Genomic DNA, 57,671 nt, shown 5'->3' with positions numbered 1-57,671 from the left:
CCATTCAGGATAATTTTCTGTCCAGCCGTAGCAATTGTCGCCAGCACGCACAAAAAATTTCAATTCGGTCTGGGCAGGAACACTTACGATTCCCTCAAGGCTGTCAAAACTTGAGGCGCGGCTTACAAGAATCGGCCTTGTTTCAAAACGTCCGCCTTCCGCCTTGAACGCTTCGTTTCCGTTTACGAGAATATTTTCATCGCCTTTGTAAGCGGCATTTTTTATACATACACTGTCGATTTTTCCGGTAAAAGAATGACAGATTTCGATTGTTGAATTTTTTCCGATGACTGGAGTGCAGACGGTTCCGCTTTCGTGGCGTGTCGAAGTTATAAATTTTATGTCTTCGGTTTTTCCGTCAACAAGATATTCAAGGCAGCCGGTTTCTTCATCAAAACTTACTGTATGACGGCTCCATTTTTGAGGAATTACCGGAGTTGAGCCTTTTAAGACAACTTCGCGTTCAGAAAGCCCCGGAAATACATTTAAAAATCTCCATTCAATCCGGTTGTTCAAAAAAACAGCGCTCACCGTCTGAAAATCCGTGTATTTTGAATAATTTATTGAAGTCTGCCATGAATAAATTTTCTCGCCATTTTCTGCAAGCGACGGCGAAATCCAGAATTCGACCGAAAATGAGTTTCCAGGAACATAGCTTCCGGAAAGAGGCGATTTATCTTTTTTTAAGACCAGGCCTTTTTTTTCTCCGCGGCTTAAAGCGGCTCCGGTTCCTTTTGCGGCGTCTTTTACAGGCAAAAGATTGTTTTCTATTATTCTGTAATTTCCTTTTCCGTCAAAATCCGAAACTTTTCCGTTTTCAAAAAGCAAAAGAAGTTCTGTATCTTTGTCGGAAGTTTGAGTTTGCGAAGAAAGCTGGACAGCATCAAAACCAAAACGTCCCTGTCCTGTCGTAATTCCTTTTTTTACAAGAAAATCATTCCAGCCGTTTTTTCCGCCAAGAACCAAGGTCTTTTCTGAAGCGGCGGCTGTTGACACAAGTACAAAAGCCGAAGCAAAATATGCTAAACTCAATTTTAATATATTTTTTTTCATAAAACTCATAATGAATACTTCAGTTAATCCGGCTTATGAAATTCTTCACGAAACCGCACTAAAAGCACCTTCCTCCAGCGGTGTATATTTATGGCGAAACGAAAAAGGAACTGTCATTTATGTCGGCAAAGCCAAAAACCTAAAAAACCGTCTCTCGTCGTATTTTTCCGGTGAACGCCACATCAAAGTTCAACTTTTGGTGTCAAACGCAAGCTCGATTGAATACATAACCACGTCAAACGAATACGAGGCGTTTCTTCTCGAAAACAACCTGATAAAAAAATATTCGCCGCGCTACAATATTCAACTAAAAGACGGAAAATCCTATCCTTCGCTAAAAATTACGAACGAAGAATTTCCGCGGCTTTTCAAGACACGGCAAATCAAAAAAGACGGTTCAATTTATTACGGACCGTATCCAGATTCAGGTGCCCTCGAAACTTTTATAGAAACACTTTACAAAGTTTATCCTGTAAGACATTGCCGGACATTCAAAAAAAGAACTGCTCCCTGCATGTATTACCACATCGGCCGTTGCAAAGCGCCATGCTGCGGAAAAATTGATAAAGATTCCTACAATGAATTTATCGAAGAAATAAAGTCCCTGCTTGAGGGAAAAGGTGATGAAACTGTCGCAAAAATGACATCAATTATGAAAGCCGCCGCCGCTTCGCTCAATTTTGAAAAAGCCGCAAGAATCCGCGACGGACTGCGCGCTTTGACCGTCATGCAAAACCAGAATCTTGTCGAAGATTTTGTTTCGATGGATGACCGCGACTACATTTCTCACTGGCGCGAGGGCGAACTCGTAAGTTTTACTGTCTTAAAAATCCGTGGCGGAAAACTGCTCGGACGCGACAATTTCCGGGTAGAAAGCATTGCAGATGACGATGAGCTTCTTGAAGAATTTGCAGCCGCATATTATTCGGATGAGGAAGACTTACCGCCTTCAGTTTTTGTTTCCGAAGAAGACAACTCGAAGATTTTGGGGGAATGGCTGGAAAATTTAAAGCCGGGCGAAAAACACTCTCAAAAACCGAAAACAAAGCTTGTGACGGTAAAATGTTCTCAGGACGACAGGCGTTTTTCTGCCGAAAACAGACGGCACGCGGCAATTCTCAACATGGCAAAAAACAACGCCCACGAAGACATTATCAGGAGACTGAGGGAACGCGGAGATATGCCGGCCCTTGAAGAATTGAAAAAACTTCTCGGACTTCCACGGCTTCCAGACAGAATCGAAGGTTTCGATATTGCCCACATTGGCGGAAAATTTCCGGTTGCCTCGCTGATAAGTTTTTGGAAAGGAAATCCCGACAAAAAAAATTACAGATATTTCCGCCTGAAGACAACAGACGGCGTAATTGACGATTTTGCGTCAATGCGGGAAGCTGCGACAAGACGCTACAGCCGGCTCAAAAATGAAAATGAAAGTTTGCCGGACTTGATTTTAATAGACGGTGGCATAGGCCAGGTAAATGCAGTCGATGGAATATTAAAGGCGCTTGATCTTGATATTCCGATTGCAGGACTTGCAAAACGCGATGAAGAAATATGGCGGCCTCATGCCTCAAAACCAATCTGCCTCCCAAAACGCAGCGACGCTCTAAGGCTTTTGCAGCGCGTCAGAGATGAAACACACCGTTTTGCGACCAGCAGAAACCAGACTTTAAGGACAAAAGAAAACACAGTGAGCATTTTTTCGACTTTGCCGCACGTCGGCGAAAAAAGAGAAAAATTGCTTCTAAAAACTTTTACGACAATCGAAAACCTTGCAAAAACCGAAGAATCGCAGATTGCGCAACTTTTGCACATAAGGGCGGACGAAGCCGGCGAAATTCTGCTGTCTGCAAAAAACCTGGCGCAACAACGAAAAGAAGCAAAAAAAAGCAAAAAAATGGTTTTAACCCGGGGATTGAACGACGAAAATTACAGTTCAACCGGGGAAGAAAATTCGTACACAAAAGCGCTGGCATCTGCCGCCCTTGATCTAAAAGTAGCAGAACCATAATGTAGCCCTGATTGAAGCAACGCGAAGCGTCCGGCTTTGCCGGATGAAGCGGACAGCGGAATTGCGGAAAGCAGGAAATTCGGACAAATGTTTTCTATATCCGCTTTCAAGGCTTAAAAACAATATGAGCTCCTCAAATCTTATGATATAATTCCTAAAGTTAACAGGAAATTTGCAAAACAAATAAAAATTCCGAACAGTTTGCATCGCAGACTTTCAAACTTTTTATGGGAGAGTGTAATAAAAACTTTGCCTAAGATAGCGTCAAAGTTTTTATTCACAAGTTTGCGTCGCAAACTTTCTTATCAACTGCCCATTCTCATTTCATTGCGAATGGGCATAAAAAGTCAAATCGAAAATTGAAATTTTCTCGTTGACTTTTTATGGGAGAGGACAAAATGTCAGAAAAAAAACAGTGGTTTGAAAACGAAAATTTCTGGAATAATTACGGCCCGATCATGTTCGATGCAAACCGTTGGGCGGAAGCTCCGGCAGTCGCCGAATCAGTCTGCAAAATCGCCGGCTTAAAAAAAGGAAGCGCAATTCTGGACGCTGGCTGCGGACCTGGAAGAATCAGCGTTGAACTGGCATTGCTCGGAATGGACGTAACCGGAGTTGACATAATTCAAAGCGAGCTCGACGCCGCAAAAGAAACAGCCGAAGACGAAAACGTAAAACTCAGCCTTATAAAAGCAGATTTGCGCAGTTTTTCATCCGACAAAAAATTCGATTGCGCGGTAAATTTGTACACATCGTTCGGTTACTGCGACACAATCGAAGAAGACGTTAAAATTCTACAGAATATTTATTCAAGTTTAAAAGACGGAGGCTGGTTTATTCTGGAAAATTTGAGCCGCGAGACTGCAATCCTTTATTTTACCGAAGGCGAATGGTTTGAACGTGCCGGAAAAACCGTCTTGACAGAATTCCACGTTGAAGGAGCATGGGAAGGTCTCCGCTCAAAATGGATTTTGATCGACAACAAAACCGGTCAAAGAATGGAGCACGAGTTTGTTCAGAGATTGTATTCAGGAATCGAGTTAAAGCGGATTTTGACAGGAATCGGTTTTAGCTCAGTGGAAGTTTACGGAGATTTTGATTTTAGCCCTTACAACGAAAAAGCCCGGACAATGGTAATCGTGGCAAAAAAATAAGAATGAAAAAGTTTTTTAAATTTTACAGGACAAATTTTATATCTCTTTTGTTCATTGCAATATTTTTTACATCTCAGCTGCAGCCTGCTTTTTCGGGAGAATTCAGTTCGGCAGTTGAGTCTTCGCGCTCGGAAACAGAAGCGCAGGAAGAAGAAAAAACTGTCAGCACTTCCAGTTCAGAGTCAGAAGACAATTCTCTAATCGTTTTTTTAGCAAAAATCGCCGGAGTTTTCTGGTATTACAACAATTTTACGGTGCGCTACACCTCATTTCCATACAAATACGAAAATTTAACCTACATGAAATGGGCGGAAACAGAAACAAATCCCGAGGCAAAAACAAAATCAAACCGATATTCAGCCTCAGATTCTTTTTTTTATCTGGTGGATTTGGGAACTGGAAACGAATTTTGTTTTGAAGGACTTTTTTTTCCAATTATCGGCCCATATTTTGAAAACCTTGTAATCTCAGAACAGGACAATTTTTTTGACGAAACTTACGGAAACATCCGCCTCGGCGCCCAGCTTTCAATCTTGCAGTCAAATTTAATCACGATTACGGGAATTGTCCAATGGTCAAGATGGTACGGAAACATAAGCGAAGTATTAAAAAGCAGCGGACTTGCGCTTGGAATGGATTTCCGTTTTTATCCTTTAAAACCGCTCGGATTCCAGTGGAAATTCTGCTGGCAGGAATTTGACGAAAACGTCTATTTGCGCGACTCTCTTCTTTCGGCAGGAATTTTTCTTCAGCGCTACGAAATTTTTGTTGGCTGGAAACTTCTCGAGGTCGGAAATTCAGAAAACTTAAAGCCGACAAAAACCTGGAACGGAATAAGTGCAGGCTGCCGGGTTTATTTCTAAAAAAAAGGCGTTCCCCTGCGCTTTGCTTCGGGTCGCTATGTCCGCCCTTCGCCACAGCCGTGGCTCATTGCGCGGCTAAACGCCACGCAACTTCGGGGCTACCAGCGCTAACGCAAAATTTACTTTTAAAACTAAATTCTATTCATTGACGAAAAAACTTTTTCCGCCATGATGTTGATTTCAACGTGCATTTTTTTGCTTGTTTCGTTCAAAACATTGCGCAGCCCGTCAATCGAAATGTCAGCCGATTCAAGGCTCACCATCATCATCATTACAAAATTTCCAGAAAGAATTGTCTGTGTAATATCCGCAATATTTATCTTGTGCTGAGCCAGCAATGCGCTTACTTCAGCAATAATTCCAACTTTGTCACTTCCAACAACTGTAATAATAGCATTCATATTCTCATTTTATAAAATGCGGCGTTTCTTGGCAATCAAAAAACTCAATTCATCGTCTTAAAATTCCGACAAACTAAATATGAAAAAACATTTGCGCGTTTCTTACAACGCACCGGTCAGCCTTACATTTTCGATTTTTTGCTCATTTATTTTTCTTGCCGACTATTTTATCTTCAAACACAAACTGATTCCTTTACTTTTTACAGTTCCCGGCAACAAAAATTTTGACTGGCTCTATCCGTTCAGTTACGTAAGGCTTTTTACTCACGTTTTCGGCCATATCGACGCGGCCCATCTTCTCGGAAACCTCACATTCATTCTTTTAATCGGACCCCTTATGGAAGAAAAATATGGCTCGGCAATGATTGCGCTTATGCTGACAGTCACAGCCTTTGTAACAGGAATGATTAATGCCTGCTTTATTCCGTCTTCGCTTTTAGGAGCCAGCGGAATCGCATTCATGCTTATTTTGCTCGCTTCGATAAGCACAATCGAAAAAAATCAGCTGCCTCTGAGTTTTATTCTCTTAATCGCAGTTTTTGTCCTAAAAGAATTTATTTCTCCGTCGGCTTCCAACGTTTCGACAATCGCGCACATTGCCGGCGGACTTTGCGGTTCGCTTTTTGGATTTTTAGTTGCGCCAAAAACAGCGCGCTCTCAAAAAACTGCCGCTTCCAAAACAAAGGCCCAGCAAAAAAAACAGCCGGCGCAACAGTCTTCTGAGAATTCCTATAAAAATTCCGCCCAAAAGGACAGCGACGAAACAATAGTCGGAACAATTCAACTCTAAAAGCAAAATTAAAATATGAAAGAACTTCCTTTGCCGTCAAAAAAAAGACTTCTCACACTTTCAAACCTGCTTTCGCAACAGCCACAAGAAAAGATGCGCATAACTTCGGCAGAAATTGCAAAACTTACCGGCTGGGGCGAAGCGACAATCAGACGCGACATCTCCCTTCTGGAACTGCACACAGGAAAAAGCAACGGCTACGAACTAAAATCCTTAAAAACCGAAATAGACAAAAATCTTGGACTTATAAAAACTGGCGGCGAAAAACACAACTGCTGCATAGTCGGACTCGGAAGCCTCGGACAGGCTTTTCTTGAAAATTCCGTCTTTCTAAACGAAAATTTCGCCCTAGTTGCAGGCTTCGACTCAAACCAAAACCGCGTAGAACTTATAAAATCTAAAATTCCGCTTTTTCCGACCCTCGATCTTGAAAAAACAATCCGGCAGCAAAAAATAGAATTTGCAATTTTGACAGTTGACGACTCAATGGCTCAAAAAATGACAGACAGACTCGTAAGCTACGGCATAAAAGGAATTGTAAACTACACAAACGCCGTGCTTACCGTGCCAGAAAATTTCCGGCTGGAAAACGCCTCTCCGGAAAAATCTCTGGCAAACCTTCTGTAGTTTAAAATGTTTGCTACCCAAAATTTGATGATGAATTTTAAATTTCTCCCTTATTGTGAATTTTTTCACAATAAAACCGGCATTTTTCCCGCTTTTTGTTGACTTTAACCGCAGATTTTCCTAAACTTTTCTTACAATTTTTTGTGAATATTTTCACAGTCAACAATCCGCGTTAGGGATAGCAGGGGCGCAAAGCGTTGGCGCAAGCCAATGACAACCCCGGATAGCCCGGCTCGAGCGCAAGCGAGAGAAACGCCCAAAAAAACAAAAATCACAATGAGGTGGAAACTAATGTCAAGAGTTTACAATTTTAGCGCTGGTCCTTCTTGTTTGCCGGAAGAAGTTTTAAAAGAATGTGCGGCAGAAATGCTCGATTATAACGGAAGCGGTCAGTCGGTTATGGAAATGAGCCACCGCTCAAAGGATTATGAGCCGATTATTGAAGATGCAGAAGCTATGGTTCGCAAATTGATGAACGTTCCTGAAAATTACAAGGTTCTTTTTGTTCAGGGCGGCGGTTCGACACAGTTTGCAATGGTTGCAGAAAACTTGGGAATTCACCACAAAAAGGCGGCTTACATCGAAACTGGTGTCTGGGCAAAAAAAGCCGCTGCCGAAGCAAAAAAACTCGGCGTTGAAGTGGACATCATCGCTTCTTCAAAAGACAAAAATTATTCTTATATTCCACGTGTTGAAAAAATTGAAGGCGACTACGATTACGCTTATATCTGCTTTAACAACACAATCATGGGAACTCATTACGAATACATTCCTGAGACGGGAAATATTCCTCTCGTTGCTGATATTTCTTCTTGTGTTCTTTCTGAACCTCTCGATGTCTCAAAATTCGGACTTTTGTTTGCAGGCGCGCAGAAAAACCTTGCGCCGGCTGGAGTTACACTTGTAATTATCCGCGAAGACTTGATTCCTGAGCCAGCAGACTGCCTGCCTGGAACACCGACAATGCTCGCTTACAAAACACACGCAGACAACGGCTCAATGTACAACACACCGCCATGCTACACAATCTACGTTTTGGACAAGGTTCTCCACTGGATTGAAAAGAACGGCGGAGCAGAAGGAATGTTGAAGCGCAACAAGGAAAAGGCTGACTATCTTTACGACTTCCTCGACAATTCTGACTTCTACCATGCAACGACAGAAAAAGGCAGCCGCTCTCTTATGAACGTTCCTTTCCTTACAAAATACTCGACAGGTGCAACAGACGAAGCCAGCCTCGCAAAAGAAAAGGAAATCAACGACAAATTTGTAAAGGAAGCAAAGGCAGCAGGGCTTGTAAACCTCAAAGGCCACCGTCTTGTAGGCGGAATGCGCGCCTCAATCTACAACGCAATGAGCTTTGACGGCGTAAAAGCGCTTGTAGAATTTATGAAAAAATTTGCCGCAGAAAACTAATAAAAACTGGAGAAATAAAATGTTCAAAATTCAAACTTTAAATAAAATCAGCGTTGTCGGACTTAACAACTTTCCGCGCGACAATTACGAAGTAGCTTCAGAACTCAACAATCCGGACGCAATTCTTGTACGCTCGGCTGATATGCACGAAATGACACTTTCAGAAAACACAAAGGCCGTAGCTCGCGCAGGAGCTGGAACAAACAACATCCCTTGCAAAGAGCTCGCAGAAAAAGGCGTAGTAGTATTCAATACTCCTGGAGCAAACGCAAACGCAGTTAAAGAACTCGTAATCCTCGCCCTTCTCATCTCAAGCCGCCCGGTTGTAGCAGCAAATAAATGGGTAAACACAGAGCTCACCGGCAAAGGCGACGAAATCGCGGCACTGGCAGAAAAAGGCAAGTCAAAATTTGTCGGACCGGAACTTAGAGGCAAAACACTCGGCGTAATCGGACTCGGCGCAATCGGTGCGCAGGTTGCAAACACAGCAATCGCCCTCGGAATGAACGTAATCGGATACGATCCTTTCCTTTCTGTAAAAGCCGCTCTTTCCCTCGACCATAACGTAAAAGTTTCAGAGACTCTCGAAGGAATCTACGCAAAAGCAGACTACATTACAATCCACGTACCACAGACAGACGAAACAAAAGGAATGATCAACGCGGCGTCAATCAAAACAATGAAAGACGGAGTTCGCATCATAAACCTTGCGCGCGGCGGACTTGTAAACAACGCAGACATTCTTGCGGCCCTCGAAAGCGGAAAAGTTGCGGCACACGTGACAGACTTTGCTGACGAAGCCTTAATGAACAACGACAAAGTAATCTGCCTTCCACACCTTGGAGCTTCAACTCCAGAAGCAGAAGACAACTGTGCTGTTATGGCAGTAAAAGAACTCCGCGACTTCCTCGAAACAGGAGCAATCACAAATTCTGTAAACTTCCCTCGCGCAACAATCGACTCTCAGATTCCAGCAAACGGAACACGCCTTTGCATTCCGCACAAAAATGTACCTGGAATGATTGCTAAATTCACAACAATTCTCGGCGATGCAAAATTAAACATTGCAGGAATCGTAGACCAGAGCCGCGGCGACATCGCTTATGCCATGATTGACGTGGACGGAAAAGTTGGCGAAGAAAGCCTCAAGCTTCTCAAAAACTGCGAAGCCGTAATCAGCGTACGCCCAATTTACGCATAGTTTTAAGCATATTAACCGCAAACCGGAAAATTCCTTTACAAAAAAAGGAATTTTCTGGTTTAAAATCCTCTCAAAATCCTGTTCTTGACTAAATTTTTCTTACAATATTTATAATCTGCACATAAATCTAAAAAAATATACTTTTCTTTTTACGGAAAATTGCTTATTTTTAAGTTAACAAAAGCCATTCAACTTTATTGAAAACTGGAGGAAGATATGGAAATCACACTCACAAAAGGCAATTTCGAAGACGAAGTATTAAAATCAGAAATTCCTGTTCTCGTTGACTTTTGGGCAAGCTGGTGCGGCCCATGCAAAATGCTCGCTCCGACCGTCGCACAGATTGCAGAAGAATACAGCGGAAAAATAAAGGTCGGCAAAGTAAACGTTGATGAGGAAGAATCACTTTCCCGCGAATATGGAATCGTAAGCATTCCGACAGTAATTCTCTTTAAAAACGGAAAACCAGAAAAAACTTCAATCGGCCTTGTTCCAAAAGAAACGCTGGTTTCAATGCTCGGCTAGAACACTGTTCAAAAAACATTCGCTCAACTGCGGCAATAAAACAAAATATTACCGCAGTTAAAAGCCGATTTTATATAAAAAAAGTGCAAAAAAAAGCGTTTATATTGACCTATGAATGTATTTTCATAAGAATACTCGTACAAAAAGACGTATTTTTTAGTTTACGAGGTATTTTATGAAAAAAATCATCAAATCATTTGCATTTATTGCAGGAATTTCGGCCTTTTTGCATTTTTCCCAGGATGCGCTTCATGCAAGACCGAAGACAATTCACTTCCAGAAAACAATTCAGCTCCAGAACAAAATCCAAACCTTAAGGAACAGACACTTTATTCAATTCCAGGCGAAAAACCCGAAACAAACGGATTTTTTGATTGCGGAGACTTTTCTTTTCCAAACACAAAAATCATTTTGATTGACGACAAAACTTATCCGGCATCAGACAAAAAAACAGACGCCTTTATCGCGGCAATTCAAAAAGAAGGCAAAAAGCTCATCGTAATCGACGGCGACATCGACCTGAGCTACGGAAAAGTCTCAGATTCAGACCACAGCTACTTTGATGAATTTGAGGCCGACGGAAAAAGAAAACACGCCGACCTTATTTACAAAGTCACATCAAACACGGCAATCGTCGGAAAACAGAACGCACGCTTAAAGTTCGGCGGACTTTGGATTAAAAACGTAAACAACATAATAATCCGCAATATTGAATTTTACGACGCCCACGGCTCAACAGAAATCGACACAAAAATCGACAAAGATTCAAAGGCAAGCATCGATTCAATCAATATCGAAAACGCAAACAATGTCTGGGTTGACCACTGCACTTTCAGCGACGGAAAATGCGTAGACCTTGTAAGAAATTTCAACCACGACGGACTTCTGGACATAAAAAAAGGAAAATGCATAACCGTTTCTTACTGCGAATTCTTCAACCACGACAAAGTAATGCTGCTCCGTCCAAGCGACAAATTTTCAAATCCGGAAGAATGCGAAGTAACACTTCATCACAACTACTTCCACGATTCAATCCAGCGCATGCCAAGAAGCCGCGGAGTAAACGCTCACATCTACAACAATTATTTTGACAACATCGGCACAAACGAAAACAAAGGAAGCAGCCTCGGGCCTGGAATCGGTTCAATGTATGTCGTAGAAAACAACTTTTTCGGAAAACACGCGCAGACAGCCGTAAAATACTACGACAAATCCGAAAAAACAGATCCGACATTCTCAAAATTCTACCAGAGCGGAAACATTCCTCAGCTCAACGCCTCAAACTGCGCCTATGACAAAGTAGACAAGACAAACGATTTTGAAGCGCACCTGACTTCAGAAAAACCATTTGCAATAAACTACAACTACAGCCTGGACGAAACTTCTTCTCTCAACGAAGCGACAGTAAAAAAAGCAGGCGCCGGAAACTTAATGAAATTTGAAAGATAATTTTTATACGGGCGGCTTTTTGCGTTGCAAAAACCAGGCTATCCGGGGTTCCGCTGCCGCTTCATTCCTCCGGAACGGCTACCGCCGCCCCTCCTATCCTTGCCGCAGGCAAGGACATGCGCTTTTAGCGCATAGTATAATCGACGAGTTTTGTGCAAACAAAACTCGCAGCATACCGCCAGGTATGCAAGCATCCTTGCCGCAGGCAAGGCATAGATGCTTTTAGCGTTTGTATCCTGCAAAAACCTAAAAAAAACACTATTCATAGCGTTTTAACATAAAGTTATTAGGAATAATTACTAATAAGGCTTTTCTTCTGTTGCACTTTTTTGTCAAATCCACTATAGTCTTAACTAACAGAAACAGTCGCAGTTTTTAACAAAATTGCGAATTATATACAAATTTGCTTGAATAAATACGAGCCCTGTAAAAACTGTTTTTGAAACATCAAAAAAAAAGGAAAATTCGACTTACGGAGTTTCCGCAGGCTTAGCAGACTAGTCTTGAATTCAAGACTGTTTTTGCGCGTTTTTTTCCATTTTTGTAAAGTTTTCCCGCCATTACGCAGGTTTACTTCAGTTTGTTTCAAATTCTTTTGCACGCGTGCTCCGTTTTTCAAGAAAGGAGAACTTTTATGGCAGAAGCATGGAACGGTTTCAAAGGACGTCTTTGGAAAGAAGAAGTAAACGTTCGCGACTTTATCCAGAACAACTACACACCTTATGACGGCGACGAAAAATTCCTCGCAGGTCCTACAGAAGGTACAAACAAGCTCTTTGCAAAATTGCAGGAACTTCAGAAGGCAGAACACAACAAAAAAGCTGTAGGTCTTGACGGAAAAGAAAGAACTGGCGTTCTCGACATGGACACAGACATCGTTACCGGTCTTACAGCTCACAAACCTGGCTATATCGATCCAGAATTGAAAGATCTTGAACAGGTTGTTGGTCTTCAGACAGACAAACCTCTCAAAAGAGCATTCATGCCTTACGGTGGAATCAAAATGGCAGAAGAGTCATGCGAAATGTACGGCTACACTCCAAACCCAGAACTCCACAAAATTTTTACAGAATACCACAAAACTCACTCAGACGCTGTATTCCAGGTTTACACACCAGAGATCCGCGCAGTACGCCGCTCTCACATTTTGACTGGTTTGCCTGATACTTACGGACGTGGCCGTATCGTTGGTGACTACCGCCGTATTGCTCTTTATGGTATCGACTACCTCATCAAATGCAAGGAAGCTGACAAGGCAAACATTGGCGACGGAACAATGACTGAAGAAGTTATCCGCCTCAAGGAAGAAGTTGCTGATCAGATTAAGGCACTCAAAGGTCTTAAAGAAATGGCTGCTCTCTACGGCTTTGATATTTCTAAACCAGCTACAACAGCAAAAGAAGCTGTACAGTGGTTGTACTTCGGTTACCTCGGCGCAATCAAAACTCAGAACGGTGCCGCAATGTCTATCGGACGTGTTTCAACATTCCTCGACATTTACATCAACCGCGACCTCGAAGCAGGCTTAATCACAGAATCACAGGCACAGGAACTTGTTGACCACTTCGTAATGAAGGCACGCATGGTTCGCTTTGCACGTATCGAATCATACAACAACCTCTTCTCTGGCGACCCGGTTTGGGCAACACTCGAAGTTGGCGGTCTTGGACAGGACGGACGTTCACTTGTTACAAAGAACGACTTCCGTTTCCTCCACACTCTCGAAAACATGGGACCGGCTCCAGAGCCAAACATGACAGTTCTCTACTCTAAGAGACTTCCAGAAAACTTCCGCCGCTATGCAGCAAAGATTTCTATCGATACATCTTCAATCCAGTACGAGAACGACGATGTAATGCGCCCAGTTTGGGGTGATGACTACTCAATCTGCTGCTGTGTATCTGCAACTCAGACAGGTAAAGAAATGCAGTTCTTCGGAGCACGCGCTAACCTCGCAAAAGCACTTCTTTACGCTATCAACGGTGGACGCGACGAGCCAGATGGACTTACACCAGGTGTTCAGGTTGGACCTTGCTACCAGCCAATCACAGCCGATGTACTCGACGCTTCAAACTACAACGAAGTTGTTGCTAAATACAAGCAGATGCTCGAATGGCTTGCTGGAATCTATGTAAACTCATTGAACGCAATCCACTACATGCACGACAAATACTACTACGAAGCTGAAGAGCTTGCTCTCGAAGACACAAACCTCAAGAGAACATTCGCTACAGGTATCGCAGGATTCTCACACGTTGTAGACTCACTTTCTGCTATCAAATATGCAAAAGTTAAGGTTGTCCGCGGCGATGTTGAAATCAAAGACAAGAAAACAGGCGCTGTAAAAGAAGTTGTCAAGGGATTGGCAAAAGACTTTATCGTTGAAGGCGACTTCCCACGCTACGGTCAGGACGATGACCGCGCAGACGCAATTGCAGTTCAGTTGCTCAAAGATTTCATGACAATGATCAGAAAGCACCCAACATACCGCAATGCAGAACCAACAACATCAATTCTTACAATCACTTCAAACGTTGTATACGGAAAAGCTACAGGTGCTCTTCCAGATGGACGCAAAGCTCACGAACCATTCTCACCAGGAGCTAACCCAAGCTACGGTGCAGAAACAAAGGGCTTGATCAAGTCTTTGAACTCTGTTGCTAAACTTCCATACGAATACGCTTTGGACGGTATTTCTAATACACAGACAATCAACCCAAGCGCACTCGGACACAACGAGGAAGAAAGAATCGACAACCTTGTAAACGTTCTCGACGGATACTTCGATTGCGGTCCAGAATCAGGACATGCTGGTTCTCACCACCTCAACGTAAACGTATTCGGAGTTGAAAAACTCAAGGACTGCCAGGCTCATCCTGAAAAACCAGAATATGCAAACTTCACAGTACGCGTTTCTGGATATGCAGTTCGCTTCATCAACCTTACAAAAGAACAGCAGGACGACGTAATCGCTCGTACATGCCACGCTTCTCTGTAAGCTAAAATGTTGAACTAGAGGCAACAAGGCCGCTTCAGTTTTGTAACTGGAGCGGCTTTTTTTATGTTTTTTGTCCAATTTCGCAAAGTCCATAAACATCCGGTACCGATAATCACAATTTTCATCTTTTTTCATATTAAAAAATACGTATTTTATAAAACCGATGTCGTTATACTACAAAAAGTAGAATGAAATTTATTTTCAATAAATACGATACTGTCATACACAGTTATTTCTGAAAATCATTTTTTAGAGATTTTATTCAATTTTCTATTTAAAAATACAAATCACAAAATATTCTCTTTTCTTTTTTTCCTGCATTGATTTTTTGCCGTAAAACTTCGGGGATTTTATGATGCAAAATTCAATATTACATAATATGGAGGATATTATGAAAAAAAGTTTAAGAGCCGGAATGGCTCTAACAAGCCTTGTTTTTGCCGCAGGGCTTATTTTTTCCGGATGTCTGGCAATTTCTGACGAAGAATCAGAAGAGGCTGAAACAACTTCGGAAATTTCAGCAGGTTCCATCAATCGCGCCGCTGTTTCTTATTCTGGAACAAGCGGAATTTTAGGTTCGATAACGTCTGCTACCCCAACAGGTTCCGGTCTTACCGGTGTAAAAGCCCAAGGCTGGCTCAACAGCGCTTACATAGTATGGACTGGCTCTTCTTCAAGTTACACGGTCACATGTGACGGACAAGCCGTAAGTTCTTATCTTACACGAAAAATCGGCGGCCAGTGGAGATGTGATATTCCTGGTCTTGCAAAAGGAAATCACACAATAAAAGTTACAAGCGGCTCTTCTTACCTTTCTGCGACAGTCAGCGTAGCAAGCCATGACAGAACAGGATTCGCTTTTTACGGCACAATCACACCAGGAGCTTACAAGGCTGATGGAACACTAAAAGACAATGCTGTTGTTCTTTATGTAAACGAATCAACAAAAGACAAGGTTTCTCTTGACGTTGTAACTTCTTCAAAAGGAGCAACAACAACGTGCACAGGACTTCAGAACATTCTTTATGCATTCAAAAAAGGCTATGACAACCGCCCTTTGTGCGTCCGCTTAATTGGAAAAGTAACAGACTTTGCAACCATGGACAACGGAGATATCATGATTTCCGGTTCAAGCGCTTCCAAACCTCTCTCAAACGGACTTACAATTGAAGGAATCGGTTCTGACGCGACAGCTTACGGCTGGGGAATCCGTATAAAAAATGCCCAGTACGTTGAAATTTCAAACATCGGTTTTATGATGATCGATTCTGCCGAAGGCGATAACGTTTCGCTCCAGCAGTCAAACAAAAATGTCTGGGTTCATAACTGTGATATGTTCTACGGCACTCCAGGCGGAGATGCTGACCAGAAAAAAGGCGACGGTTCTCTGGACTGCAAAAAATCAACATACGTTACATTCTCTTACAACCATTTCTGGGATTCAGGAAAATGCAATCTTCTTGGTTTGAGCGAAGGAACAACTTCCGACCTTTATATCACTTACCACCACAACTGGTACGATCATTCGGATTCACGTCATCCACGCTGCCGTTACTATTCTGCGCACATTTACAACAACTATTACGACGGAAATTCAAAATACGGTGCAGGCGCCTGCCTTGGATCTTCTTTATTTATGGAATCAAACTATTTTAGAAACTGTAAATATCCGATGATGATTTCCATGCAGGGGACTGATCTTTTTGCAGGAACTTCTTCAAAAAACAGCGCAAATTCTACTTTCTCAAAAGAAGCTGGCGGAATGATTAAGGCTTACAACAACACAATGACCGGAACTTACTACTTCATTCCTTATGGCGGAACTTATTCAGGAGCAGACACAACTTCCGATTTTGACGCCTATGTTGTCTCTTCAAAATCTGCAACCGTTCCATCTTCTGTTGTTTCTCTTTCAGGTTCAAACAAGTACAACAACTTCGATACTTCTTCGATTATGTATTCTTACACAGCAGATTCTCCGGAAGATGCAGTTAAAAACGTAAAAAAATATGCGGGACGCATTGAAGGCGGAGATTTTACTTACACATTCCCAGACAGCGCTGATAAAAGTTACGACGTTGACACAACATTAAAGTCAAAACTTGAAAACTATACTGGAGCAACAACCGCATACAACGAAGCAAGTTCATCAGAATCTTCAGGCGGCTCTTCTTCCGGAAGTTCTTCTTCTGGCGAAAGCTCAGGTTCTTCAAGCGGATCTTCATCTGGAAGCTCTTCTGGCAGCACTTCATCAGGAAGCTCTTCCAGCGGCTCTTCATCAGGAAGTTCTTCAACTTCGACCGTCACTTCTGCAAAATTGACCGCTGATTCTTATTCAACTGGAACAATTTCTTCAGACACGGTTTACGGTGATTTTACACTCCTTGCAACTAGCAAAAAAAATGTAAAAATTTCTTCATCTTCCGCAACATACGGTTCAACTTCTTACAAAAACGCCTGGGATTTACAGGGCGGTGCTGACGGAGTAAAACCATCTTACCGTGCATTTAAAGTAACTCTTGCAAAAGGCGATATTTTAAAAGCTGTAGTAAATGCAAACGCATCAAGAACACTTCAACTTTCTAACGGAAGTAAAGTTGTAAGCAGCACTTCTGTAGGAACTTCTGCAAGTCTTTTCTCTTACAATGCAACCTCGGCAGGAACCTATTATCTTTATTCAAAATCAAGTTCAATACGCGTTTTTGAAATCACTAAGACAGGTTCATCTTCTTCTGGTTCTTCAAGCGGTTCTTCTTCTGGTTCAAGTTCTGGTTCAAGCGGTTCTTCTTCTGGCGAAAGTTCTGGTTCTTCAAGCGGATCTTCTTCAAGCCTTTCAATTTCAGCTTCTAAAACACAAACAGGTGTTGGAACACGCTCAAGGCTTAACGAAATTTCTTCTATAAATCAGATTAAAAACGCAATATCTGTTTCAAACGCAACACAGTTAAAGGCTGCGCTTAACGAAGTTGTAAGCGGAGGCGCAATCGTTCTTGCAAAAGGAACTTATTCTTTTTCAGAAACAATCACTATTTCTTCTTCTAACAACGGCTCTTCAAGCGCAATGAAATACATTATTGCAGCTCCTGGAACTTCTGCAGAAGATATAATTCTTGATTTTTCAAGCCAGTCACTTGCAGATTTTAACCGTGGTATTCACCTCTTTGGTAGCTACTGGCATTTTTACGGGCTTACGATCAAAGGCGCAGGCGACAATGGCCTGTACGTTTCTGGAAAAAATAACATAATTGAAAACTGTATTTTTGTTGAAAACCGCGACTCAGGACTTCAGATTGCACGTGAAAAGTCTTCTCTTTCAAATATGAGCGACTGGCCTTCAAACAACTTGATTCTTAACTGTACATCTTATAACAACGCTGACAAAACAGGAGAAAATGCAGACGGTTTTGCATGCAAACTTACAGCAGGAAACGGAAATGTATTTGACGGATGTATTTCTTACTCAAATTCTGATGACGGTTGGGATTTGTATGCAAAAGAAGCAACAGGTTCAATCGGTGTTGTAACAATCAAAAACTGCGTTGCATTCAATAACGGTAAACTTACTACAGGTTCAAGTTACGGAAACGGCGATATGAACGGTTTTAAACTCGGTGGCTCAAACGGAAAAGTTCCTACAGCACACATAGTTTCTAACTGCATTGCATTTGCAAACGGACATGACGGATTTACTGACAACGGGAACGGCGGCTCTTTAAGCCTTACAAATTGTACTTCTTACAACAATGCAAAAGTAAATTTCAACTTTTACCGTACAAACAAAGGAAATTTTACAGGGCTTGTAACAGGCTCCCCAAATAATTCAGACAAATACGGAACAAGTTCTGTTGCTTCGACAGTTTCTAAAACACTCTATTACACTAACAGCAAATATTACTGGATTTCTTCAGCAACATCTGTAACAAATGGACAAAAAAATGTCGGAACACAGGTAAACGCACCGTCTTTCAAGTCAACTTCTCTCCCAACTGCAAACTCAAGCGTTCACAAAAACCTGAGAAACGCCGACGGGACTGTAAAACTTGGAGATATGCTTAAACCAAATGATTCAACATATTCAGGAGCAAGCTTTTCAACCCAGGCGGCTTCTATTCTTGGAGTAAGCCTTAAAACAAATTAAGTTTTTTAGATAACATTGAACTTATAAACAAAAATCCCGGATAGAAGAGAAAAACTTCCATTCGGGATTTTTTGCGTTAGGGACATTAGGGGCGGCAAAGCCGTTGCAAAGCAATGCCAACCCCGTTTGGCCCGACGGCAGTTGCACGCAAGCGGAAACTGGCGGAACGCCCTTAATCTAGCGCCACATGTCCTTTTCTTCCTCAGAAGGAGCGGTATAATAGCCCAAATAGCAAGCAATATCTCCTGCCCATTGAGAAATTGCCAAAGCATCTGCTTCCGGAGTATTCACTGTAAACGAAATTGCATTGTTATCATCGCAGTATTTTTGACAAGTTTTAAAATCTTTTTTCAAAAGCGCAGCTTCGGCTTTTTCGAGAAGTTTGTATTTTTTCTGAACAGAATCTTCCTTGGAAATTTTTGCCGGCTTTTTTGATTTATAATTTTTAAGGTCGTAATTCTGCTTTGTCAAACTTCCGTTTATGCCTGCAAACGGATCTACACTTTTTTTTTGAAGAAGCTGATGATGACGAAGCTGTTTTTCCTGTCGACTGTTTGTTGCCTTTTATTCTGCCTTCGATTCCTTTCATAGCGTTTTTTCAGCCAGGCTCAGCAAAACAAGCAGATGCCGCGATTAAAACTGCAAGTGCAATTTTTGTTTTTTTTTGATGTTTTCATATAGAACCTCCAAAAAGAGAAAAATCTAAACTTTCTGACTTTTCCCTGATGCTGTTAAACACTAAATTCATTATAAACGACAAAATTCAAAAATACATTAAAATTAAGAAAAATTATTTTTCTTAATGTCGAAAATTTGTTAGATTATTATAGAAAGAATTAGATTTTTACGAGGTACAATATGAAAGGATACATTCACCAGTTTGAAAGTTTTGGCTGTGTAGACGGTCCAGGTTCACGTTTTATAGTTTTTACAGCAGGATGCAATATGCGCTGTAAATTCTGCCATAATCCGGACACATGGATTATGAAAGAAGGCAAACTTTGGGAACCGGCAGATGTCTTAAAAGAAGCGCTTTCCTGCCGTTCATACTGGGGCAAAAAAGGCGGAATTACAGTAAGCGGCGGAGAACCGTTGCTGCAAATTGATTTTTTAATCGAACTCTTTACGCTTGCAAAAAAAGAAGGCGTCAATACCTGCATTGACACAGCTGGAGAACCGTTTACAAAAGAAGGTGAATGGTTTGAAAAATTCAAAAAATTGATGGAAGTTACAGACATTCTTCTTATGGACATCAAGCACATAAATGAAGAGGAGCACATAAAACTCACAGGAAAAACCGGAAAAAACATCCGCGAAATGTTTGCCTATCTCGACGAAATTCAAAAGCCAATCTGGATTCGTCACGTGCTTGTTCCAGGAATTACGGACAACGACGAATATTTGACTCAGACAAGGGATTTTATCCGCACTCTTTCAAATGTTTACCGCGTTGAAATTCTTCCTTACCACAACCTTGCAATTTCAAAATACCGCGAAATGGGAATCAAATATGCCCTAGAAGATACGCAAATGCCGTCCGCAGAGCGAATCGAAAACGCAAGAAAGATTTTGGAATGCGATAAATATACACGCTGGCAGGAATAAAATAAGAATTCGGGTGGCCGGGGCTACAACGCCCCGCCAGGCTTTGCGTGGCTGCGACCAAACGCAAGCGTTTGTTTGCCTACGGCACCACTCCAATCCCTGCCACAAAAGCAGCAGGTCAGATAATTTTAATGTTACTTTTTTGCAAGACTTGTGTTCTTTTGTGAACCGTTAAAGAAAGAAGCCACGTCTGAATTAAAACGGCCTTCAAGTTTTACCCGGTACGCGCTGATTTTTGCAACGTAGTTTAAGGTGTGCTGAGGAGTCTTGTTTGCACGAACCCTTGTTGTACCGGCATTGTACATGGCAAGCGCAGTCACATCATTTCCTGTTCCAGCCAGATCCATGCACCAGCGCAAATGAATCATTCCGTATTTTGCACTTACTTCTGGATTGAAAAATTCTGACTCGGTCAAATGAGGAAAAGACGCGCTGTTTAACTGGAAAAGTCCTCTGTCAACAGTTGCATTTGAATTTCTGTTGACTGCATCCGGCTTAAAGCGGCTCTCTACAAACGCAAGGCTAAATGCGAGGCTCAATGGAATATTGTTTCTGTCGGCATTTTCAAGGATTGAAAGCGCAACAAGACGGTTGCCTGTCACCTGAGTGTAAAACCATTCGACAGATGCGCGGGAGCTAGGCTGTCTGTAAAGCTCCAGACCGCGGTCATTCTCGTTTGAAAATTCAAGATATTCCGGTTTAAATCCAACTTCGAGCGCCAATTCTTCTGAATATTTTGCATTGGCTAATTCAGCATAAGAATCAAGAACAGATTCTGTCTCTTCAGAGGGAAGTAAAAAATATATCAGCAAGCACACACTTAAAAACAAAACGCTGACAGGAAGAACTCCCCTGAACAATTTTGCAGTATATGAACTCATAATGGATTCATAGTTGCACATTTCAATACTAATTTCAATTAGAGATTTTAGAATAAATTGTAATAACCTGCATTATTTTCAACAAAATTCCGTTATATGCGACATTTTTGTGATTTTATGCAGGTTTTTGACCTAATAAAGCACAACGTCTTCCGTGCAGGGCTTTTTTGCAAAATAAACATACTGCGGATGTTTTTCTGAAATTTTCTCTAAAAAATCGCTCAAAACATCGGCGTCGTCGGCAACTTCGCTTACAAGAGCCATTCCAATAACTGATTTGCAGTCTTTTACACGGCGTGCTGTATGCTTCATTGCGTTGTTAAACTGTCCTGGAGTTGCTTTTTTGTCGTAAACAGGCTCCAAAAAAACAAATTCGTTTTTTTCTTCGAGAGCTTTTAACTGGTCGCGCAGCTGCGCAAGAAAATTCTCATCGTATTCTTCTTCTGCGCCTTCTACATCGCTCCATTTTACAGGAAAAATCATTTTTTCTGTTACAGCAACTTCTTCTCCTGTTGTTTTATATAGTTTATGATTTTTTGATTCAAAAATTTTTTCAAATTTCATATTTGCTCCACTCTGTATAAATAAAAAAAGCCCCTGACCAAAAGGTCAAGAGCCTCCCCCGTTTCTCACCCAAAAACTATTCGGTAAGAATTTTAATTACTTCAGCTTTGTCCTGTGTATTAAGAATCTGCTGACGTTTTTCTGCGCTCTTGAACAAAAGGCTTACTTCTGCCAAGAACTGAAGATGCGGACCAGTTTTGTTTACTGGTGAAAGTGTCATAATAAAGATACGGCATGGTTCCTGATCCAAAGAATCGAAATCAACTGGATTGTCAGAAATACCGATACATGCTACTAAATCAGATACTGTGTCTGTTTTTCCGTGTGGAATAGCGATTCCGTGCTTCATACCGGTAGACATTTTGCGTTCACGGTCGAGTACACATTCGCGGGCAGCAGCCTTGTCAGTTACTTTTCCCGCCTTAATTAAAATTTCAAGCATCTCGTCGATGATGTCTTCTTTTGTTTTGCCCTGCAGATGAAGTTCTACAGTTTCAGGTGTTAATACTGTTCTTAAGTCCATAATTTTAGTTTACCTTCCCTTGTTACCAAAGTCAAGAATTTTTTTTTTAAAATAACCAAAGATACTTTTGGTTAGTCCCTGATTCTGTTTTTATTACCTGTCCAAAATAAAACCCAGAATTTGATTTTATTATACTACCGTTTTTGTTTTTATTGAAGTTTAAATATTGTTTTTCTATAATAAAAATGAAGTTTTTAAAGTTTCGTGTATTTTGGACAAGGGATTGAAGCGGTGAGCGCAGCGAAAACAAAGGCTTGCCTTTGGTCGAAGGCGAATGCCGGAGCCGCGGAAAGCCCGGTTTTTGCAAAGCAAAAATGGCCCCAAATAAAAATTAAATTTATTATATAGAAAGGAATGTTAATATGTCGGATACTTCTAAATTTTTGGCTGATATTCAGAGAATTAAAAAGCACGTGCGCGCTGACAATGGCGGAAAATACGACGGCAGAAAAGTTTGCGAGCAGATTTCAAGTCTTTTTGCCTCTTCAAACAGAAATGCTGGCGATTTGGCAAGGTCGATTGCGGATTATTGGCTGAATTCTTATATTTTTGCCTCTGCCGACGTCGAAAATGAACCTTCGCAGGAAAATATCGACAGAATTACGGTTTTTCAGAACTTTTTGGACGGAGATTCTGACGAAGATTATTCGATTTTGACTGGCGATGACTGGGAAACTCTCAAGGATTTTTGCGATGACGAGGCTGAAAATCTGGATTTGGACAGTTTGCAGAATTTTATGAGCATAATTCTTGATAACGGTGCACTTTAATTTTTATGATTAGCGATAACGAAATTGTAAATTTGTATTCGGAATGCAGGCAGTGTCCGCGGAAATGCGGTGTAAACAGATTTGCCGGAAAATCAGGTTTTTGTCTTGAAAACGCTGACCTGAAAGTTTCGGTGGCGTGCCTGCACTTTGGAGAAGAACCTCCTGTTACTGTTCATTCCGGAAGCGGAACTATTTTTTTGACTGGATGCAACCTGCGCTGCGCTTTTTGCCAGAATTATCAGATAAGCCAGCAGGGAATGGGAAAATCTGTTTCTAAAGAGGAATTTGCGGAAATCTGCCTTAGGCTTGAAAATGCCGGCGCGGAAAACATAAATCTTGTTACGCCGAGCCATCACATTCCAAAACTTGCGCAGTTTATTGAAGAAGCTAAAAAACGCGGGCTCAAGCTGCCTGTCTGCTGGAACAGTTCCGGTTATGACAGCGTAGAAATGCTCGAAATGCTCGACGGATTGGTGACGATTTTTTTGCCGGATTTTAAGACTTTGAGCTCTGAACTTTCTAAAAAACTGTGTTCGGCGGAAGATTATCCAGAAACTGCAAAAAAAGCCCTTTTGTGGATGATTGAACACAATCCGCTTAAATTTACCAGCGTTGAAAAAAATGGTGTAACAAAACAAAAACTCCTTCAGGGTGTAATAATACGCCACCTTTTTTTGCCTGGCCGTTTTGAAGAAACAGTGGATGTGCTTTCGTGGCTCAAAGAAAATGCAGACAAAAAAGCGATAATTTCGCTTATGAACCAGTATACTCCGGTTCCTTTTGCTGGAAGCGAAGATGAACTGAAAAGACGGAAAAATGCGCTTTCTGCAATCGAAAACAGGCTTGTAAATACGACCGAAGACCAGGATTTGCGCGATATGATAGAAGCTTTTGATTTTGACTTGCTTTTTTATCAGGATTTGAGCACTGATACGGACTGGCTCCCGGACTTTACAAAAAAACAGCCTTTTTCAAATAAACTGGCAAAACCTGTCTGGCACTGGAAAAACGGTTTTATTGAATAAAAAATAACCTCAAAATGTCATTTTTGCCTCCTAGTGTGTTATAATGAGAAAAATGTCGGTTTTTGGATTGTCTTGCAATAATCGGCAAAGTTTTTTTTCAAAAAAATGCACAAAACGGAGGAAAAAAAATGACCTTTTCTTACAATGAATTTCATATTTCGCGGACGGTCAGAAACGCCTGTAATTTTTCTGACGGGCTTTTTTCTTCGAGCGGCAACGTTATTCTTGCAAATTTGCCGGCTGTGCGAACTTTTCAGGCAAAATTCAACGAATACCTAAAAAAGAACGGAAAAACAGAAATAAGCGCAGGAACTCTGAACGCAATGGGGCTTTTGGACGAGGTTTTTCATCTTGCGTGCTGGACTTACAGAAGACAAAAATATCCGGACGCATTTAAAGAAGTTTTAGGTGAACTTGATTCAAAATTTTCCAAGGAAAAAGTCGATTCGCTTTTGACGGCTTTTTGCGAGGAATTTCCACCAGTTGCGGTTTACAAAGGCGAATGTTCTATTCAAGATTTTTTGAACACGGAAATGGTTGAACGAAAGACAAACCGCACGCGCACAAACCGGGAACAGACGCTCGAAGAGATGATTATGCTTCATCTGGCGAACGAAAATCCTGCTTTTAAGCCTTTTTATCCGCTTTTTGACGATTCTAATTTAGAAAAAAAATCAATTTATGACGAATCCTGGAAACTTATTCAGTCTTATTTTAAGCAGCTGCCTTTTTGGGGAACTTACGGCCACGATTTAATTTCGTTTTTGAAGGAGCCTGTAAAATTTGCCCCGGACAATCTGCAAGAACAGTTGAATTATGTCCGCATTCATTGGGCTGACCTTTTTTTGCCGGGCGAAGGCGAAGGTGAAGATTACTGGCTTAAGAGACTTTTTGGCGGAAGCGACCTTCTGGCTGAAGAATGGAAACCGGAATGGCACTCGACAAACGGCGGAAGTCCGGACATGAGTCCTCCAAACTACGACTATTTAATGAAAGAATATGAAAGGTTTAGCAGCGACAAAGAATGGATGCCTCGCGTTGTTTTGATGGCAAAAACCGTCCTTGTATGGCTTTTTCAGCTTTCTAAAAAATACGGCAGGGAAATTTCAAGACTGGATCAGATTCCTGACGAAGAACTGGATTTGCTGCGCGACAGGGGTTTTACAGGACTTTGGCTGATCGGTCTTTGGGAGCGTTCTTCTGCAAGCAAGAGAATAAAACAGTTATGCGGAAATCCAGAAGCGGCGGCAAGCGCATATTCTCTCGAAGATTACGAAATTGCCTCTAACCTTGGCGGCTGGGACGCGCTTCAAAACCTGCGCACAAGGCTCTGGCAGCGTGGAATCCGTCTTGCAAGCGACATGGTTCCAAATCACACTGGAATGGATTCTAAATGGGTGGTTGAAAAACCGGATTTGTTCATTCAAAGACGCGACAATCCTTTTCCGCAGTACACATTTAACGGCGTAAACTTGAGTCACGACAGCAGGGTTGCAATCTACCTTGAAGACCATTATTACTCAAAAAACGACTGTGCCGTTGTCTTTAAGCGCGTTGATACTCAGACTGGCGACACGCGCTATATTTATCATGGAAACGACGGAACAGGAATGCCTTGGAACGATACAGCTCAGATTGATTTTTTAAATCCGCAGGCCCGAGAAGAAGTTATGCAGGAAATTCTGCACGTTGCAAGAAACTTTCCGATTATACGCTTTGATGCGGCAATGGTTTTGGCAAAAAAGCACATTAAACGGCTTTGGTATCCAGAACCAGGAAAAGGCGGCGACATTGCAACCAGAAGCGAATATGCTCTTTCGGCGGAAGAATTTGAAAAAAGAATTCCAAATGAATTTTGGCGCGAAGTTGTTGACCGTGTTGCAAAAGAAGTTCCTGACACTCTCCTTCTTGCAGAAGCATTCTGGATGATGGAAGGATATTTTACCCGAACACTTGGAATGCACCGCGTTTACAATTCAGCCTTTATGAACATGCTTAAAAAGGAAGAAAACTTTAAGTATCGTTCGACTGTAAAAAACACGATTGCCTTTGATCCTCAGATTTTAAAGCGCTATGTAAATTTTATGAACAATCCGGACGAAGAAACGGCAGTTGCCCAGTTTGGAAAAGGCGACAAATATTTTGGCGTCTGCACGCTTATGATAACAATGCCAGGACTACCAATGTTTGGACACGGCCAGATTGAAGGCTTTGAAGAAAAATACGGAATGGAATATATGCGCTCTTACCGCGACGAATCTCCTGACCAGTATTTAATTGACCGGCACAACCACGAAATTTTCCCTCTTCTCAAAAAACGCTATCTGTTTGCAGGAGTTGAAGACTTTTTGTTCTACGATGTCTGGAACAACGGAAGCGTAAACGAAAACGTCTTTGCCTATTCAAACCGCTGCGGAAGAGAATACACACTCGTTTTCTACAACAACAAATACGAACGCGCGGCCGGCTGGATAAAACAGTCGTGCGAATATGCCGTAAAAACAGGTTCCGGCGAAAACGACAAAAAACTTGTCTCGCGCTCACTTTCCGAAGGCTTGGGTCTGAATGCCCAAGCCGACAGTTTTGTAATTTTTTACGAACAGCGCTCTGCAAAATGGTACATAAGACGCTCAAAGGACATTTGCGAACAGGGAATGTTTATTGCTCTGAACGGTTTTGAAACTCAGGTCTTTATGAACATTGAGCAGAAAAAAGACATAGACGGCAAACTTGAAGAACTCTGCAACTTTTTGAATGGAAGCGGAACTCCAGACTTAAAAATTGCCTGGCAAGAACTGCATTTTAAGGAAATTTACGAGAAATTCGGCATTTTACTGGACAAAACCGTAAAATTCTTTGAAGAAAGCAAAAAGCCTTCTTGCAGCGAACTTAAGCTCAAAATTGAGGCGCCGCTAAGTGAGTTCTATAAAACTGCTGAAAAATTTGCACCGGCAAAGACAAAAATCAAGATTCCTGCAATAAAACTGGCGCCGGTTCAGAAAAAAGACGGCGGCTTGAGGCTCAAAAAGCAGATTTTGATTTTGCTTGAACCGCTCTCAAAAACAGGATTGTGCCTAAACTGGAATTTGCATCGTAAGATTGCAGAAAAAATCGAAGGTTCGTACAGGTTCTTTGAAAAAGCATTTATTTTTAAAAGCGCAAAAATTGATGAGCTTTCGCTTGCAAGACTGCTTGTAAACTCAGAATACAGCAGAAATTTGACAGGAACAAACGAATTTGACGGCGTAAAATGGTTTAACAAAGAGATGATGGAAAATGCCCTAAAAGAAGCCGAAGAAATTCTTTTGGAAGGAAAATCAAAAGCCCTGACAGAAAAAATCAAAAAGATTTTTAAGAATCTCGACAGTGCTCAGAAAAAATCTGAATACAAGTGCGAGAATTTCTTGAAAACTTTTGCTCCAAAAAAGAAAAAGACTGCGAAAGCAGCAAAAAAAAATAAAAAATCTGTAAAAACTAAAAAAAAGACGGCAAAAAAAGAATAAAACCTTATTTTTTGCGCGGATTTGACGGTTAATAAGTTGACGCGCCAGGAACACGGAAGGCGGCGAAGCCGGTGCAAAGCACCGAGGGCACCGAAGCCTGTAGTACTCCGGCCCGCGAAAGCGGGTGGCGCCCTCAAAAAAAAACGGTGACCGCTGCACTTTTTTGTCTGTGCTCAATCACCGTTTAACGTCAAACCGCTGTTTTTTTAACTATTTGTCGTTTTGAAGGGCATCGTAGCCTGTTTCGCCTGTGCGGATTTTTACAACACCTGTCACATCGCTTATGAAGATTTTTCCGTCGCCAATGTGTCCTGTGTAAAGCGCTTTGCGTGCCGCTTCGATAACCGTGTCTACAGGAACTTTGCTGATTACGGTTTCAACCTTGATTTTTGGAAGAAGGTTGATTTCGACTGGAGCACCACGGTAATATTCGCTCGCTCCTTTTTGCATTCCGCAGCCCATTACATTGCTTACGGTCATGCCGGTTATTCCTATTTCGTTCATTGCAGCCTTGAGTCTGTCAAATTTGTTCTGGCGAGTAACGATTACGACCTTGTGTGCGATTGCTTCTTTTGAAGTTGTGCCGGAAACTGGAACGCTGAGTGCTGGAATTTCGATGCCAGCGTTTTCTGCCTCCTCGACTTCTTCTGTTGAATAAGTTGTCGCAAATCCTGCATATCCTGAATCAAGTCCATGCTCGAGCTTGTCGAGTCCGACAATTTCTTCTTCGGCTGTAACACGGAGACCGAAAATCTTTTTGATTACAGTGAATAAAATCGTGATTGTCACAACGGTCCAGGCGATTGTCGAAATCATTCCGAGAAGCTGAAGTCCGAGACATTCAAATCCACCGCCGTAAAAAAGTCCTGCAAGCTGTTCGCCGGCTTTGTTTGCAATTGAATAGCCTGGAACTGCCGGGTTTGCAAAAAGTCCAACGGCAATTGTTCCCCAAATTCCGTTAAAACAGTGAACTGCAACTGCTCCGACAGGATCGTCAACATGAAGCTTGTAGTCCAAAAGCCATACACCAAATACAACCAGAAGACCTGCGACAATTCCGATTATTGAAGCGCCAAGAGCGTCTGCAACATCGCAAGGAGCTGTAATTGCTACAAGACCTGCCAAAGAAGCGTTCAAACACATAGAAACATCTGGTTTTCCGTATTTTATCCATGTAAAAATCATACATGTTACAGTTGCAACTGCTGGAGCGATTGTTGTAGCAACGAAGATTGAACCGAGCTGGGCAACAGAAGTTGCAGCAGCACCGTTAAATCCGTACCAACCCAACCAAAGGATAAATACACCGAGCGCGCCGATAGGAATGTTGTGTCCTGGGAAAGCGTGAACATCTGTTACTTTTCCGTCCTTGCCGCGCGTAAATTTGCCAATGCGAGGGCCGACCATTGCGGCACCGATTAAGGCGCAGATTCCGCCGACCATATGAATACAGTTTGAACCTGCAAAATCATGGAATCCAAGCTGTGCGAGCCAGCCGCCACCCCAAGTCCAGTGAGCTTCAATAGGATAGATTACTGCCGAAATTACAGCAGAATAAACGCAGTAAGAAAGAAATTTTGTGCGTTCTGCCATTGCGCCAGAAACAATTGTTGCTGTCGTTGCGCAGAATACGAGGTTGAATACAAATCCAGACCAGTCAAAATTGCCGTAATCTGTAAAAATCTGCCAGTTTGGTTTTCCAATCAAACCGAAAAATGCGTTTTCACCAAGAAATAGTCCAAATCCAATAAGAATAAAAACAACTGTTCCGATACAAAAGTCCATCAGGTTTTTCATGATGATGTTTCCCGTGTTTTTTGCACGGGTAAAACCTGTTTCGACCATTGCAAATCCGGCTTGCATCCAAAATACGAGGGCGGCGCCTAAAAGAAACCAAACGCCCCACAAGTCGCTAGAAACCGACTTTACCGCTTCCATTAGTGCAGCTGAATCCATAAATTACCTCCAAAAAAATAATTCAAAAAAAAGCGCGCGGACAGTCCAGTTAAAAAACGAACAAAATCCGCACGCCATTGTGCTTAAAATAAAAATCGCGTTCTGCAATTTTTGTCTTTTTGCTTTTGCTGCCGCGCTATGCGACAGCATTTGTTACAATATAAAACCCCATCGCTTATACTCTGAACAGCAAATCCTCGTAACTTGGGAAAGGTTTATATTCTTCTCCCAAAAGAGGTTCGATTTTGTCTGCTACAGCGCGTGCTTCTTCCATTGCAGGTTTTACTGTATCTGCATAGGCCTTTGCAACTGCAAGAGCGCTTCCTGCTTTTTCGGCTTTTTCGTGCGCTTTTTCGAGCAACTCTGCCTTTTCGGAAAGTTCGTCAACGAGAACATCGAGTTCGGAAAGAACCTTTGTTTCTGCCGAGGCTTTTGCGCCTGGAACAACCGATTTGAGTTCACTTACAGTCTTTGAAACTGCCGAAATATACTTGTATGCCGCTGGAAGAATGTCTTTTGAAATCATTTCGAGCATTGTGTTTACTTCGATATTCAAAACCTGGGCATATTTTTCAAGCTTGATTTCGTAATGACTTTCCATTTCCTGCTTTGTGTAAACGCCAAGTTCTGTAAAGAGCTTTACATTTTTTGCATCAAGATAATGTTCAACTGCGTCAGGAGTTGTCTTTAATTCAAGAAGTCCGCGTTTTTTTGCTTCAACTTTCCATGATTCATCGTAGCCGTTTCCGTTAAATACGATTCTCCAGTGAGCTTTTACTTCGCGCGCAATCAAAGCGTTGAGAGCTTTTTCAAAATCTGAAGCGCCCTCGAGTTCGTCTGCAAAGATTTTTAGAACATCTGCAACAATTGCGTCGAGAGTCGTGTTAGGGCCTGCGATTGAAAGGCTTGAACCTACAGAACGGAATTCAAATTTGTTTCCTGTAAAGGCAAATGGCGAAGTTCGGTTGCGGTCTGTTGAATCCTTTGGAATTGAAGGAAGAACATCAACTCCGATCGTCATTTTTTCGTTTTTGTCCGAAGTGTAAGGTTTTCCGTCTTTGATTGCTTCGAGAACTGCATAAAGTTCGTCGCCAAGATAAACGGAAATAATTGCTGGAGGCGCCTCGTTTGCTCCAAGACGGTGGTCATTTCCTGCACTTGCAACAGAAATTCTCAGCAAATCCTGATTCTCGTCGACTGCCTTTAAAATTGCCGTCAAAAACAAAAGAAACTGTGCGTTTGATTCAGGTGTTTTTCCAGGTTCGAGAAGGTTTTCGCCTTCGTTTGTGGACATTGACCAGTTGTTGTGCTTTCCTGAACCGTTGAGTCCGGCAAATGGTTTTTCGTGAAGAAGACATTCAAGACCGTGGCGCTTTGCAACTTTCTTCATAACTTCCATTGTAAGCTGGTTCTGATCTACAGAAAGGTTTGTTGTCGAGAAAATCGGCGCCATTTCGTGCTGGGCTGGAGCTACTTCGTTATGTTCTGTTTTTGAAAGAACTCCGTATTTCCACAAAGTGTCGTTCAAATCTTCCATATATTCTACGATTCTAGGATTAAGGGCCGCAAAATACTGGTCGTCCATTTCCTGTCCTTTTGAAGGTTTTGCTCCAAAAAGAGTACGTCCAGTCATGCGCAAATCTTTGCGTTCTGAATAAAGCTTGTGGTCTACGATAAAATATTCCTGTTCAGGACCAACTGTTGTTGCAACATGGCTTACTTCTTTTCCGAAAAGCTTGAGAATTCTCTTTGCCTGCTTGTCCAAAGCTTCCATTGAGCGCAAAAGCGGAGTTTTTTTGTCGAGAGCTTCGCCTGTGTAAGAGCAGAACGCTGTTGGAATACAAAGAGTATGTTCCTTGATAAAAGGATAAGATGTCGGATCCCAAACTGTGTAGCCTCTTGCCTCAAATGTAGCTCTGTGTCCGCCACTTGGAAATGAAGAAGCGTCAGGTTCACCTTTTACAAGTTCTTTTCCGGAGAACGACATGATTACTGTTCCATCGTCCTGTGGATTTATGAAAGAGTCGTGTTTTTCTGCCGTAATTCCTGTCAAAGGCTGAAACCAGTGTGTATAGTGAGTTGCGCCTTTTTCAATCGCCCATTCTTTCATTGCGTGAGCCACAACATTTGCAACATCAAGCGGAAGAGGTGCTCCGTCGTCAAGAGTTTTCTTGAGAGCCTTGAATGTTTCTTTTGGCAAGCGGTCTTTCATAGTTTTCTGATTAAAAACCAAACTTCCAAAAACTTCTGGTACATTTGCTGTCATATAGTCCTCCAAAAGTAAAAAAGACGCCGCAATTTATCAGGGAGGGAGGCTCCCATAAAAAATCACGACGTCTTTGTCTTTAAAATAAAGAAAGCCGCAGAAAGTTCAACCCTTTTCTGCGGCCTCATTGCCTTTTGATATTTGAGTTATACAGCGACAGCTAAAAAGTGTCAATCAGATTTTGTAAAAAAAATAATTTTTTTTACATCGTGCACAATTTTTTAATTTTTTTTGTGCATTGCGATATTTTCATATAACCTTCACCAATTGACAATAAATACAGATAGTTTTATTGTATTCAGCGGAATATATGAGCAAGGGCGTTCATTACTGTTAAGGAAGTATTGCAGGCTATTTCTGAAAATTTGAATTTTTAGAGGTTTTTCTGTTTTTTTCTTTAATATGCAATGACGCTTTTTTTTTTGCCCTTAAAGGTAGAATAAAAAAATGAAAAAAGCATTCTTGATTTTGGCAGATGGAACGGTTTTTGAAGGAAATTCCATCGGTGCTGCTGGCTCTGTAATCGGAGAAACAGTTTTTACAACTGGCATGACCGGTTACCTCGAAACTCTTACCGATCCGAGTTATTATGGACAAATTGTTACCCAGACTTTTCCGTTAATCGGTAACTATGGAATGATTCCAGAAGACTACGAAAGCAAAAAATGTCATATCCGTGGCTACATTGTCCGGGAACTTTGCGAAAAACCTTCTAATTTTCGTTGCAAACTGACACTCGACGATTTTTTAAAGCAACAGAATATAATCGGAATTTGCGGAATTGACACCAGAAGGCTTACAAAAATTTTGCGGGAAGCCGGAGTTATGAACGGAATGATTGTAACCGCAGAAACCTGCCCTCAAATTGATAAAAACCTTCTTTCAAAAATAAAATCCTACCAAATTGTTGATGCTGTAAAAAATGTTCAAAACAGCATGATTTTAGAACCGCTCAAAAATGCAGTCGAGCCGAAAAAAACTCCATTTTATACAAAAGATTTTGCAGACGGAAAAGGAAAAACCGTAGCTCTTTTTGATTTTGGGGCAAAGGCGAATATCGAACGCGAACTTGAACGGCGCGGCTGCACTGTAAAAGTTGTTCCTTACGACACGACAGCAGAACAGATAAAGGCGATGAATGTTGATGGAATAATGCTTAGCAACGGTCCTGGAGATCCTGCGGAAAATGTCGGTGTAATTGCAGAAATAAAAAAACTCTGCGAATACGGCAAAATTCCGATCTTTGGAATTTGTCTTGGACACCAGATGCTCGCCCTTGCGAACGGCGCTAAGACAGAAAAATTAAAATACGGACACCGTGGCGGAAACCATCCTGTAAAGGATTTGCAAAGCGGAAGAGTTTATATTTCCAGCCAGAACCACGGCTATGCGGTTAAAAACGAAACTATCCCAAAAAATGCAGAACTGAGTTTTGTAAACTGCAACGACGGAACTTGCGAAGGCATTGCATACAAAAATATTCCTGCCTTTAGCGTGCAGTTCCATCCAGAAGCATGTGGCGGTCCGCACGACACAAACTTTTTGTTTGACAGCTTTATAAAAATGATAAATGCGTTAGGGGCTGGAAGGGTGCCGGAGGCAAACCGCTAAAAGCGGGTCGGAGCGAAAGCGTAGCCCTGCAAGACCCGCCCGAACGCCCAAAAAGTAAAAAACTGATGGAGATTAAAAAATGCCATTGAACAAAAATATACACAAGGTAATGATTATTGGTTCTGGACCGATTGTAATTGGTCAGGCGGCGGAATTTGACTATGCCGGAAACCAGGCTTGCAAGGCTCTTAAGGCACAAGGGCTTGAAGTTGTTCTGGTAAACTCAAACCCGGCAACTTTAATGACTGACCATGTTATGGCTGACGAAATTTATCTTGAACCGCTCAACGTTGAAACCTTGCAGAGAATTATCGAAAAAGAAAAACCAGATTCGCTGCTTTCGACGCTTGGCGGTCAGACTGGACTTACTTTGAGTATGGAACTTGCAAAGTCGGGATTTTTGGAAAGCCATGGAGTGCAGCTTTTGGGCGCGCGTCCGCTTACGATTGACAAGGCTGAAGACCGGCAAATGTTCAAGGATACGATGGAAGCGATTGGAGAACCTTGTATTCCTTCAAAAGTTGTGACTGATTACGATGATGCCCTTGATTTTGCAAAAAATAAAATCGGTTTTCCTGTTATAATCCGTCCTGCTTTTACTCTGGGCGGAACTGGCGGCGGAATTGCATATAACGAGAAAGAATTTGACGAAATTGCCCACAACGGACTCCATCGCTCGCCGATTCACCAGATTCTGGTTGAAAAATGTATTTCCGGCTGGAAAGAAGTTGAATTTGAAGTTATGCGCGACCATGCAGGCAATGTTCTTACTGTCTGCTCAATGGAAAATTTTGATCCGGTTGGCGTTCATACTGGAGATTCGATTGTAATTGCTCCGACTGTAACACTTGCCGACAAAGAATATCAGATGCTCCGTTCTGCAGCCCTGAATATAATTTCTGCCCTCGAAATCGAAGGCGGCTGCAACTGTCAGTTTGCGCTCAATCCGGAAACTTTTGAATACGCTGTAATCGAGGTAAATCCGCGTGTAAGCCGTTCTTCTGCCCTGGCTTCAAAGGCAACCGGCTACCCGATTGCAAAAGTTGCGGCTCTAATCGCAGTCGGCTACAATCTTGATGAAATTCCGAACTTTGTGACTGGAAAGACAAAAGCTTGCTTTGAACCGGTCTTGGATTATGTTGTCGTAAAAGTTCCAAAATTCCCGTTCGAAAAATTCGTTTACGCCGCAAGAAAACTTGGCACTCAGATGAAGGCGACCGGCGAAGTTATGGCTATCGGCCAGAATTTTGAAGAAGCGATTTTAAAGGCAATCCGCGGAGCTGAACTTGGCGTAAAAGACTTGAATCTTGCCGCTTTTGCAAAAGAAAACGAAGAAAAAATCCGCGAAAGAGTCGGAAAATGCACAGACCAAAGAATTTTTGCAATCTATCAGGCTCTAAAACGCAAAATAATGAGCGTGGACGAAATCCATGAAGTTACAAAAATTGATGAATGGTTTTTGTACAAGCTCGAAAATATTGCCGAAGCCGAAAAAAAAGCCGTTGAAAATTCCGCACCGACCGTCCATGCTCCAATGCTCTACACTCCAGCTTCGTTCAAAATGGTAGACACCTGCGCCGGCGAGTTCAGCGCAGAATCTCCGTATTTTTATTCGACAACTGGCGGAGAAAACGAGGCTGAAAAATTTCTTGAAGGACTTGAAAAAGAAGGAAAACGCAGCAAAAAAGGAACGATTATTGTCTTGGGTTCCGGACCAATCAGAATCGGACAGGGAATTGAATTCGACTATGCCTCGGTTCAGTGCGTATGGTCGCTCAAAAAGCTCGGCTACGAAGTTGCAATCATAAACAACAATCCGGAAACTGTTTCGACAGACTTTGACACTGCAGACCGTCTTTATTTTGAACCGCTCACTCCTGTCGACGTTATGAATGTAATCAAGGTTGAAAAGCCGGTCGGCGTTGTAGTTGCATTTGGCGGACAGACTGCCATCAAACTTACAAAATACCTCGACGGCCAGGGAATCCGCATTCTCGGAACAAGCGCAGACGGAATTGACCTTGCAGAAGACAGGGAACGTTTTGAAGAACTTTGCGAGAGACTGCACGTAAACCGTCCTAAAGGCCAGACTGTCTTTACGGAAGTTGAAGCTCTGGAAGCAGCCGCCCGCCTTACCTACCCTGTTTTGATGCGTCCAAGTTATGTTCTTGGCGGACAGAATATGATTATTGCGCGGACAAATGCCGACATCAAGGAATACATGAAAATTATCCTTGCGCAGGGAATTACAAATCCTGTTTTGATTGACAAATACATGGAAGGAACAGAACTTGAAGTCGATTGCATTTGCGACGGCGAAGATGTTTTGATTCCAGGAATTATGGAACATGTCGAGAGAACAGGAATCCACTCAGGAGATTCAATCGCAGTTTATCCGGCATGGAATTTTACGGACGAAATGACAAAAACCGTCGTAGAAAAATCGCGCGACATGGCTTTAGCTCTTGGAACTCAGGGACTTGTAAATATTCAGTGGCTTTTTTACAACGGTCAGTTGAATATTATCGAAGCAAACCCCCGTTCTTCGCGCACAGTTCCTTATTTGAGCAAGGTTACAGGAATTCCAATGGTTGAACTTGCAACACGCGCAATGCTCGGCGAAAAAGTACGCGACATGGGCTATGGAACAGGACTTTACAGAAAACCTGATTATTACGCCGTAAAAGTTCCAGTATTCAGTTTTGAAAAGCTTATGGACGTGGACACTCACCTTGGACCGGAAATGAAGTCAACCGGAGAAGTTCTGGGAATTGCAAAAACACGCGAAGAAGCGATTTTTAAGGGAATGGTTGCGGCCGGCTGGAAGATGATTCATCCTGCGCTTGCAAAAAAAGGCGAACCTACAGGCGTTTTATTCAGCGTAAGAAAGTCTGACAGACCTGAACTGCCGGCACTTGCAAAAAAATACAGCGATTTGGGCTTTACGCTCTACGCAACGGAAGGAAATGCCGACACAATCGAGCGTTCCGGAATGAAAGTAACAAAGGTGAATAAAGTTCACGAAAATTACAGCGAAAACGTAATGACGCTACTCGAAAGCGGAAAAATCTGCTATGTAGTCTCAACTTCCGCAAAAGGACGGGACCCTTCTTCAGAAAGCGTTCGTCTGCGCCGGCTTGCAGTTGAACACGACATTGACTGTCTGACGGCAATCGACACGGCAAACGCACTTGCAGATTCACTTTCGGGAAAATTTACGGATTTAAATACAACTTTGGTTGATATAAACAAGCTGCTTCATTAGTTTTGTTTTTTGTTCTGGCAAAGATGTTTTGCGGACAAATTCTGCAATTTTTGCCGGACAGGCACAAGCGAACTAGTGAACTTGAAAAAAAAAGCCTTTAGTATTATTATTCGAGGCGAAATTATTAGTTGACGAAGAAGTCGCGGGCACAGTTCCGATTTTTAACGGGATTGCTGTCGGCGGCTTTTTTTATTTTAAAAATTTTATCAAGAGGTTTTGTATGTCAAAATTCATTTTTGTGACCGGCGGAGTTGTAAGCGGTTTAGGAAAAGGAATTACAGCCGCAAGTTTGGGCCGGCTTTTAAAATGCCGCGGTTTAAAAATTGCATCTCAAAAACTAGATCCTTATATGAACGTTGATCCTGGAACAATGAGCCCGTTTCAGCATGGCGAAGTTTTTGTAACAGACGACGGAGCAGAAACCGACCTCGATCTTGGCCATTACGAACGTTTTATCGACGAAAATTTAAATAAATATTCAAATTTGACCTCCGGCAGAGTTTACTGGAACGTTTTGAACAAAGAACGGCAGGGCGAGTATCTCGGCCAGACAGTGCAAATTATTCCTCACGTAACAAACGAAATCAAGGATTTTATTTTAAAAAATGCACAGGTAAGCGGCGCGGATGTTTCTATCGTAGAAATCGGAGGAACAATCGGCGACATCGAAAGCCAGCCATTTTTAGAGGCAATCCGCCAGCTTTCGACAGAAGTTGGACGAAAAAACTGTCTTTTTATTCACGTTTGCCTAGTTCCGTACATTTCCGGCAGCGACGAATACAAATCTAAGCCGACTCAGCACTCGGTAAAAGAGCTCATGGCCGTTGGAATCCATCCCGACCTTATCGTAACCCGTTCGGACGAAGCAGTTCCCGAAGAAATCCGCAAAAAAATCAGTCTTTTTTGCAATGTTGCGGAAGACTGCGTAATCGACAACAAAACCCTGAGTTCACTTTACGAGGTTCCGCTCATGCTCCACGAACAAAAAATGGACGAAGTTGTCTGCCGCGAACTGGGAATCGAAGGAACAACTTCAAACCTTTCTGAATGGGAAAAAATGGTGAATTCAATTCACTCACGAAAAGACGAAATTCAAATTGCGCTTGTCGGAAAATACGTAAAACTCCACGATTCATACCTGAGCATTGTCGAAAGCCTGAACCACGCTTCGTTTGTTGTCGGCCGCAAACTAAAAATAAAATGGGTTGACTCTGACAGCGTAACAGACAAAACAGCCCCGGAAATTTTTAAGGACTGCGCAGGAATAATTCTTCCGGGCGGATTTGGAAACCGCGGAATCGAAGGCATGATAACTTCCGCGCGTTTTGCCAGAACCCACAAAATGCCATATTTTGGAATCTGCCTTGGAATGCAAATCGCCGTGATTGAATTTGCACGTGACGTTTTGAATTTTAGCGACGCCAACAGCCGTGAATTTGACGAACAGTGCGAACATGCCGTAATTGACCTTATGAAAGACCAGGAAGGCGTAATTATGGGCGGAACAATGCGCCTCGGAAAATATCCTTGCAAAATTCAAAAAGGAACAATCCTCGAAAAAGCATACAAATCAAATTTAATTGAAGAACGGCACAGACACCGCTACGAGTTTAACAATTCGTACCGCGAACAAATGCAGGACGCAGGTTTGGTAATTGGAGGAACAAGCCCGGACGACAAAATCGTAGAAACGGTCGAACTTTCCGAAAAAGAGCATCCTTTTTTTGTGGGAGTACAGTTCCATCCAGAATTTAAGTCCCGTCCAAACCACGCAGGTCCGCTTTTTGTTGAATTTTTAAAAGCTTGCCTGTAAGTCTGACAAAAAATTCTACGCCGGATGCGGAAAGCGCCAGTTGGCACGACAGTGCCAATGAGGGTTACCGAACTTGAAGCAGCCGGTTAGACACTGGTTTGCCGTCCATTTCTTTTTCTGCTAGAATATTTGAACTTATGGAAAATTCAGGAAAAATCATTGTTTATACGGACGGCGGTTGCCACGGAAATCCCGGGCCTGGAGGCTGGGCCTGCGTAATCATTGCAGAAGGCGAGGCACGCCAGTTAAGCGGCGGCGATAAATTAACTACAAACAACAAAATGGAGCTTACGGCGGCAATAAACGCGCTTTCGGCAATTTACAACACGGAAAGGCTTCGGAACTGCCCGGTTCAACTGAATATCGACAGTCAGTACGTAAAAAACGGAATTACTGGATGGATTTTTGGCTGGAAAAAGAACGGCTGGAAAACTGCCGCAAAAAAACCGGTTTTAAACCGTGAACTTTGGGAAAAACTCGATTCTCTCAATTCCCTCTTAAACGTCGAATGGAACTGGGTTAAAGGCCATGCCGGAGTTGAATACAACGAAGTTTGCGACAGTCTTTGCCAGAGCGAAATTGCAAAGTTTGAATAATATTGTCAGGCTTTTTTATTCTTTCCAAAGGCAAGCCTTGCAAGCATTATAAGTCCGCGGAAACAAAGTTCAACAGCCATTGCAAACCAGATTCCTTTTAGAGCGTAATTTTTTACGAGAACAAAACTCAGGCTCAAACGCACAACCCACAGGCTAAAAAGATTTAAAATGCTTGGAACGAGAGTGTCGCCTTTTCCACGGAGAGCGCCCATTGCAACAATGCTCGCTCCAAAAAGAGGCTCCGCAAAAAGTTCAATTCTGAGCACTTCAACCGAAAGAGCGCGGATTGCAGGGTCTGGCGTTATAAATTTAAAAATTAGCGGACAGGCAAAATACATGGCAAGTCCGCTTACAGTCATCAGAACAATTCCGTAAAAAACAGTAATCCAGCTGAACGAACGGACCAAATCCCGCCTTTTTGCGCCAAAACTCTGGCCAACGAGAGTTGTAGCCGCCTCCGAAATTCCATATCCAGGCATATAACAAAGGCTTTCGGCAGTCGTTGCAAAAGAATTTGCGGCAAGACTCACAGCGCCCAAAGGAGAAACCATTTTTGTAACAACGACAAGAGCGCCGCTAAAAGCGGAGCTTTCAAGGGCAACAGGAGCTGCAAGTTTTACCGCCTTTTTTATCACGTTTCCGTCAAAAAAGAAACCTTTATGACCGGTAAATTTCAAATATTCAGACTTAAAAAGAGTAAAATACAAAAAAAGCAGGGCAACGCTCAAGGCGGAGCACGCAGAACCAAGAGCCGCGCCTTTTACGCCAAGATTTAAAACAAAGATAAAAAGAAAATTAAACACAATGTCCAATAAACACATCAAGGCATTTAAAATGCCGGGAAGCTTCATATTTCCAGAACACTGCTGCATTCCGCCAAGCAGATAAACTATTTCGTAAAAAGGAGCAGAAAGACAAAAAATCAAAAAATACCAAAAAGCGTCACTGTAAATCTCATCGCTTGCGCCAAGCCACAACGGCAGTTTAAAGCTTATTCCAGTTCCAAGCAAAAGCAAAAACAGGCTGAAGCAAATGCAGGTCAAAAGCGCATTAAAAAGCAAATTTTTTGTTTTGGATTTTTCTCCAGCGCCGACAAGATGCGCCATTTGAACCGTAAATCCAATGCAAAGAGCGTGCAAAAGGCTTCCCAAAACCCAGGTCGAAGAAGCAACCAGACCTATACTCGCCGACTGACGCGCTCCCAAAAAACCAACCATTGCGGCGTCAATATATTGCATCAAAATCGACGACAACTGCGCCATCATTCCGGGAATACTCAGGTGCCAGACAAAACCAATCTGCTTTTTAAGGGAAACGGCAGAATTCCGGTTCAAAAGTTCTGACAGGTCAAAATTTCTGTCCATAAAACCATTTTAGATTTTTTAACAGAACAAAACAACCTGATTCAAAAAATAAAAAATCAGGACGGCATTTTGCGCTCAAACCGGTGTTTCGCAGTTCCGCTTTCCGCTCCATTGCAAGAGTCCTTGCAACGCTTTGCGCTGCTCCACCCCGGCGTAAGCAAAACCGAAAAACAAAAAGTCTTCCGGCTTTGTTTTATTTTTCCTTAGTCCTGAAAAAGCGGAGTAGAAAGATAACGGTCTCCAGTATCCGGCAAAAGAACAACAATATTCTTTCCCTTGTTTTCTGGACGTTTTGCAAGCTCAATTGCAGCCCAGGCAGCCGCTCCAGAAGAAATTCCAACGAGAACACCTTCTTTTTTACCAATCAATTTGCCAGTTGCAAAAGCGTCTTCGTTTGAAACGGTAATAACTTCGTCATAAATTTTTGTATCAAGGACATCCGGCACAAAACCTGCGCCAATTCCCTGAATTTTATGAGGACCGGCAACTCCTGTCGAAAGCACAGCAGAAGATTTTGGCTCAACTGCAACAATTTTTACGCCAGGATTTTTTGACTTAAGGAATTTTCCAGTTCCTGTAATAGTTCCGCCAGTTCCTACGCCAGCAACAAAAATGTCTACTTTTCCGTCAGTGTCTTCCCAAATTTCAGGACCAGTAGATTCAAAATGAGCCTTTGGATTTGCAGGATTTACAAACTGACCGGCAATAAAACTGTTTGGAGTATTTGCCTTGATTTCTTCAGCCTTTGCAATCGCACCCTTCATTCCCTTTGAACCGTCAGAAAGAACAAGTTCCGCACCATAAGCTTTCATAAGCTGGCGGCGCTCAACAGACATTGTTTCCGGCATTACGATTACAATTTTATAACCGCGGGCTGCCGCAACAGAAGCAAGTCCAATTCCTGTATTTCCAGAAGTTGGTTCAATAATTGTCGAGTCTTTTGTAAGGATTCCTTTTGCTTCGGCTTCGTCGAGCATTGCCTTTGCAATGCGGTCTTTTACAGAACCTGCCGGATTAAAATATTCAAGTTTTGCCAGAATTTTTGCTCCAAGTGAGTTTTCTGATTCGATATGCGACAGTTCAAGAAGCGGTGTGTGTCCAATAAGCTGGTCTGCCGAAGTGTAAATTTTTGCCATATTTTTCCTCCAAAGCATTATTACCTAGTTGTTTGATAGGTTTATCTGATACTTAATTTATAATTCTTATTACCTACCTTGTCAATAGGTAATACTTTTTTTTGCAAAAAAAATTGGCTCCGCCTAAAAACAAGGCAAAGCCAATTTGAATTTTTCGTTTTTTAATCGTCTTCTTCTTTTTCTGCTTCCGGAATTTCTTCATCAATTCCCGACGAATTGCGCATATACTGCAAATACGAAATTCCTTCGTCGTTGCATTTTCTCATCAAATCCAGTTCTTTTGTTCCTAGTTCCAGGCCGTAGGCAAGTTCCATATATTTTTCGCACTCGTCTTTTTCTCCAAGCTCATACAAAAACTGCGAATAATACGTGTAGACCATATATTTTTCGCCAGGAGTCCGGGCGCCTTTTATACCGTTTTTGTAAAGCTGCCTTGCCTTTTTGTTTGAACCGATTGGAGGCGGAGCGTAAAAATTCCAGTTTCCAAGGCAGGCATTTGCCGACGCCATAAACTTATCTTTTTTTAGCGCCTTTTTGTGCCAGTCCTTTACCTTAAATCCCCAGTAAAAAGTCGCCGCAATGGAGCGCGTCATATAGTAGCTTGTCACATCGGCGGTCGAAACATAAAACCACTTGCTCAGCTGCTCTTCGCTGCGCTTTTGCATCAATTCCAGGCAGTCGTTCATCCGTTTTTTCATATTTTTGCGCAATTGGACGCGGTTTTCTTTTGTCAAAATTCTTGCGTATGCTTCCATAAAATATAAATTTGCAAGAATCTGCTTTTCCTGCTCAAAATCCTTTGCAACGGCAGGAAGCACAATCATCGTTTCATTTTCAATATTTTTTATCATTTCGACAGCGGTAAGGTCATCTTCCGATTTTAACTCGACACGAAGCGTAACAAATTCATCGATTTTTTTCTGACAAAAATCCGAAATTTCATTTTCTGCAAAACAGGCGGCCGCAAGACAAAAGATTGCGGCGCAAAGACAAAACTTTTTCATATTTTAAATTGTAAAAATAACAAGGCCTGATTCCAGCCAAAAATTTTAAAATGTTTTCCAAACTCCGACAAAAAAAGCCTCCAAAAAGACAATCAGAGGCTTCGAGTAAATTTACTCAAATAAATAACATAAGTCCATAAAAAAAAGTTACATTTGCAAAAGAAAAATCTTAGCCCTGATCGTCGCGGAAAGGCCGGACGAGCGGAGCGACGGAGGACTTGCAGCAAGAGCAGGTTAGACCGTGACATGCGCTCCAAAAATCTAAAAAAAATCCTTAAAACGGCCGATATAAATACAAATGAAGCAGAATTTTTTATTTACGGCGGCAGTTTCGGCAAGTCTTTTGATTTTTGCAGGCTGCTCAAAACAAACAAAGGCCACGATTTCTCAAATTCCGGAAAACACAAAACACCACAGCTGGTATTTTTTTACGGAAGATGGTTTTGAACAGACTTCTCTTCCCCAGCAATCGGGAATTTCGAGTTTAAAACCCTGGACAGAAACTTTGCGTGCAAGCGATGCAAACACTGCGGCCGACAAAAGCGGCTACATGCTCGTAAACAGGCTTGGCGTAATTCACTTTGCAAAAAACGAAAGCCAGCAGGTTCAACCGGTTTTGATTCAAGATTACGAGCTTTTTTCCAATTCGACAGCTTCAAACCTGATTTTTGACAACGAAAATCCATATTTTACTTTGAGCCGCTCCTCTTTTTTTAACAAGGAAGCCTCTCTTTCCGAAACCGGCAGTGCTCAAGATTCAAACCGACCGTTTTTGGTAAGAATTTCCAAGGAATTAAAGGCTTTTTATCCGGCTATCACTTACGGAGATTTAAGGCTTGGCGGCGGCGGAGAAATCACAGGAACTTTTTTTGACGGAAATTCATTTTTTGCTTCTATAAAAAAAATAAATAATTCTAAAACCGAATTTACCTATATAAATTTTTTTGCAAATTCTTCGCTCGAAAGCCTTTCGCCATTTACAAAAGACGAAAAAATTACGATTCAGGAAACTTCGGAAGAAAATTACAGGCTGCTTAATTCTCCGAAAAAATTTTCAGATTCGCCAAAACGCCTGCGTTCGCTCTTGTCTTCGATCCCGCAAAATTTTTATTTTTCGGTCGAATGCAAAAACTCCGGCGGAACTTCTCCAAAAACCTTTATTTCCGGCCCAGACTTTGGCTCAGAAACCGCAGAAAGCTCAGAAAATTCTTTTCTTATAGGCGCACACGCAATAATTGCAGACGACTGGATTTGCGCTGTTTTTTCTGACGGAACCACATATTTTAACGGCGCCCTGGACGGTGAACCGATTTTGAACAACGGCAAAAACGCCGCATTCCGCCTTCCAAAACTTCCACAAAACTACATTTACGGTCCGTTCTGCATAAGCGGAACAACTCTTGCCGTCGCCTGGGAAGAAAGCGACTTTTACAAGACGGGCCGCTCTGGATTTTTGACGGTGGACTTAAAAAAGGTTTTGTACAATGAAAAATAAAACAATTTACAAGAAATTTCCGTTCATTTTTTTGTTTTTTTCGCTTTCTTTTTTGTGCTTCGGACAAACAGAACCAAATTTCTCAAAAGTTCAGGCAGAAGATGACAACAAAATCCTCACAAAAATCGAAAACTTCGAAAACCCCAAAATAAAGATTCCAAAAAACCTGTTTTTCTTTACTCTCGGACCTTCGGTTTATGTAAATACAGACAGCAAAACCTCTCCAAGCCCAGTTTCGTTCGCAGGCGGAGCGGGATTTGACCTTTTTAACCACAAATTTCTAAATTTTCAGCCAAAGCTCACTTTTTTTACAAATTATTATCTCTGGGACGGCGAATATGCGCGCCCTTCCGAAATCGAAAACAGAACTGCCCTTGCGCTTTCGTTTTTGCTCGACCTGAACACGACTCATATTTTTCGCCTCGAAAAAGACATTTTTCAGTTTGGCGGCGGATTGGGATTTTTGGCTCGATTTTCCTTTCTTGCAAACGGAGTAAATTCAGACGACACAGGCGGAGAAACAAATTCAACAGCAGGCGACGACATAAAATCAATCAACCGATGGTTCTACAAAAACTTAAATTTTCTCTATCCAAACTTAAATTTTTCCTGGCAACGCGCATTTACAAAAAACTATCTGGCCGGTCTGGAAGCAAAAATCTACTTTCCTCTCGGAGCAATTTTGGACGGACGCGCTTTTGACACGGCAATTTTTTCGTTAGGAATAAAAATCAGTCCAAGATAATCCGGGCGGTGCAGATTTTGAGCACATGCACAAAATCTGCCGCTATGTCCGGGGTTTCATTCAAAAAAAATACCGCGGTTACAAACCGCGGTATTTTTTCTGAACGGCTTACGCCGCCCCTACCAGCGCTACCGCATTAAATTTCTGTTGAATGGGAATTTACTTTTTCCTGAACATAGGCAATAAAATCTTCAAGTTTCATTGTTTTTTGTTCAAGTCCGCTGTTCTGACGGAAACGTACGCTTACAGTTTTTTCATTTTTTTCGTTTTCGCCGACAACAAGAATATAAGGAGTTTTGTGTTCCTTTGTAATCATCTTGATTTTCTGGCGCATATTTTCGTCAGAAGTATAAGCATTTGAACGAATATCAGCGCTAAGAAGAGCTTCGTTTACTTCTTTTGCATAATCGTCAAATTCATTTTTTACAGGAACAACCGCTGCCTGTTCAAATGCAAGCCATGTCGGGAAGTTTCCGGCAAAGTTTTCAATCAAAATTCCAAGGAACCGTTCAATTGAACCTAAAATTGCTCTGTGCAACATTACCGGATGATGTTTCTGGTTGTCAGAACCAATGTATGTCGCATCAAGGCGTTCTGCTGACGGCAGCTGGAAATCCGCCTGAATCGTACCGCACTGCCATTCGCGTCCAAGACAGTCGTAAAGCTTAAATTCGAGTTTTGGACCGTAGAATGCGCCTTCTCCCGGCTGAATTTCGTAATTAAGTCCGGCTTCGTGGCAGGCATCGGACAACGCTTTTTCTGCACGCTGCCAGGTTGCAAGGTCGCCAACGTGGTCTTCCGGCATTGTTGAAAATTTTACAACCAAATCCTCAAAGCCAAAGTCGTGATAAACCCTTTTGAGAAGCTTACAGAATTTTGCGACTTCTGCAGCAACCTGCTCTTCCGTACAAATAATATGGGCATCATCCTGAACAAAACCACGCACGCGCATAATTCCATGCAAAGTTCCAGAAGGCTCGTTGCGCACATCATGGCCAAATTCAGCAAGACGCATAGGCAAGTCCTTGTAAGTGCGTAGACGGCTCTTAAAAATTTCGAGGGCACCAGGACAGTTCATTGGTTTGATTGCAAAAAGTCTTTTTTCTGACTCTGTAATAAACATATTGCGCTGGTAGTGTCCCCAGTGTCCAGAACGTTCCCAGAGAGTACGCGGCATAATTGCAGGAGTATTAACTTCCTGATAGCCGTCGCGTCTTACCATTTTGCGCATATAATCCTGAATAACTGTGTAAATTGTCCAGCCGTTCGGATGCCAGAAAATCTGGCCAGGATCTTCCGGTTCAAGATGGAACAAATCCATTTCTACACCGAGTTTGCGGTGGTCGCGCTTTTCTGCTTCTGCAAGCATTTCAAGATATTCTTTTAACTCGTTCGGTTTTTCAAAACAAAGCGCGTAAACACGCGTAAGCATAGGACGGTCAGAATCTCCGCGCCAATATGCACCTGCAATTTTCTGAAGTTTAAAAGTCTGAGCATTGATTTCTTTTGTCGTAGCAACATGTGGACCACGGCAAAGGTCAATATAGCCGTCCTGCTCATAAGTAGAAATTGTTGCATCCTGCGGCAAATCGTTGATAATTTCAACTTTGTAAGGTTCGTCAGCAAAAATTTTCAAAGCTTCGTCCTTTGAAATTTCTTTGCGTACAAATTCTGCTCCAGAAGAAATGATTTTTCTCATTTCTTTTTCAACAGCAGCAAAATCATCTTCAGTTATTTTATGGTCTGTCGGAAAATCAAAATCGTAATAAAATCCGTTCTCGATTGCAGGACCAATTGCGATTTTTGTTCCAGGAAAAATATGTTTAACTGCTTCTGCCATTACATGCGCACACGAATGGCGAATAATCTGTAACTTTTCATTTTCTGCCATAAAAACACCTCTTTGTATAAAGACCAAATTTTTTATCTTTTCTTTATAGAATATCGCTTTGCGGACTTTGTTTCAACTTATGGCAGTTTTTTGGCAGCTTTGCATTATACTATTATAAGATTATAGAATTTCAAGAAAAAGCCGATAATAGAACTATGTCAGAGAAAAATTTTTCAGAACAGTTAATTGCCGCAATTGATAAAAAAACGGATTGGTTCAACTCACGGGAATTGCAAAATGTGCTTGAACAGTACCGCCTCATGCACACTTGCGAAAAAACGCTCTATGAGTTTCTTTTAAAAAAATCTCTCATCACGCCTGATCCTTACAAAAACGACAAGAAAATTTCGGACATTGTTCCACCGGAAAATTCTCCTTTTACAGACAACGAACGCTCAATGATAATAGGAATGAGACTTTCCGATTATGACAGCACTTTGGATTTTCTCTGCAACTATTACAAGTTTTCAGTTTCAAATTTGCAGATTTCAAATATTAAAAAATTGATTGATTTAAACAATGCAATTCAATGGAACTCATTCTCCGTAAATTCAACAAACATAAACACAAGAACAATTGCTACCCTGCTTTTTAACGCAAAGCAGGGAGCAGACGCTTTAACCGTAAACATGATAAACGACAGCGTTTCAAAAGCGGGAAAAGCAGTTCTTGCAATCAACAAAAGTTTAAAGGCGCTCACGGAATTTCAGCGGGAAGTTTATAAAGGGAATATCCGCAAAAACGTAATGTCTCATCCATCTTTCAGCGCGGAAAAAGCCGCTTCTAGCCCGGACGACGAAAAAGTTCAAATTAAAAAACTTTTTCAGGCAACGATGGGAAAAACTCCGTATTACAACGAACTGATTGACGAAATTATTGACGAAGATCATTCTCCCGACAAAGCAAATCTTCAAAAAGCACTTTTAAAAAAGCTAGAAGTTGAAAATTCCAGCGCTCAGAATTCAGAAGAAAAAATCGACACAAAATCAATTCTTTTGGTTGCGCTCAGAGTTTTTGGCGCGATGCCGGGTCAGATTTCACAGGCAAAAGAAAAAATCATAGAAAATCACGAAGTTTTGGAAAGCGAACATAATACTTTTTTTGAAAAATTAAAAAAAGCTCTCCGAAAAGCATTCAATATAGAAGAAAAACCTGTTTTTTATCAGATTCCAATTACAGATCAGACAACGGACACAGTTCGCCACGAAAAAATCGACTACCAGCAGTTCATACGCGATCTGGAACTGCGCTCAAGAAGATACGCTTCGGCAGGAATAAGAAAGGCTCCTCTTTACGAAAAAATTTCCCAGCAGAGCGAAGAAAAAATTCTTGAATATGTAAACCAGCAGATTCTTGAATGTAATAAAATGCTCAAAATTTTAAACGGACTTGACGAATTTTTCAAAAGCGCCCCTCTTCCACAAAACCGCTCAAAAATAAAAGGTTTAAAAATGGAAATTACGGCCTTAAAAAACTCAATCGTAAAGGCAAACCAGCGCCGCTCTGAGTACACGGCATACATCGAAGAAGAAGCTCAATTAAGAAAATTAGGAATTACAAATGCTTAAAAAAATTTCAGCCGCAGTTTTACTTGCATTCGGCTTGTTTTCGTTCAATTTTGCACAAAATTTTCCGCAAAATCCGCAAAATCAAGACAACGAAGATGAAGACATAGAAAATTTTATGAATGAATTTGAGCAAAATTCCGAAAACGAAGAAAAAGCTCAAAAAAAATTCAATCCGGAAATCCAGCGGACCTTTATATTTTCTTCTCCATCTTATCATTTGGATTTAAATCCGCACACTTCAAGTTATTCCAACGAAGCGCAGATTATAAACGCCCTGCAGGAGGGTCTTTTCTGCTACGACCCAAAAACTCTGGATCCGGTTCCGGCAATTGCTTCCGAATACAGGATTTCCCGCGACAAAAAACGCTGGACTTTTACGATTCGGGACAACGCAAAGACAAGCGACGGCTCAAAAATAACCGCGCAAACAGTTGTTGACAGCTGGATTCACCTTCAAAAAACGCCAGACGCTCCCTATTCTTCGCTTTTGGACTGCATAAAAGGAATTAAAGATTACCGCGAAAATAAAATTTCTGAGGAAGAAATTGGCTTAAAGGCAAACGGCCAAAAATTGACGGTGATTTTAAATTCACCAACCGCCCACCTACCACGGATTCTCTGCCACCACGCATTTTCTGTTTTTACCGGAAATCTGGAAGTCTTTTCTGGCGCATACGTTCTCAAAGAACAGGATAAAAATCAACTTGTTCTCGAAAAAAACAAAAATTACTGGGACGAGCAAAATGTCGCGATTGAACAAGTCATAATTAAAATTTCAGACGACAAAAAAGAAAATTCCTGGCTTTTTAACACAGGACGCACGGATTGGATAACGACTTCATTCGACACAAATTCCCTCATAAACAAAAATGCAATAAAAATCAGCGCCGTTTTTGGAACAACATATCTGTTTTTTACCTGCAAAAATCCAGTTTGGAACAAGTCTGAATTTAGAAATGCGCTTTTAACGGCTGTTCCGTGGGACAAACTGCGCAGCGACAATTTAATTCAGGCATCAACCTTGGTTTATCCGCTTTCTGGCTATCCGGAAGTTGAAGGTTTAACCGATTACAACGAAGACGAAGCTCTCGAATTGATGGAAGAAGCCCGCAAAAATTCAGGAATTGGACAGGACGAAAAACTTGAGATTACTTTTGGAATTGCAGACAACGAATACATGAAAAGTCTTGCTACGATTTTAAAAGAAGCATGGAATCCGCTCGGAGTTGAACTCGTAACATTTAAAATTTCAGACGAGCAATATCTTTCAAGCATTCCGTATTTAAACTACGATATTTTCAGCTATTCGTGGATTGGAGATTTTGCCGATCCTCTGGCTTTTCTGGAACTTTTCCGCGAAGGTTCAACTCTGAACCACACAAAATGGACAAATGAGAAATTCACCGAAAAACTAAAACTTGCAGGCGAAGAAACTGACGAATCAATGCGTTACAAAATTCTAGGACAGGCAGAACAGATTCTGATTGACGATGGAATGGTCATGCCAATCAGCCACTCAATCAGTTTGCATGCAATAAACCTAAACGAAATCGGCGGATGGTATACAAATGCTCTCGATATTCATCCGTTAAAAAACATTTATTTTAAAGAAACCGTTTATGCCGTTCCGGACAATGTTGCAATTGCAAAATAAAATAAGAGCGGATAAAAGGGTCTCAAAGCGTTTAGTTTAAAAGACTAATAATAGCATTTTTAATTGAACAAAGTTTTTTACAAGTTTATAATTGCATTAGATTTTTTTTAATTCATTTTTAAGAGGAAAAACAATGGTTATTCTTACATTGAACTGCGGTTCGTCTTCAGCCAAATATCAGGTTTACGACTGGGACAACAAAGACGTTTTAGCAACAGGAGTTGTAGAACGTGTTACAGCACCAGGCTCAGTTATTACACACAAGCCAAAAGGAAAAGACAAATTTGTTAAGGAAAGCCCTTGCCCAACACACAAGGAAGCAATCGAACTTATTCTCGATGCAATTACAGACAAAGATCACGGTGTAATCTCAGACATGAGCGTTATTGGAGCTGTAGGACACCGCGTTCTCCACGGCGGAGACAAATTTACAAAATCTGTAAAAGTTACTCCAGAAGTTTTGGACACATTCCGCTCTGTAATCGGTCTTGGACCTCTCCATATGCCTGCAAACATTATGGGAATCGAAGCTGCTCAGAAAGTACTTCCTAACGTTCCTCACGTTGCAGTAATGGACACTGCATGGCACCAGACAATGCCACCTGCAAGCTATCGCTACGCTGTTCCAAAAGAATGGTACGAAAAATACGCAGCACGCCGCTATGGTTTCCACGGAACTTCTTTCCTCTACACAGCAAAACGCGCTTCTGTTCTTTTGCACAAAGCTCCAAAAGACACAAATGTAATCATCGCTCACGTTGGCAACGGCGCTTCTATGTGTGCTGTTAAAAACGGCTGCTGTTTTGACACTTCAATGGGTATCACTCCTATCGAAGGTCTTGTAATGGGAACTCGCACTGGCGACGTTGACGTTACTCTTCCATTCTACATCATGCGTCAGACAGGAATGAGCGTTGAAGAAATGGACAACGCTTTGAACAAGAAATCTGGTCTTCTCGGTCTTACAGGTCTTTCTTCTGACCGCCGCGACATTGCAGACGCAGCAGAAAAAGGCAACAAAGACGCACAGCTCGCAGTTGACATGGAAGTTTACCGCCTTAAAAAATACTTTGGCGCTTACATGGCAGCAATCGGTCCTGTTGACGCAATTGTTTACACAGCAGGCGTAGGCGAACACTCAGCATTGATCCGCGGCCGCGCTCTCGAAGGTCTTGAATGGATGGGTGTAAAAATCGATCCAGTTAAGAACCAGCTTGCAAACACAGGCAACGCCGAAACTTGCATTTCTACAGACGACTCAAAAGTAAAGGTTTTTGTAATTCCTACAGACGAAGAGCTCGTAATGACAGAAGATGCATTTGCAATTATGAACGGAACTTACGACGTTCACACAAACTTTACATATTCTTTCCAGGATCCTTCATACAAAAACAAGGCTCGCGAAGCAGCCCTCGTAAAAGAACTCGAAAAGAATCCTGACCTTGCAAAAATCATTGTTCGTCCGTAACTTAATTAAAAGTTGCGTCCAAAACGCATAATTTTTTGCTAAAAAAAATGGCTGTCTGACAACCTGTGGCAATTAAAAGCTCCACAAACTTTCAGACAGCCTTTTTTGTAAAAAACAAACTGTTTTACAAATTTATCTCTGGCAAGAACCTTGACGGATTCTTTCTGCGACAAGTTCTCCGCAAAGAAGCTCAACGAATTTCATTGCAAACTGTTCGGCAGTTCCAGGTCCGCGCCCCGTAAGCACATTGTTATCTAAAACAAACGGAACATTCTTTATATGAGTTGAATTTTCGGTCAGTTCCTCAGCCTTAAGCGCGCTTCCACACCACTTATCAAGTTCTTTTTCCATCTCCGGATAGCATGTCCATTTTCGGTTAGCCAAAATTCCAGTTGGAGCAAGAACAACAGCAGGAGCGGCACAAATTGCAGCAACAACTTTTCCGCCGCGCGCCATTCTAATCGTAAAAGTAAACAAAAACTGATTGTCCGCCAAATTTTTTGCTCCAGGCATTCCGCCAGGAAAGTAAATGGCATCGGTCAATTCACCGTCCAGTTTTTTTATGTAATCTTTAAGCAGAATATCCGCAGTAACAGGAATTCCATGACTGCCTTTTACAACAATCTGCTCATCAACACAGCCGTCTTCCGGCACGCTAACAGTCGTAACATTCTGACCAGCACGACGCAAATAATCAACAACCGTCAGGGCTTCGATTTCTTCAAACCCTGGCGCAAGAAAAACAGAAATATTCATAATTTCATTCTAGCACAAAACAATTTTTACGGCAAAATCCGTTCAAAAAATTCTGTCAAAAAAAATCCCCGGAAAACTTCTGTCTTCCGGGGAATATTCCATTTTTTAACTGAACTCTATTTTTTAGTTTTGTTCTGCGTCAGCAACAGGATTGTTCCAAAAATCGTATCCAATTGAATAGATGCGTTTTCCAGAGAAATAATCCGCCGTAAGTTTTACGATAATTCCGTTCAGAACAAGGAGAGAAATAATATTTGGAATTGCCATAAGTCCGTTTACGATGTCGGCGATTGTCCAAACAGCGCTTACAGTCATATAAGGACCGCTAAAAATTGCGGCAATATAAAGCCAGCGGTAGATTTTTACCAGAGTCATTTTTCCGTCAGAAAGATATTCGATACAGCGTTCTGAATAATAATCCCAGCCCAAAATTGTTGTAAATGCAAACAAAACAAGACAAGCCATCAAAACAAACGAAATTACAACGTCAGGAATGCGAGGAAGCAAGGCGTGGAACGCAGCGTTTGTAATTGCAAATCCCTGGAATTTTTGAGGATCGAGAATTTCAGGATTCAAAATTCCGCCGATTACAATTGTAAGACCTGTGATAGTACAGATTACGATTGTATCAAAGAAAGTTCCAGTCATAGAGATAATTCCCTGCTGAACCGCATAATCAACCTTTGCGGCAGAAGCGGCAATCGGAGCAGAACCAAGTCCGGCTTCGTTCGAGAAAATACCGCGGGCAATACCTTTCTGCATTGCAACAATCATTGCGCCGACAGCGCCACCAGTAACAGCCTTAAAGCCAAATGCGCCCTGGAAAATTCTTTCAAAAGCTTCTGTAACATGAGAAATATTGCAAGAAACGGCAAAAACACCAAACACAAAATAAATAACAGCCATTACAGGAACAATTACCGCCGCAACATTTGAAATTCTTTTAAGACCGCCAATGATTACGAGGGCAACCAAAATTGCAAGAACAATAGAAGCAATTACCACAACAACAGAATATGTACCAATTCCAGGAATTGAAACAGTAGCGAGAGCAGCGCCTCCGACAACAGTCGAAGAGAAAGTTTCAACAGCAGTTGTGATAGAATTTACCTGACTAAAAGTTCCGATTCCAAACAAACCAACCATGGTTCCGAAGATTGCAAACAAAATCGCGAGAACTTTTCCAAGACGAGGGAATTTTGCGCCAACGCCTTTTTCGCAAGTGTAGAAAGGACCTCCGAGAATATGGCCGTCAGCCTTTTCTTCGCGGAAATGAATAGCAAGAAGACATTCAGAATATTTTGTGGCCATTCCCAAAAGCGCGGCAAGCCACATCCAGAAAAGAGAACCAGGACCGCCAAGAGCAATGGCAGTAGCAACACCGACAATGTTTCCGGTTCCAATTGTTGCAGAAAGCGCAGTACAAAGGCTCTTAAAAGAAGAAAGCTCTCCGCCTTCCTTTGAATCAGGTTTGCGGAAAATAGATTTAATTGCAAACTTGAGTTGAGAGAACTGAACGCCTCTGAGCCTGATTGTCAAAAAGATGCCGGTTGCAAGAATCAGAATTATGAGGGGAAGTCCCCACACAAAACCGTCAATAGCATCTAAAACAGAATTGATTTTTGTGAACACCGATGAAGTCATAGTGTTCTCCTTGTGAATAAAAAATCCCTGCAAAAACTTACGCAGAGAAAAAAAATAGAGCCTGTCTCATCGGGCAGGCTCTCTAGAGTGAGTAGAACTTTTTTAAGCTCCGTCCGTTTGCCTGAGATATCGGTTCTTATAACCTTAACCCTTCGGCGCCTTGCCACATTACAAGGACTCTCCAGAGAGATGGCTTAGGTACAACGCACCCGCCTTCATTTATAAGATTACCGATATGGCAAATTTTTTACAAGAGCTTTTATATTTTGTTTTAACGATTAATTTTCCCTGTTTCCGTCACTGTAATCATCGTCTTCAACAATGTCATCTTCTTCATCTTCTTCATCGTCGTCAGACTTTTCGCGCAAATACTTTTTCAGAATTTTTACAGCTTCATCTTTTTCAATGTCAAATTCATCCATAAGTTCACGCACAATGTCGCCTTTGCTTACCAGTTCTTCTTCCAAAGCCTTGATGTAAGAAACGTAGTAATCAAAATCGTCCAAATCATCGTCGTCAGTAGTATAAATATCATCATCAAACATAATTCTTACCTCAAAACTTATAATAACATAAACAACGCCAAACTTGCATATAAAATCTTATTTAAAGATGAACTATTCTGGAGCACAATTTTTCGTCAAACCCGTCTTTCGCAATTCCGCCTTTGCTCCATTGAGGCGACAGCTTCGCAAAGCTCAGCATCCGCCTCAACTTCGTTGCTACAGCCGGGGCTAAGTTTTTTTTGTTCATAAACATTTTTCTTTCAAAAACACAAATTGCGGATTTCTTTTACAAAAAATAAACAAAAACACAGTTTAAAACAAAAAACCGGGAGCTCATCCCGGTATGTATACACGCCATACAAAACACATTTTGTTTGCTGGCACAATATTCAGTTCCTGCGTAACTGCAGGTAGATTAAGTCTAGTTTTTGACCTCTAAAAGGTCTGATATTTTTGTCGGCAGCATAAGCGTCTCCTCTACGTGTAGCCGGTGCTAAGTCCTCATCTCTTTCCTGACCACGATTTAATACTAACACGGTATTCCAGGCTCGTAAAATAAAAAACTGTTATAAAAAACCTGTTTTTTCTTTTTTATTTTTTCGCCAAATTGTATTTTTTTCGGAATTCTCTTGGAGAGCAGCCGGTGCATTTTCTAAACGCATCGCCAAAATAATTCGCGTCGGTAAAGCCACAGGCAAAAGCAATCTGCGTTACGGTCAGTTTTCCGGTTGTAAGCATTTCCTGGCTCCGTTTTATGCGCACGTTTGTCAGATATTCCTTAAAACCATAACCTGTCACTTCTATAAATTTTCTCGAAAAATATGTACTGCACATTCCTGCAATTCCAGCAGCTTCGTCAAGCGTAATTTTTTGAGCGTAGTTTTCAAAAATAAATTTTGCCGATTCCTGAACCGCAGCCGTCGTCTGGTCGATAAGCTCTTCGTTTTTTATATTATTTCCGTTGCGTCCAATCATGGCAAAAAGAGTGAGAATCAGTCCGTGAATATTCAGTCCGCTGTAAAAATCGTTCCTTTCTTTTTCTTTTAAAAGCAAATCCAAAACATAAAAAAATTCTCTTCTTTCTTTTCCGGAAAAACTCATCTTTCCCAAAACCAGAGTTTTTTCTAAAAAATTCGGCATAAGAGGACGCAAAAAAGGTTCAACAAATTCCCGGGTAAAACTCAAATTGACTCTTTCCGCCGGCATTTCTTTTTCGTATTGATTTCTGTGCAAGGTTGACGGAGGCAGAATTACAATTTCGCCTTCATTCACAAAAAAAAGATTGTGGTCAACAAAAATTCTGCACTGCCCTTTTTTTACGCAGCAAATTTCAAAATAAGGATGATAATGACTGCTTCCCATAGAAACTTCTTTATCCTTAAAAACTATGTCAAAATCCTTTACGGTGTCGCGATAAAATCCGTTTCGTGCATTGTCAAATACTTTCTGGTTCATTTTTTACCGTTTTTTGATAATCATAAATTTTCTGTAGTTTAATGCATTTTTTCATAAAAATCACGCTTTTTTACATTTTATTTTGGCATATAATTTATTAAGGTTGTGTTAAAAAATCTTAACAATAAAATAACAAGGACGAAAAAAAATGAGTGTTCAACTTTCAAAAAAAGACGAAAAATTTCGTGATTTTTCTCTGAACGGAAATATGTTTCATGTAATTCTTTATGTCTGCATTCCGCTCGCCCTGTACCAGAGCCTTACACAAATTTTTAAAGTTTTCGACACGATGATGGCCGCACACATTTCTGCAACGGCCGTTTCTTCGGTTGCGTACATTGGCCAGATTCAGATTATGCTTTCCGCACTTGGAAGCGGTCTTGCTGTCGGTGCGAGCATAAAAGTAAGCGAAGCGTACGGTGCCGGAGACTGGGAACTCGTAAGCAAGAGAGTTTCCACAATGGTTGCAATGTGCGCAATTTTGGGCAGCGCGCTTTTGCTCTTTCTTTTGCCGACAGCTTCTGCATTTTTGCGTTTTATGAAAACTCCTGAAGAATTTATCTCGATAGGAAGCACTTACTTTAGAATCGAAATTCTTGCGCTTGTAATAACATTTTTTAACAACATATACATTTCGATTGAACGCGCGCGCGGAAATTCAAAAAGAATTCTTTATATGAATATGGGAATTGTCGCTTCAAAACTCGCATTGACGGCAATATTCGTATACATTTTTCATCTTGGAATTACGGCGATTGCAGTTGCAACCTTGATTTCGCAGCTGACTGTTCTTTTTACGGCAATTGTCGTAATGACAAAAAAAGACAATCTTTTTAGTTTTTCGTCAAAGGCGGTTTCGTTTAAGAGCGAAATTGTAAATCCAATGCTCAAACTTTCAATTCCTGTAATAATCGAAAAAGCGGCTTTTGCAATGGGAAAAGTAATCGTAAATTCCATGTGCACGGTTTATGGACCTCAGACAGTCGGCGCCCTCGGAATTTCCAACAACATCGGCGGAATTACGACTATGCCTCAAAATGGCTTTCAGGAAGGCGGAAGCGCAGTAATAAGCCAAAACCGCGGAGCAAAAAAATTCAGCAGGACACTCAAAGCCTTTTGGTGCGAACTTATCTGCAACCTTATCATTGGAGTTGTTTTGATGAGCATTTCCCTTTTGTGCCTTGAACAGATTTCGAAATTTTTTGCAGGAGACAATCCGGAATTTCAGGAAATGATAAAAGGAATTTACAGTTGGGAAGCCTGGGGCGCAATTCCTCTTGGAATAAACGCTTCGGTTCTGTCGCTCATGTACGGTTTTGGAAAAACAAAAATCACGCTTTTTATGAATTTCTGCCGAATTTTTGTATTCCGTGTGCCAGTTTTGATTGCCCTTCAGAAATTTACAAATTATGGAAGCGAATCTGCCGGAATTGTAATGGGAATAAGCAACTTTTTGAGCGGAATGCTTGCTGTAATCCTCGGTGTGTGGATTTTTATAAAAATTAAAAAAACTGAAAAACCTGAAATTTAACTTTTTAAGTCTAACTTACGCCGGATGCGACGGGCTTTAGTTGCGGCTGTCAAAAATGAATATCAAACTGTTGATGTTTTTTTTGCAGAAAATATGTTCGCAGACACAAAAATTGACAGCCGCAATGCGCGCGAGCAAACCCAAAGCAGCCGGTTAGACAAAAAAATTTCGTCCAGATAAAAATTAAGCGGAAACTGTATCGCCGTTTTCTGATTTTTCGGTCAGATGTTCACGTTCAAAGCTTTTATAACCTTCTTTGTATGCGTGAAAAGCAATTTTTTTCATCTCGCTTTTTTGATTTATAGGAAGAACAAGGTTTTCAAAATGAGTCTTCCAATAATCGTCAAAGGCTTCTGTTACGTCTTTCATAGATGGTTCCTCCACTTTTTTCAAATTAAACTGTCGTATTTTACAAAAAAAATAAAAAACAGGTCAACAATCTGTAGGTTT

At 41.6% G+C, this 57,671-nt stretch carries 41 protein-coding genes, 1 pseudogene and 1 riboswitch (1 of these 43 cut by a window edge); of the genes and pseudogenes, 25 read left to right on the top strand and 17 right to left on the bottom strand.

Annotated features, from left to right (window positions below; all coding sequences use genetic code 11):
* On the bottom strand, positions 1 to 1,053 hold the 5' portion of the coding sequence (locus B5D47_RS04040; protein WP_234969890.1) for a LamG-like jellyroll fold domain-containing protein. 462 nt of this gene lie to the left of the window's left edge; 1,053 of the gene's 1,515 nt are visible here — the first part of the coding sequence; its start codon is at positions 1,051 to 1,053; its stop codon lies off the left edge, out of view.
* A 10-nt stretch (positions 1,054 to 1,063) separates the two neighbouring features.
* On the opposite strand from B5D47_RS04040, the gene uvrC reads away from it, so the two are divergent.
* The 3 genes from uvrC to B5D47_RS04025 all read left to right on the top strand — a co-directional run bounded on the left by uvrC (position 1,064) and on the right by B5D47_RS04025 (position 5,081).
* Positions 1,064 to 3,064, top strand: a complete 2,001-nt coding sequence (uvrC, locus tag B5D47_RS04035) for an excinuclease ABC subunit UvrC (RefSeq protein WP_078930547.1) — start codon at positions 1,064 to 1,066, stop codon at positions 3,062 to 3,064.
* A 398-nt stretch (positions 3,065 to 3,462) separates the two neighbouring features.
* Complete coding sequence (locus tag B5D47_RS04030; protein WP_078930546.1) at positions 3,463 to 4,218, top strand: class I SAM-dependent methyltransferase; 756 nt, start codon at positions 3,463 to 3,465, stop codon at positions 4,216 to 4,218.
* A gap of 2 nt (positions 4,219 to 4,220) precedes the next feature.
* On the top strand, positions 4,221 to 5,081 hold the full coding sequence (locus B5D47_RS04025) for a hypothetical protein (protein ID WP_078930545.1): 861 nt from the start codon (positions 4,221 to 4,223) through the stop codon (positions 5,079 to 5,081).
* A 131-nt stretch (positions 5,082 to 5,212) separates the two neighbouring features.
* On the opposite strand, the gene B5D47_RS04020 is transcribed toward B5D47_RS04025, so the two are convergent.
* Positions 5,213 to 5,482: an ACT domain-containing protein gene (locus B5D47_RS04020; protein ID WP_078930544.1), complete on the bottom strand. Its 270-nt coding sequence runs from the start codon at positions 5,480 to 5,482 to the stop codon at positions 5,213 to 5,215.
* A 79-nt stretch (positions 5,483 to 5,561) separates the two neighbouring features.
* Between B5D47_RS04020 and B5D47_RS04015 the strand changes: the two genes are divergently transcribed.
* From B5D47_RS04015 to B5D47_RS11510, 8 genes are all read left to right on the top strand, one after another.
* Positions 5,562 to 6,272, top strand: coding sequence for a rhomboid family intramembrane serine protease (locus B5D47_RS04015; RefSeq protein WP_078930543.1), 711 nt, complete (start codon positions 5,562 to 5,564; stop codon positions 6,270 to 6,272).
* Positions 6,273 to 6,287: 15 nt separating this feature from the next.
* On the top strand, positions 6,288 to 6,899 hold the full coding sequence (locus tag B5D47_RS04010; RefSeq protein WP_078930542.1) for a redox-sensing transcriptional repressor Rex: 612 nt from the start codon (positions 6,288 to 6,290) through the stop codon (positions 6,897 to 6,899).
* 291 nt (positions 6,900 to 7,190) lie between these two features.
* Complete coding sequence (serC, locus tag B5D47_RS04005) at positions 7,191 to 8,315, top strand: 3-phosphoserine/phosphohydroxythreonine transaminase (protein WP_078930541.1); 1,125 nt, start codon at positions 7,191 to 7,193, stop codon at positions 8,313 to 8,315.
* Between the two features lie 19 nt (positions 8,316 to 8,334).
* Positions 8,335 to 9,516 (top strand): phosphoglycerate dehydrogenase, encoded by a 1,182-nt coding sequence (locus B5D47_RS04000; protein ID WP_078930540.1) that lies wholly within the window; start codon positions 8,335 to 8,337, stop codon positions 9,514 to 9,516.
* A gap of 216 nt (positions 9,517 to 9,732) precedes the next feature.
* On the top strand, positions 9,733 to 10,041 hold the full coding sequence (trxA, locus tag B5D47_RS03995) for a thioredoxin (protein ID WP_078930539.1): 309 nt from the start codon (positions 9,733 to 9,735) through the stop codon (positions 10,039 to 10,041).
* A 411-nt stretch (positions 10,042 to 10,452) separates the two neighbouring features.
* Complete coding sequence (locus tag B5D47_RS03990; RefSeq protein WP_159443482.1) at positions 10,453 to 11,490, top strand: pectate lyase family protein; 1,038 nt, start codon at positions 10,453 to 10,455, stop codon at positions 11,488 to 11,490.
* A gap of 634 nt (positions 11,491 to 12,124) precedes the next feature.
* Entirely contained in the window at positions 12,125 to 14,488 is a 2,364-nt protein-coding gene (gene pflB / locus B5D47_RS03980; RefSeq protein WP_078930536.1) for a formate C-acetyltransferase, read from the top strand.
* Positions 14,489 to 14,879: 391 nt separating this feature from the next.
* A complete protein-coding gene (locus B5D47_RS11510; protein ID WP_200806543.1) occupies positions 14,880 to 18,626 on the top strand; it encodes a pectate lyase family protein in 3,747 nt (1,248 codons plus the stop codon).
* A gap of 177 nt (positions 18,627 to 18,803) precedes the next feature.
* Here the strand turns inward: B5D47_RS11510 and B5D47_RS03970 are convergent, their stop codons facing one another.
* Positions 18,804 to 19,097 (bottom strand): hypothetical protein, encoded by a 294-nt coding sequence (locus B5D47_RS03970; protein WP_078930534.1) that lies wholly within the window; start codon positions 19,095 to 19,097, stop codon positions 18,804 to 18,806.
* Between the two features lie 387 nt (positions 19,098 to 19,484).
* On the opposite strand from B5D47_RS03970, the gene pflA reads away from it, so the two are divergent.
* Entirely contained in the window at positions 19,485 to 20,231 is a 747-nt protein-coding gene (gene pflA / locus B5D47_RS03965) for a pyruvate formate-lyase-activating protein (protein ID WP_078930533.1), read from the top strand.
* Between the two features lie 134 nt (positions 20,232 to 20,365).
* Here pflA and B5D47_RS03960 read toward each other — a convergent pair whose 3' ends face one another.
* The 3 genes from B5D47_RS03960 to B5D47_RS03950 form a co-directional block, all read right to left on the bottom strand.
* Positions 20,366 to 21,112: a transglycosylase SLT domain-containing protein gene (locus B5D47_RS03960; protein ID WP_078930532.1), complete on the bottom strand. Its 747-nt coding sequence runs from the start codon at positions 21,110 to 21,112 to the stop codon at positions 20,366 to 20,368.
* A gap of 132 nt (positions 21,113 to 21,244) precedes the next feature.
* On the bottom strand, positions 21,245 to 21,676 hold the full coding sequence (locus B5D47_RS03955) for a hypothetical protein (protein WP_078930531.1): 432 nt from the start codon (positions 21,674 to 21,676) through the stop codon (positions 21,245 to 21,247).
* A 76-nt stretch (positions 21,677 to 21,752) separates the two neighbouring features.
* The gene (locus B5D47_RS03950) at positions 21,753 to 22,199 is read right to left on the bottom strand and encodes a PTS sugar transporter subunit IIA (protein WP_078930530.1); all 447 of its coding nucleotides are present in this window, start codon (positions 22,197 to 22,199) and stop codon (positions 21,753 to 21,755) included.
* Between the two features lie 362 nt (positions 22,200 to 22,561).
* Here B5D47_RS03950 and B5D47_RS03945 point away from each other — a divergent pair, with 362 nt between their 5' ends.
* From B5D47_RS03945 to B5D47_RS03935, 3 genes are all read left to right on the top strand, one after another.
* Positions 22,562 to 22,969 (top strand): hypothetical protein, encoded by a 408-nt coding sequence (locus B5D47_RS03945; RefSeq protein WP_078930529.1) that lies wholly within the window; start codon positions 22,562 to 22,564, stop codon positions 22,967 to 22,969.
* Between the two features lie 5 nt (positions 22,970 to 22,974).
* Complete coding sequence (locus B5D47_RS03940) at positions 22,975 to 23,994, top strand: radical SAM protein (RefSeq protein WP_078930528.1); 1,020 nt, start codon at positions 22,975 to 22,977, stop codon at positions 23,992 to 23,994.
* Positions 23,995 to 24,122: 128 nt separating this feature from the next.
* Positions 24,123 to 27,497: an alpha-amylase family glycosyl hydrolase gene (locus B5D47_RS03935; protein ID WP_078930605.1), complete on the top strand. Its 3,375-nt coding sequence runs from the start codon at positions 24,123 to 24,125 to the stop codon at positions 27,495 to 27,497.
* 210 nt (positions 27,498 to 27,707) lie between these two features.
* Here B5D47_RS03935 and B5D47_RS11770 read toward each other — a convergent pair whose 3' ends face one another.
* Both B5D47_RS11770 and B5D47_RS03925 read right to left on the bottom strand, forming a co-directional pair.
* Positions 27,708 to 29,453, bottom strand: coding sequence for an ammonium transporter (locus tag B5D47_RS11770; RefSeq protein WP_078930527.1), 1,746 nt, complete (start codon positions 29,451 to 29,453; stop codon positions 27,708 to 27,710).
* A gap of 175 nt (positions 29,454 to 29,628) precedes the next feature.
* A complete protein-coding gene (locus B5D47_RS03925) occupies positions 29,629 to 31,719 on the bottom strand; it encodes a glutamine synthetase III family protein (RefSeq protein WP_078930526.1) in 2,091 nt (696 codons plus the stop codon).
* Positions 31,720 to 32,166: 447 nt separating this feature from the next.
* On the opposite strand from B5D47_RS03925, the gene B5D47_RS03920 reads away from it, so the two are divergent.
* From B5D47_RS03920 to rnhA, 4 genes and pseudogenes are all read left to right on the top strand, one after another.
* Complete coding sequence (locus B5D47_RS03920) at positions 32,167 to 33,330, top strand: carbamoyl phosphate synthase small subunit (RefSeq protein ID WP_078930525.1); 1,164 nt, start codon at positions 32,167 to 32,169, stop codon at positions 33,328 to 33,330.
* 79 nt (positions 33,331 to 33,409) lie between these two features.
* A pseudogene (carB, locus tag B5D47_RS03915) lies at positions 33,410 to 36,586 on the top strand (carbamoyl-phosphate synthase large subunit); the annotation flags it as partial.
* Positions 36,587 to 36,815: 229 nt separating this feature from the next.
* The gene (locus tag B5D47_RS03910) at positions 36,816 to 38,408 is read left to right on the top strand and encodes a CTP synthase (RefSeq protein WP_078930523.1); all 1,593 of its coding nucleotides are present in this window, start codon (positions 36,816 to 36,818) and stop codon (positions 38,406 to 38,408) included.
* 137 nt (positions 38,409 to 38,545) lie between these two features.
* Entirely contained in the window at positions 38,546 to 39,004 is a 459-nt protein-coding gene (gene rnhA / locus B5D47_RS03905; RefSeq protein WP_078930604.1) for a ribonuclease HI, read from the top strand.
* Positions 39,005 to 39,009: 5 nt separating this feature from the next.
* Here rnhA and B5D47_RS03900 read toward each other — a convergent pair whose 3' ends face one another.
* The 3 genes from B5D47_RS03900 to B5D47_RS03890 all read right to left on the bottom strand — a co-directional run bounded on the left by B5D47_RS03900 (position 39,010) and on the right by B5D47_RS03890 (position 42,508).
* Complete coding sequence (locus B5D47_RS03900; RefSeq protein WP_078930522.1) at positions 39,010 to 40,368, bottom strand: MATE family efflux transporter; 1,359 nt, start codon at positions 40,366 to 40,368, stop codon at positions 39,010 to 39,012.
* A 203-nt stretch (positions 40,369 to 40,571) separates the two neighbouring features.
* Positions 40,572 to 41,504 (bottom strand): cysteine synthase A, encoded by a 933-nt coding sequence (gene cysK / locus B5D47_RS03895; protein WP_078930521.1) that lies wholly within the window; start codon positions 41,502 to 41,504, stop codon positions 40,572 to 40,574.
* 161 nt (positions 41,505 to 41,665) lie between these two features.
* Positions 41,666 to 42,508, bottom strand: coding sequence for a hypothetical protein (locus B5D47_RS03890; RefSeq protein WP_078930520.1), 843 nt, complete (start codon positions 42,506 to 42,508; stop codon positions 41,666 to 41,668).
* 298 nt (positions 42,509 to 42,806) lie between these two features.
* Between B5D47_RS03890 and B5D47_RS03885 the strand changes: the two genes are divergently transcribed.
* Together B5D47_RS03885 and B5D47_RS03880 are read left to right on the top strand one after the other, a co-directional pair.
* Positions 42,807 to 44,003, top strand: coding sequence for a DUF8086 family protein (locus B5D47_RS03885; protein ID WP_078930519.1), 1,197 nt, complete (start codon positions 42,807 to 42,809; stop codon positions 44,001 to 44,003).
* On the top strand, positions 43,993 to 44,748 hold the full coding sequence (locus B5D47_RS03880; protein ID WP_078930518.1) for a hypothetical protein: 756 nt from the start codon (positions 43,993 to 43,995) through the stop codon (positions 44,746 to 44,748). The genes B5D47_RS03885 and B5D47_RS03880 overlap by 11 nt, the downstream gene beginning before the upstream one ends.
* Before the next feature lie 136 nt (positions 44,749 to 44,884).
* Here B5D47_RS03880 and thrS read toward each other — a convergent pair whose 3' ends face one another.
* Positions 44,885 to 46,639 carry a threonine--tRNA ligase gene (gene thrS, locus B5D47_RS03875; RefSeq protein ID WP_078930517.1) on the bottom strand — a complete coding sequence of 585 codons (1,755 nt, stop codon included), beginning with the start codon at positions 46,637 to 46,639 and terminating at the stop codon, positions 44,885 to 44,887.
* 155 nt (positions 46,640 to 46,794) lie between these two features.
* On the opposite strand from thrS, the gene B5D47_RS03870 reads away from it, so the two are divergent.
* From B5D47_RS03870 to B5D47_RS03860, 3 genes are all read left to right on the top strand, one after another.
* Positions 46,795 to 48,207, top strand: coding sequence for a TP0584 family protein (locus tag B5D47_RS03870; RefSeq protein ID WP_078930516.1), 1,413 nt, complete (start codon positions 46,795 to 46,797; stop codon positions 48,205 to 48,207).
* A complete protein-coding gene (locus tag B5D47_RS03865; protein WP_078930515.1) occupies positions 48,200 to 49,861 on the top strand; it encodes a peptide ABC transporter substrate-binding protein in 1,662 nt (553 codons plus the stop codon). Before B5D47_RS03870 ends, B5D47_RS03865 begins: the two co-directional genes overlap by 8 nt.
* A gap of 133 nt (positions 49,862 to 49,994) precedes the next feature.
* Complete coding sequence (locus tag B5D47_RS03860; RefSeq protein WP_078930514.1) at positions 49,995 to 51,329, top strand: acetate kinase; 1,335 nt, start codon at positions 49,995 to 49,997, stop codon at positions 51,327 to 51,329.
* A 132-nt stretch (positions 51,330 to 51,461) separates the two neighbouring features.
* Here the strand turns inward: B5D47_RS03860 and B5D47_RS03855 are convergent, their stop codons facing one another.
* The 4 genes from B5D47_RS03855 to B5D47_RS03840 form a co-directional block, all read right to left on the bottom strand.
* Positions 51,462 to 52,085, bottom strand: coding sequence for a DJ-1 family glyoxalase III (locus B5D47_RS03855; protein WP_078930513.1), 624 nt, complete (start codon positions 52,083 to 52,085; stop codon positions 51,462 to 51,464).
* Between the two features lie 123 nt (positions 52,086 to 52,208).
* Positions 52,209 to 53,729 carry an alanine/glycine:cation symporter family protein gene (locus B5D47_RS03850; protein WP_078930512.1) on the bottom strand — a complete coding sequence of 507 codons (1,521 nt, stop codon included), beginning with the start codon at positions 53,727 to 53,729 and terminating at the stop codon, positions 52,209 to 52,211.
* Between the two features lie 99 nt (positions 53,730 to 53,828).
* Positions 53,829 to 53,924: riboswitch (glycine riboswitch) on the bottom strand.
* Between the two features lie 83 nt (positions 53,925 to 54,007).
* Positions 54,008 to 54,274: a hypothetical protein gene (locus B5D47_RS03845; protein WP_078930511.1), complete on the bottom strand. Its 267-nt coding sequence runs from the start codon at positions 54,272 to 54,274 to the stop codon at positions 54,008 to 54,010.
* Positions 54,275 to 54,826: 552 nt separating this feature from the next.
* The gene (locus B5D47_RS03840) at positions 54,827 to 55,690 is read right to left on the bottom strand and encodes an AraC family transcriptional regulator (RefSeq protein ID WP_078930510.1); all 864 of its coding nucleotides are present in this window, start codon (positions 55,688 to 55,690) and stop codon (positions 54,827 to 54,829) included.
* 148 nt (positions 55,691 to 55,838) lie between these two features.
* Between B5D47_RS03840 and B5D47_RS03835 the strand changes: the two genes are divergently transcribed.
* Positions 55,839 to 57,221 (top strand): MATE family efflux transporter, encoded by a 1,383-nt coding sequence (locus B5D47_RS03835; protein WP_078930509.1) that lies wholly within the window; start codon positions 55,839 to 55,841, stop codon positions 57,219 to 57,221.
* A gap of 183 nt (positions 57,222 to 57,404) precedes the next feature.
* Here B5D47_RS03835 and B5D47_RS03830 read toward each other — a convergent pair whose 3' ends face one another.
* Positions 57,405 to 57,590 (bottom strand): hypothetical protein, encoded by a 186-nt coding sequence (locus B5D47_RS03830; RefSeq protein WP_078930508.1) that lies wholly within the window; start codon positions 57,588 to 57,590, stop codon positions 57,405 to 57,407.
* Positions 57,591 to 57,671 lie beyond the last annotated feature (81 nt).

Source organism: Treponema berlinense, from assembly GCF_900167025.1.
Classification (GTDB): Bacteria; Spirochaetota; Spirochaetia; order Treponematales; family Treponemataceae; genus Treponema_D; species Treponema_D berlinense.
This window is presented reverse-complemented; position numbering and strand designations above follow the sequence as displayed.

Bases quoted from the DNA above. Each gene is read 5' to 3' on its own strand.
- B5D47_RS11770 (WP_078930527.1), bottom strand. From the start codon at position 29,453: ATGGATTCAGCTGCACTAATGGAAGCGGTAAAGTCGGTTTCTAGCGAC.
- B5D47_RS03910 (WP_078930523.1), top strand. From the start codon at position 36,816: ATGTCAAAATTCATTTTTGTGACCGGCGGAGTTGTAAGCGGTTTAGGA.
- B5D47_RS03890 (WP_078930520.1), bottom strand. From the start codon at position 42,508: ATGAAAAAGTTTTGTCTTTGCGCCGCAATCTTTTGTCTTGCGGCCGCC.
- B5D47_RS03900 (WP_078930522.1), bottom strand. From the start codon at position 40,368: ATGGACAGAAATTTTGACCTGTCAGAACTTTTGAACCGGAATTCTGCC.
- B5D47_RS03840 (WP_078930510.1), bottom strand. From the start codon at position 55,690: ATGAACCAGAAAGTATTTGACAATGCACGAAACGGATTTTATCGCGAC.
- thrS (WP_078930517.1), bottom strand. From the start codon at position 46,639: ATGGCAGAAAATGAAAAGTTACAGATTATTCGCCATTCGTGTGCGCAT.
- cysK (WP_078930521.1), bottom strand. From the start codon at position 41,504: ATGGCAAAAATTTACACTTCGGCAGACCAGCTTATTGGACACACACCG.
- B5D47_RS04000 (WP_078930540.1), top strand. From the start codon at position 8,335: ATGTTCAAAATTCAAACTTTAAATAAAATCAGCGTTGTCGGACTTAAC.
- B5D47_RS04025 (WP_078930545.1), top strand. From the start codon at position 4,221: ATGAAAAAGTTTTTTAAATTTTACAGGACAAATTTTATATCTCTTTTG.
- trxA (WP_078930539.1), top strand. From the start codon at position 9,733: ATGGAAATCACACTCACAAAAGGCAATTTCGAAGACGAAGTATTAAAA.
- B5D47_RS03945 (WP_078930529.1), top strand. From the start codon at position 22,562: ATGTCGGATACTTCTAAATTTTTGGCTGATATTCAGAGAATTAAAAAG.
- B5D47_RS04030 (WP_078930546.1), top strand. From the start codon at position 3,463: ATGTCAGAAAAAAAACAGTGGTTTGAAAACGAAAATTTCTGGAATAAT.
- B5D47_RS03880 (WP_078930518.1), top strand. From the start codon at position 43,993: ATGAAAAATAAAACAATTTACAAGAAATTTCCGTTCATTTTTTTGTTT.
- B5D47_RS04020 (WP_078930544.1), bottom strand. From the start codon at position 5,482: ATGAATGCTATTATTACAGTTGTTGGAAGTGACAAAGTTGGAATTATT.
- B5D47_RS04015 (WP_078930543.1), top strand. From the start codon at position 5,562: ATGAAAAAACATTTGCGCGTTTCTTACAACGCACCGGTCAGCCTTACA.
- pflB (WP_078930536.1), top strand. From the start codon at position 12,125: ATGGCAGAAGCATGGAACGGTTTCAAAGGACGTCTTTGGAAAGAAGAA.
- rnhA (WP_078930604.1), top strand. From the start codon at position 38,546: ATGGAAAATTCAGGAAAAATCATTGTTTATACGGACGGCGGTTGCCAC.
- B5D47_RS03835 (WP_078930509.1), top strand. From the start codon at position 55,839: ATGAGTGTTCAACTTTCAAAAAAAGACGAAAAATTTCGTGATTTTTCT.
- B5D47_RS03885 (WP_078930519.1), top strand. From the start codon at position 42,807: ATGAAGCAGAATTTTTTATTTACGGCGGCAGTTTCGGCAAGTCTTTTG.
- B5D47_RS03845 (WP_078930511.1), bottom strand. From the start codon at position 54,274: ATGTTTGATGATGATATTTATACTACTGACGACGATGATTTGGACGAT.
- pflA (WP_078930533.1), top strand. From the start codon at position 19,485: ATGAAAGGATACATTCACCAGTTTGAAAGTTTTGGCTGTGTAGACGGT.
- uvrC (WP_078930547.1), top strand. From the start codon at position 1,064: ATGAATACTTCAGTTAATCCGGCTTATGAAATTCTTCACGAAACCGCA.
- serC (WP_078930541.1), top strand. From the start codon at position 7,191: ATGTCAAGAGTTTACAATTTTAGCGCTGGTCCTTCTTGTTTGCCGGAA.
- B5D47_RS03955 (WP_078930531.1), bottom strand. From the start codon at position 21,676: ATGAAATTTGAAAAAATTTTTGAATCAAAAAATCATAAACTATATAAA.
- B5D47_RS03925 (WP_078930526.1), bottom strand. From the start codon at position 31,719: ATGACAGCAAATGTACCAGAAGTTTTTGGAAGTTTGGTTTTTAATCAG.
- B5D47_RS03855 (WP_078930513.1), bottom strand. From the start codon at position 52,085: ATGAATATTTCTGTTTTTCTTGCGCCAGGGTTTGAAGAAATCGAAGCC.
- B5D47_RS03950 (WP_078930530.1), bottom strand. From the start codon at position 22,199: ATGGACTTAAGAACAGTATTAACACCTGAAACTGTAGAACTTCATCTG.
- B5D47_RS03830 (WP_078930508.1), bottom strand. From the start codon at position 57,590: ATGAAAGACGTAACAGAAGCCTTTGACGATTATTGGAAGACTCATTTT.
- B5D47_RS03860 (WP_078930514.1), top strand. From the start codon at position 49,995: ATGGTTATTCTTACATTGAACTGCGGTTCGTCTTCAGCCAAATATCAG.
- B5D47_RS03850 (WP_078930512.1), bottom strand. From the start codon at position 53,729: ATGACTTCATCGGTGTTCACAAAAATCAATTCTGTTTTAGATGCTATT.
- B5D47_RS04010 (WP_078930542.1), top strand. From the start codon at position 6,288: ATGAAAGAACTTCCTTTGCCGTCAAAAAAAAGACTTCTCACACTTTCA.
- B5D47_RS03870 (WP_078930516.1), top strand. From the start codon at position 46,795: ATGTCAGAGAAAAATTTTTCAGAACAGTTAATTGCCGCAATTGATAAA.
- B5D47_RS03935 (WP_078930605.1), top strand. From the start codon at position 24,123: ATGACCTTTTCTTACAATGAATTTCATATTTCGCGGACGGTCAGAAAC.
- B5D47_RS03960 (WP_078930532.1), bottom strand. From the start codon at position 21,112: ATGAGTTCATATACTGCAAAATTGTTCAGGGGAGTTCTTCCTGTCAGC.
- B5D47_RS03920 (WP_078930525.1), top strand. From the start codon at position 32,167: ATGAAAAAAGCATTCTTGATTTTGGCAGATGGAACGGTTTTTGAAGGA.
- B5D47_RS11510 (WP_200806543.1), top strand. From the start codon at position 14,880: ATGAAAAAAAGTTTAAGAGCCGGAATGGCTCTAACAAGCCTTGTTTTT.
- B5D47_RS03940 (WP_078930528.1), top strand. From the start codon at position 22,975: ATGATTAGCGATAACGAAATTGTAAATTTGTATTCGGAATGCAGGCAG.
- B5D47_RS03865 (WP_078930515.1), top strand. From the start codon at position 48,200: ATGCTTAAAAAAATTTCAGCCGCAGTTTTACTTGCATTCGGCTTGTTT.